General features: G+C 49.1%; 55 protein-coding genes and 1 riboswitch (2 of these 56 cut by a window edge). Of the genes, 32 read left to right on the top strand and 23 right to left on the bottom strand.

All coding sequences use genetic code 11. The features are described from left to right. The 3 genes from L1278_RS18265 to L1278_RS18255 all read left to right on the top strand — a co-directional run. On the top strand, positions 1–659 hold the end of the coding sequence (locus L1278_RS18265; RefSeq protein WP_253406459.1) for a SusD/RagB family nutrient-binding outer membrane lipoprotein. 772 nt of this gene lie to the left of the window's left edge; only the last 659 of its 1431 coding nucleotides appear in the window; the start codon falls outside the window, past its left edge; it ends in the stop codon at positions 657–659. A gap of 246 nt (positions 660–905) precedes the next feature. Next, positions 906–3227: a TonB-dependent receptor domain-containing protein gene (locus L1278_RS18260; protein WP_253406458.1), complete on the top strand. Its 2322-nt coding sequence runs from the start codon at positions 906–908 to the stop codon at positions 3225–3227. Positions 3228–3232: 5 nt separating this feature from the next. Beyond that, positions 3233–4267: a DUF4249 domain-containing protein gene (locus L1278_RS18255; RefSeq protein WP_253406457.1), complete on the top strand. Its 1035-nt coding sequence runs from the start codon at positions 3233–3235 to the stop codon at positions 4265–4267. Positions 4268–4332: 65 nt separating this feature from the next. Here the strand turns inward: L1278_RS18255 and L1278_RS18250 are convergent, their stop codons facing one another. The 6 genes from L1278_RS18250 to L1278_RS18225 form a co-directional block, all read right to left on the bottom strand. Beyond that, the gene (locus L1278_RS18250) at positions 4333–5049 is read right to left on the bottom strand and encodes an SAM-dependent methyltransferase (RefSeq protein ID WP_253406456.1); all 717 of its coding nucleotides are present in this window, start codon (positions 5047–5049) and stop codon (positions 4333–4335) included. Between the two features lie 231 nt (positions 5050–5280). After that, the gene (locus L1278_RS18245) at positions 5281–6051 is read right to left on the bottom strand and encodes an alpha/beta fold hydrolase (RefSeq protein WP_253406455.1); all 771 of its coding nucleotides are present in this window, start codon (positions 6049–6051) and stop codon (positions 5281–5283) included. Between the two features lie 70 nt (positions 6052–6121). Beyond that, on the bottom strand, positions 6122–7174 hold the full coding sequence (gene selD / locus L1278_RS18240) for a selenide, water dikinase SelD (protein ID WP_253406454.1): 1053 nt from the start codon (positions 7172–7174) through the stop codon (positions 6122–6124). A gap of 143 nt (positions 7175–7317) precedes the next feature. Beyond that, the gene (locus L1278_RS18235) at positions 7318–7974 is read right to left on the bottom strand and encodes a HEAT repeat domain-containing protein (RefSeq protein WP_253406453.1); all 657 of its coding nucleotides are present in this window, start codon (positions 7972–7974) and stop codon (positions 7318–7320) included. A gap of 112 nt (positions 7975–8086) precedes the next feature. After that, positions 8087–9175: a tRNA 2-selenouridine(34) synthase MnmH gene (gene mnmH, locus L1278_RS18230; protein ID WP_253406452.1), complete on the bottom strand. Its 1089-nt coding sequence runs from the start codon at positions 9173–9175 to the stop codon at positions 8087–8089. Further along, complete coding sequence (locus L1278_RS18225) at positions 9117–9830, bottom strand: pyridoxine 5'-phosphate synthase (RefSeq protein WP_253406492.1); 714 nt, start codon at positions 9828–9830, stop codon at positions 9117–9119. The genes mnmH and L1278_RS18225 overlap by 59 nt, the downstream gene beginning before the upstream one ends. 166 nt (positions 9831–9996) lie before the next feature. Here L1278_RS18225 and L1278_RS18220 point away from each other — a divergent pair, with 166 nt between their 5' ends. From L1278_RS18220 to L1278_RS18155, 14 genes are all read left to right on the top strand, one after another. Then, positions 9997–10458 carry a GatB/YqeY domain-containing protein gene (locus L1278_RS18220; protein ID WP_253406451.1) on the top strand — a complete coding sequence of 154 codons (462 nt, stop codon included), beginning with the start codon at positions 9997–9999 and terminating at the stop codon, positions 10456–10458. 105 nt (positions 10459–10563) lie between these two features. Next, on the top strand, positions 10564–11082 hold the full coding sequence (locus tag L1278_RS18215) for a CvpA family protein (protein WP_253406450.1): 519 nt from the start codon (positions 10564–10566) through the stop codon (positions 11080–11082). Positions 11083–11383: 301 nt separating this feature from the next. After that, a complete protein-coding gene (locus L1278_RS18210) occupies positions 11384–11956 on the top strand; it encodes an aminodeoxychorismate/anthranilate synthase component II (protein ID WP_253406449.1) in 573 nt (190 codons plus the stop codon). Between the two features lie 42 nt (positions 11957–11998). Further along, positions 11999–12775 carry an alpha/beta fold hydrolase gene (locus L1278_RS18205; protein ID WP_253406448.1) on the top strand — a complete coding sequence of 259 codons (777 nt, stop codon included), beginning with the start codon at positions 11999–12001 and terminating at the stop codon, positions 12773–12775. Next, the gene (locus tag L1278_RS18200; protein ID WP_253406447.1) at positions 12772–13437 is read left to right on the top strand and encodes a CBS domain-containing protein; all 666 of its coding nucleotides are present in this window, start codon (positions 12772–12774) and stop codon (positions 13435–13437) included. The genes L1278_RS18205 and L1278_RS18200 overlap by 4 nt, the downstream gene beginning before the upstream one ends. An 8-nt stretch (positions 13438–13445) precedes the next feature. Continuing rightward, positions 13446–14834 (top strand): BamA/TamA family outer membrane protein, encoded by a 1389-nt coding sequence (locus tag L1278_RS18195; RefSeq protein ID WP_253406446.1) that lies wholly within the window; start codon positions 13446–13448, stop codon positions 14832–14834. A 14-nt stretch (positions 14835–14848) separates the two neighbouring features. Continuing rightward, positions 14849–15736, top strand: a complete 888-nt coding sequence (locus L1278_RS18190; RefSeq protein WP_253406445.1) for an NAD kinase — start codon at positions 14849–14851, stop codon at positions 15734–15736. Positions 15737–15859: 123 nt separating this feature from the next. After that, positions 15860–16861, top strand: a complete 1002-nt coding sequence (locus tag L1278_RS18185; protein WP_253406444.1) for a DUF6089 family protein — start codon at positions 15860–15862, stop codon at positions 16859–16861. A 49-nt stretch (positions 16862–16910) separates the two neighbouring features. After that, a complete protein-coding gene (locus L1278_RS18180) occupies positions 16911–17717 on the top strand; it encodes a DUF6089 family protein (protein ID WP_253406443.1) in 807 nt (268 codons plus the stop codon). A gap of 60 nt (positions 17718–17777) precedes the next feature. Further along, positions 17778–18521 (top strand): isoprenyl transferase, encoded by a 744-nt coding sequence (locus L1278_RS18175; protein WP_253406491.1) that lies wholly within the window; start codon positions 17778–17780, stop codon positions 18519–18521. A gap of 8 nt (positions 18522–18529) precedes the next feature. Next, positions 18530–21010: an outer membrane protein assembly factor BamA gene (bamA, locus tag L1278_RS18170; protein WP_253406442.1), complete on the top strand. Its 2481-nt coding sequence runs from the start codon at positions 18530–18532 to the stop codon at positions 21008–21010. Between the two features lie 9 nt (positions 21011–21019). Then, positions 21020–21682, top strand: coding sequence for an OmpH family outer membrane protein (locus L1278_RS18165; protein ID WP_253406441.1), 663 nt, complete (start codon positions 21020–21022; stop codon positions 21680–21682). Between the two features lie 31 nt (positions 21683–21713). Then, on the top strand, positions 21714–22328 hold the full coding sequence (locus L1278_RS18160; protein ID WP_253406440.1) for an OmpH family outer membrane protein: 615 nt from the start codon (positions 21714–21716) through the stop codon (positions 22326–22328). 31 nt (positions 22329–22359) lie between these two features. Beyond that, entirely contained in the window at positions 22360–23445 is a 1086-nt protein-coding gene (locus L1278_RS18155) for an RluA family pseudouridine synthase (protein ID WP_253406490.1), read from the top strand. Positions 23446–23533: 88 nt separating this feature from the next. Here L1278_RS18155 and L1278_RS18150 read toward each other — a convergent pair whose 3' ends face one another. The 8 genes from L1278_RS18150 to mazG form a co-directional block, all read right to left on the bottom strand. Then, the gene (locus L1278_RS18150) at positions 23534–25138 is read right to left on the bottom strand and encodes a tetratricopeptide repeat protein (protein WP_253406439.1); all 1605 of its coding nucleotides are present in this window, start codon (positions 25136–25138) and stop codon (positions 23534–23536) included. Between the two features lie 44 nt (positions 25139–25182). Next, entirely contained in the window at positions 25183–26145 is a 963-nt protein-coding gene (locus L1278_RS18145) for a PstS family phosphate ABC transporter substrate-binding protein (RefSeq protein ID WP_253406438.1), read from the bottom strand. A gap of 368 nt (positions 26146–26513) precedes the next feature. Beyond that, positions 26514–27356 carry an energy transducer TonB gene (locus tag L1278_RS18140; RefSeq protein WP_253406437.1) on the bottom strand — a complete coding sequence of 281 codons (843 nt, stop codon included), beginning with the start codon at positions 27354–27356 and terminating at the stop codon, positions 26514–26516. Positions 27357–27605: 249 nt separating this feature from the next. Continuing rightward, complete coding sequence (locus L1278_RS18135) at positions 27606–28436, bottom strand: energy transducer TonB (RefSeq protein ID WP_253406436.1); 831 nt, start codon at positions 28434–28436, stop codon at positions 27606–27608. Positions 28437–28439: 3 nt separating this feature from the next. Continuing rightward, a complete protein-coding gene (locus L1278_RS18130) occupies positions 28440–28964 on the bottom strand; it encodes a biopolymer transporter ExbD (RefSeq protein WP_253406435.1) in 525 nt (174 codons plus the stop codon). Positions 28965–28986: 22 nt separating this feature from the next. After that, a complete protein-coding gene (locus L1278_RS18125; RefSeq protein ID WP_253406434.1) occupies positions 28987–29589 on the bottom strand; it encodes a biopolymer transporter ExbD in 603 nt (200 codons plus the stop codon). Positions 29590–29619: 30 nt separating this feature from the next. After that, positions 29620–30486: a MotA/TolQ/ExbB proton channel family protein gene (locus L1278_RS18120; protein ID WP_253406433.1), complete on the bottom strand. Its 867-nt coding sequence runs from the start codon at positions 30484–30486 to the stop codon at positions 29620–29622. A gap of 583 nt (positions 30487–31069) precedes the next feature. Further along, positions 31070–31882: a nucleoside triphosphate pyrophosphohydrolase gene (gene mazG, locus L1278_RS18115; protein ID WP_253406432.1), complete on the bottom strand. Its 813-nt coding sequence runs from the start codon at positions 31880–31882 to the stop codon at positions 31070–31072. 171 nt (positions 31883–32053) lie between these two features. Between mazG and glmM the strand changes: the two genes are divergently transcribed. The 3 genes from glmM (at position 32054) to L1278_RS18100 (ending at position 35402) form a co-directional block, all read left to right on the top strand. After that, positions 32054–33445, top strand: a complete 1392-nt coding sequence (glmM, locus tag L1278_RS18110) for a phosphoglucosamine mutase (protein ID WP_253406431.1) — start codon at positions 32054–32056, stop codon at positions 33443–33445. Positions 33446–33580: 135 nt separating this feature from the next. Further along, positions 33581–34723, top strand: a complete 1143-nt coding sequence (locus L1278_RS18105) for a cysteine desulfurase family protein (RefSeq protein ID WP_253406430.1) — start codon at positions 33581–33583, stop codon at positions 34721–34723. A 136-nt stretch (positions 34724–34859) separates the two neighbouring features. Further along, entirely contained in the window at positions 34860–35402 is a 543-nt protein-coding gene (locus L1278_RS18100) for a TIGR00730 family Rossman fold protein (protein WP_253406429.1), read from the top strand. Between the two features lie 403 nt (positions 35403–35805). Here L1278_RS18100 and hemH read toward each other — a convergent pair whose 3' ends face one another. Continuing rightward, a complete protein-coding gene (gene hemH / locus L1278_RS18095; RefSeq protein ID WP_253406428.1) occupies positions 35806–36834 on the bottom strand; it encodes a ferrochelatase in 1029 nt (342 codons plus the stop codon). Between the two features lie 354 nt (positions 36835–37188). Between hemH and era the strand changes: the two genes are divergently transcribed. From era to L1278_RS18075, 4 genes are all read left to right on the top strand, one after another. Beyond that, entirely contained in the window at positions 37189–38076 is an 888-nt protein-coding gene (era, locus tag L1278_RS18090) for a GTPase Era (RefSeq protein ID WP_253406427.1), read from the top strand. A 63-nt stretch (positions 38077–38139) separates the two neighbouring features. Beyond that, complete coding sequence (der, locus tag L1278_RS18085) at positions 38140–39453, top strand: ribosome biogenesis GTPase Der (RefSeq protein WP_253406426.1); 1314 nt, start codon at positions 38140–38142, stop codon at positions 39451–39453. A gap of 72 nt (positions 39454–39525) precedes the next feature. Next, positions 39526–39708 carry a hypothetical protein gene (locus L1278_RS18080; protein ID WP_188503135.1) on the top strand — a complete coding sequence of 61 codons (183 nt, stop codon included), beginning with the start codon at positions 39526–39528 and terminating at the stop codon, positions 39706–39708. A gap of 185 nt (positions 39709–39893) precedes the next feature. Then, a complete protein-coding gene (locus L1278_RS18075; RefSeq protein ID WP_253406425.1) occupies positions 39894–40085 on the top strand; it encodes a hypothetical protein in 192 nt (63 codons plus the stop codon). 77 nt (positions 40086–40162) lie between these two features. On the opposite strand, the gene L1278_RS18070 is transcribed toward L1278_RS18075, so the two are convergent. Beyond that, on the bottom strand, positions 40163–40732 hold the full coding sequence (locus L1278_RS18070) for a hypothetical protein (protein ID WP_253406424.1): 570 nt from the start codon (positions 40730–40732) through the stop codon (positions 40163–40165). A 223-nt stretch (positions 40733–40955) separates the two neighbouring features. On the opposite strand from L1278_RS18070, the gene L1278_RS18065 reads away from it, so the two are divergent. Beyond that, entirely contained in the window at positions 40956–42038 is a 1083-nt protein-coding gene (locus L1278_RS18065) for a hypothetical protein (protein ID WP_253406423.1), read from the top strand. 83 nt (positions 42039–42121) lie between these two features. Here L1278_RS18065 and murQ read toward each other — a convergent pair whose 3' ends face one another. The 4 genes from murQ to L1278_RS18045 form a co-directional block, all read right to left on the bottom strand. Then, positions 42122–42940 carry an N-acetylmuramic acid 6-phosphate etherase gene (gene murQ, locus L1278_RS18060; RefSeq protein WP_371927371.1) on the bottom strand — a complete coding sequence of 273 codons (819 nt, stop codon included), beginning with the start codon at positions 42938–42940 and terminating at the stop codon, positions 42122–42124. Between the two features lie 47 nt (positions 42941–42987). After that, positions 42988–43848: a hypothetical protein gene (locus L1278_RS18055; RefSeq protein WP_253406422.1), complete on the bottom strand. Its 861-nt coding sequence runs from the start codon at positions 43846–43848 to the stop codon at positions 42988–42990. A gap of 61 nt (positions 43849–43909) precedes the next feature. After that, complete coding sequence (locus L1278_RS18050; protein WP_253406421.1) at positions 43910–44167, bottom strand: cytochrome b5 domain-containing protein; 258 nt, start codon at positions 44165–44167, stop codon at positions 43910–43912. A 109-nt stretch (positions 44168–44276) separates the two neighbouring features. Beyond that, positions 44277–45428 (bottom strand): formimidoylglutamase, encoded by a 1152-nt coding sequence (locus tag L1278_RS18045; RefSeq protein WP_253406420.1) that lies wholly within the window; start codon positions 45426–45428, stop codon positions 44277–44279. A 242-nt stretch (positions 45429–45670) separates the two neighbouring features. Here L1278_RS18045 and L1278_RS18040 point away from each other — a divergent pair, with 242 nt between their 5' ends. The 7 genes from L1278_RS18040 to L1278_RS18010 all read left to right on the top strand — a co-directional run bounded on the left by L1278_RS18040 (position 45671) and on the right by L1278_RS18010 (position 54875). Continuing rightward, positions 45671–47428: a long-chain fatty acid--CoA ligase gene (locus L1278_RS18040; protein WP_253406419.1), complete on the top strand. Its 1758-nt coding sequence runs from the start codon at positions 45671–45673 to the stop codon at positions 47426–47428. A gap of 229 nt (positions 47429–47657) precedes the next feature. Further along, complete coding sequence (locus tag L1278_RS18035; protein ID WP_253406418.1) at positions 47658–48092, top strand: MarR family winged helix-turn-helix transcriptional regulator; 435 nt, start codon at positions 47658–47660, stop codon at positions 48090–48092. 26 nt (positions 48093–48118) lie between these two features. Continuing rightward, the gene (locus L1278_RS18030) at positions 48119–50521 is read left to right on the top strand and encodes a 3-hydroxyacyl-CoA dehydrogenase/enoyl-CoA hydratase family protein (protein ID WP_253406417.1); all 2403 of its coding nucleotides are present in this window, start codon (positions 48119–48121) and stop codon (positions 50519–50521) included. Between the two features lie 79 nt (positions 50522–50600). After that, on the top strand, positions 50601–50897 hold the full coding sequence (locus tag L1278_RS18025; RefSeq protein WP_253406416.1) for a GIY-YIG nuclease family protein: 297 nt from the start codon (positions 50601–50603) through the stop codon (positions 50895–50897). A 94-nt stretch (positions 50898–50991) separates the two neighbouring features. Then, the gene (locus tag L1278_RS18020) at positions 50992–52170 is read left to right on the top strand and encodes an acetyl-CoA C-acyltransferase (RefSeq protein ID WP_253406415.1); all 1179 of its coding nucleotides are present in this window, start codon (positions 50992–50994) and stop codon (positions 52168–52170) included. Positions 52171–52205: 35 nt separating this feature from the next. Further along, positions 52206–54002 (top strand): acyl-CoA dehydrogenase family protein, encoded by a 1797-nt coding sequence (locus L1278_RS18015; RefSeq protein ID WP_253406414.1) that lies wholly within the window; start codon positions 52206–52208, stop codon positions 54000–54002. Positions 54003–54143: 141 nt separating this feature from the next. After that, positions 54144–54875: a glycosyltransferase family 2 protein gene (locus tag L1278_RS18010; protein ID WP_253406413.1), complete on the top strand. Its 732-nt coding sequence runs from the start codon at positions 54144–54146 to the stop codon at positions 54873–54875. Here L1278_RS18010 and L1278_RS18005 read toward each other — a convergent pair whose 3' ends face one another. From L1278_RS18005 to recG, 3 genes are all read right to left on the bottom strand, one after another. After that, positions 54876–56336: a hypothetical protein gene (locus tag L1278_RS18005; protein ID WP_253406412.1), complete on the bottom strand. Its 1461-nt coding sequence runs from the start codon at positions 56334–56336 to the stop codon at positions 54876–54878. It lies immediately after the preceding gene. 142 nt (positions 56337–56478) lie between these two features. Continuing rightward, complete coding sequence (locus L1278_RS18000; RefSeq protein ID WP_253406411.1) at positions 56479–56880, bottom strand: acyl-CoA thioesterase; 402 nt, start codon at positions 56878–56880, stop codon at positions 56479–56481. A 227-nt stretch (positions 56881–57107) separates the two neighbouring features. Next, positions 57108–57304: riboswitch (cobalamin riboswitch) on the bottom strand. Positions 57305–57312: 8 nt separating this feature from the next. Next, a protein-coding gene (gene recG, locus L1278_RS17995; RefSeq protein WP_253406488.1) for an ATP-dependent DNA helicase RecG crosses the window boundary here: on the bottom strand, positions 57313–57671 show its end. Its footprint extends 1738 nt past the window's final position; the window shows 359 of its 2097 coding nt (coding positions 1739–2097); its start codon lies off the right edge, out of view; its stop codon occupies positions 57313–57315.

Genomic DNA, 57671 nt, shown 5'->3' with positions numbered 1-57671 from the left:
ACCCGATCTCTTCTAACGTGAAAGGTCCACTTTCAACTCGTGAAGACTACGTTGCTGCCAACACACTGGTTGACGCTATGAACCAGCGTAATGACCCAAGGAGAGAGTTCTATTTCTCACAGGTTGATGGAGCGTATGCAGGTGGTAAGTATGGCTTCCCTAACACCTTTACTAGTTTCTCGACTGTTAGTCCGAAGATTGCTGACCCTACGTTCGAAGCACTGTTGCTTGATTACGCTGAGGTAGAATTCCTTCTTGCCGAAGCCGTAGAAAGAGGTTACAATGTAGGTGGCACTGCTATGGAGCACTACAACAATGCTGTTACAGCTTCCATCACCTATTGGGGTGGTACAGCAGCTCAGGCTACAGCATACCTGTTACAGCCAAGCGTAAACTATCTGACTGCTCCTGGCGACTGGAGACAGAAGATTGGTACACAGGAGTGGATCGCACTTTATAACCGTGGATACGACGCATGGATAACCTGGAGAAGATTAGATGCTCCAACGCTTCTTCCTCCAGTAGAAGGCCTGACCGTACCTACAAGATTGATCTACCCAGTTAACGAGCAAACGCTCAACCCGGCAAACAATGCCGCTGCTGCGTCAGCAATTGGCGGTGATGCGAGCTCAACTAAGCTATTCTGGGATATTAGATAGTAATAAAATAGTAATTGAATTTTAAGAAAACTAGGTAGTAGTCTTCTTCATTGGCAAAGGTCTCCGGAATCCGGAGACCTTTTCTTTTTGTAGGAATTTATAGCAAAGGCAGTGTCAGGTTGATTTATTGAAAAGCTTTTAGCGCTAGTAGTAATTGAATGTCCAAACTTTGTATATTTAAAAAAGTATTTAAACAATATTTCGCTCCATATGCCCCGGAAATCAGTCGCAATTACCCTCTTACTGATGGTCTTCACATTAAACGTATGGGCTCAAGCTGTAAATCCAAGGCAATACAAACTATCAGGTACAGTGAAGGGAATCTGGGGAGAAAGACTGGAAGGCGCTTTTTTAGTAGTTTCACCAGGAGGTAAAGGCGTATTCACTGATAAGCAGGGACGCTTTTCCTTACTATTAGAGAAGGGTAACTACGAAATTGCCTGTCAATACATAGGTATGGCGCCCTTCCGGGAGTCAGTTACCATAGCCGCTGATAAAGAGGTTGAGTTTACGCTCACACTGGCCAACTTCAAATTAAAAGAGGTTGAGATCACCAGCAGACCTGTTACAGATGTGAATAACACACACATGGGTAGCTCGTTCATCGATCAGAAGATGCTCACACGCATGCCAAAGCTATTAGGAGAGGCTGATGTGCTGCGTAGTGTTTCAGCATTGCCTGGAGTAGTAAATGCGGGCGAAGGAACATCGGGCTTTTTTGTACGGGGTGGCAGTGCCGACCAGAACCTTGTGCTGATGGATGACGCCCCGCTATTCAACGCCAACCATTTGTTCGGCTTCTACTCTGTCTACAATCCGGATATCCTTAAAAGCTATGAACTGCATCGCAGCGGTATATCTGCCAGGTATGGAGGCAGAATTTCTTCTATTCTGGATGTAAGCCTGCGGGATGGGAATGAGGAGAGAATGAAGTATGAGATCGGCGTGTCTCCTATCTCGGGCAAATTCAGTATGGACGGGCCTCTGTCTGACAAGCTAACGTTTCTGGTTGCTGTTAGAGGGGCGTTCCCGGGCTACATCATGAAGCTTTTTCCCAACAAGAATATAAAAAACAGCTCCGGTCATTTCTATGATGGTAACCTGAAATTTAAGTATAAGCTGAACGCAAAGAACACCGTCAGTTTCTCTGGTTACCATAGTGCGGATGGCTTCAAATTCCCGAACGATACGACTTACCAGTGGAAAAACACGCTGGGAACGCTCAAGTGGAGTCATCTTTTCAACAACAACTTTACAGGTATAGCTACTGTAGTTAAGAGCAACTATGTAAATAAGGTCGAAGGTATAGCAGTCGGGGAGGAATTTGCCCTTAACTCAGGTATAGACCTGACACAGCTGAAGCTGGATTTTGGATACTTCGGTCTTGCTAAACATCAGCTTGACTTTGGTGCTGACGCATCTGTATACGCCATTGACCCAGGAGAATTAGTGCCATATGGCAGTTCTAGCCTTAACCCGCGCCAATTAGAAAGCGATAAAGGATATGAAACATCCGTCTACCTGAATGATGAAATGACGCTTACCGACAGGCTGTCGATGTCAGTGGGACTGCGTTTCTCTCAGTTTGCTAAAATAGGCCCATCAGATACTTACGTGTATGCAGAAGGCCAACCTAAGAATGATGTGAATATTGTCGATACGCTGTCCTATGGTACAGGAAAGGTGGTGCAAACCTACTATGGGCTTGAGCCACGGGCATCCTTCAAATATTCTCTAACGGACAATACTTCTTTTAAAGCAGGCTATAGCAGAACCAGGCAGTACATTCAGCTTATTTCAAACACGGCTGCCATCACCCCGGTGGATGTCTGGAAACTATCCAACAAACACATAGAGCCTCAGGTGGCAGATCAGGTGTCTTTGGGATACTTCTACTCGGATCCGGAGAGTTGGTATGACTTCAGCTGGGAAGTATATTATAAAAAGCTCTATAACCAGATCGATTACAAAGACGGGGCAACGCTCCTGCTCAACCCCACACTCGAATCGGATTTACTGTTCGGAGATGGGGAGGCCTACGGCTCTGAATGGATGCTGAAAAAGAACCAAGGACGACTTACTGGGTGGGTCAGCCTGACGTACTCAAGGTCTTTTAGAACGATAGCCGGCAAAACCGAAGCAGAAACCATCAATGATGGGAAAGCTTATCCGTCTAATTATGACAAACCGATCAACCTGAACATATTTGCCGATTATCATCTTTGGCCCAAATGGAAAGTGACGGCCAACTTTACTTATACCACCGGCAGACCCGTTACTGTAGCAGATTCCTGGTATTGGTACCAGGGGCAGATCTTTGCCAATTATTCCGGCCGAAATCAGGAGCGAATGCCCGACTATCACCGCCTGGATGTGTCCTTGAATCGGGAAATAATCAAAAGGGGCAAGGCGGAGTACAGTGGTAGCTTCTCCATTTATAATCTGTATGGCAGAAAGAATGCCTACTCTATGCTCTACCAGCACCACTATGGAGAAGCACCGGGGGCGTATAAACTAGCTGTGATCGGGGCTCCTATACCTTCAATTAATTTTAATGTTAAATTCTAATGCGTATGCTACGAAGGTTGCTGCCATTTTTTCTCCTGCTAATTTTCACCAGTTGTATCGACCCAGTGGATACGGACCTGAGCACCCAAAGAAAGCACCTAGTAGTAGAAGGGTACTTTACAAATGAGGCCAGTTTGAACTTTGTGCGGCTAAGTTATTCTCAGCCACATTCCTCCCCCTACAATGAGTTTGAAGAAAAGGCGATTGTAACTGTTACAAGTAATGAAGGAGAGTGGTACCAGTTCTTTTATGATAAGGCAGGGTATTATTATCCTTCCACTTTTGGCAAGGCAACGGGAGTCCCAGGACGTACTTATACGCTCAACGTCACGGTAGGCGACCAACTCTACCAATCGGAGTCGGTTGTTATGAGAGAGCCAATCGCGATCGATTCTGTTCAATTTGAAGTTGCTGAGCAGACATTTGCCTTTCCGGGAGAACGCGAACAGCAATTACTTCCGGGCTATAATGTACTTGTCGATTACGAGGATCCGGCAGAAGAGAAGACTTTTTTGCGATGGTCTTTCGCTACCCAGTACGAGGTCAGAACACAGCCCCAGGATTACATTCATCCGTTCACCGGGCTTCCCGCTCCAAAAGAATGTTGTACGCAATGCTTTCTGGAAGAAAACCTTGAACAACTCAAAGTGATAGATGACCGCTTGACCAATGGAAAGAAGGTACTTCGTCAGAATGTGCTCTTCATGCCTTTTGAAAAATATTTGGGCGTGAAGAACAAACTGACGCTATACCAGCATTCGATCAGCGAGGATGCCTACAATTTCTTTCGTATCCTGGAGCAGCAAAAGCTCGCCACAGGTACTGTTTTTGATCCGCCACCGGCTGAAGTAAAAGGGAACATCACCAGCGTAAACAATGAAAATGAGCAGGTGATCGGCTTTTTTGATGTATCCGGAGTAAGCATCAGGCAGGTAACCATTTTGCGCAATGATATTGACTATCCTTTCGCCCCGTTCCGCTACCCCGACGATTGTGAGGTAATGAAGGGCGCAACCAGGGTTATACCTGAAGGTTGGTAGATGTTAGTGTGGAACTTCAGGTATAGCTTAAAAGCTGGTATTGCTGAAATGTGCTTTAAGGCCAATTACTTGTAGATCAGAAATACCGCTGGTTGCTTGTGAATATCCGGCAGCTTGCCTTTCCATTCGGCAATCGTTTTGGTCTGGATGAACTCGTGCTCTGGCGAGGTGATGTTGGCCGCAATGCAGAGACGGGTGCCTCCGCTGAGCGTCTGCAGCAGGTCTTCGAGCAGTTTGTTGTTGCGGTAGGGCGTCTCCATGAAAATCTGGGTCTGGTCCCGCTGTAGCATCTCCTTTTCCAGGTTTCGCAGTGCCTGCAGTCGTGGCCCTTTCTCGATGGGCAGATAACCGTGGAAGGCAAAGCGCTGTCCGTTGAAGCCACTGGCCATCAGGCTGAGCAGAATAGCTGACGGACCGGCAAAAGGCACTACCCGTATACCTTTCTGATGCGCATACCTGGCCACCTCAGCCCCGGGGTCGGCTATACCTGGGCAACCTGCTTCCGAAATAATACCAGCGTCTATACCTTGCTCCAGCAGTGGCTTTAGAGAGGCTTGCACCTGAGCGGGCGTGGCATCCTTGTCTACCTGCACAAAATTGAGTTGCTCGATCACCAGTTCCGGGCAGATGCTTTTAACAAAGCGGCGGGCGGTGCGCAGGTTCTCCACAATGAAATACCTTAGGCGACTAACCGTGTCCTTTACTTGTGGCGAAATCACCTGGTCGGCTGTGTCGTCAGCCAGTATCGTCGGAATCAGGTATAGCGTGCCGGTTTTTTTCATGAGGCTTTTAGTTGTGGAATTGCTGATGGTTGGAATGTTGCAGAGTTATACCTGTTGTGGTGGCTATACCTTAAGCATAAGCCGCAGTTTGTAGCCACGGCTTATACACTTGTGGTTATTCCGGAAGAGTGATTCCCATGTTAGCCCGAGTTTACACAACCAGGAACACGCTGGAAAGACATATTCCATCCTGAAAATCTTTTTTACAATCCTAAGAATCCTGATCCGGACTTAGTTAGTATCCAGGAACCTCGTAACCAGATCGTATACCTGGTCCGGTGCCTCGGCATGTACCCAATGGCCGGCCTCAGGTATAGTTTCGACTTCTACCAGTGTAAACAAATGCTCAATAGTGCCATACACATCCTCTGGCATAATATACCTGGACCTGCCGCCTTTGATGAAGAGCGTGTTTTTCTTGAAAGGTATATCGGAAGTGATAGGAGCGGCTATCTTATCGTAGTTTTTCTCAATCGCATCGAGGTTCATGCGCCAGCCGAAGGTGTTGTCTTCTTTGCGATACAGGTTTTTCATCAGGAAGAGTCTCACGTCCTCCTGCGAGATCGTATTGGCCAGTTGTTTATCCACCTCGCTGCGGCTGGTTACGCTGCTTATGTCCACCGACTGCAGGGCATCGATGATCTCGTCGTGATGCGGAGGGTAAGCTTTCGGAGCAATATCTACCACAATCAGTTTGGTGAGGCGGGTCGGGTATTTCAATGCATAGTTCATTGCTACTTTTCCGCCCATAGAATGCCCCATGATAGCCGGCGTCGGTATTTGCAGCTCGTCCACGAGGCGCAGCACATCTTCGGCCATTGCATCGTAGTCGTGCTGTTCGCTGTGCGGGGAGCGGCCGTGGTTGCGGAGGTCTACCAAGAACACATTGTAGTGCTCCGACAGTCGCTTGGCCAGGGTTGCCCAGTTATCCAATGTGCCGAACAGCCCGTGCAAGATCAGCAGCGGCTGCCCGTGGCCCATTTCCTTGTAGTGTAGTTTCATGTTTTTCAGAGATCAGGGATCAATTATCAGTTATCAATGTAGGCTTACGGAAGCAAGATGCAAACGGTCGCTATACCACCTGGATCAGCCTCTCTTCGCTTCCGCGCTCTCTCAGCACACCTAGCGGCTGGAGTTGCAGACCGTACTTTTCAAACAGCTGTAGCACTTCTTCGCGACCAATCGGGTCTACGGCTACCAACAGGCCGCCACTTGTTTGCGGGTCGCAGAGCAGGTGTTTCTTGTCTGGAGTGAGTTCAGCTATTTTGTGACCGTAGCTGTCAAAGTTGCGGTGGGTGCCGCCAGGTATAGCTTTTTGCGCTAAGTAATCTAAAGCCTCAGGTATAACCGGCACTCTGTCGAAGTGTATTTCTGCCGTTAAGTTGCTGCCTTCGCACATCTCGGAGAGGTGACCCAGCAAACCAAAGCCCGTCACGTCGGTCATGGCTTTTACTTGTGACAACTGCCCCAAGTCTGCACCGATTTTGTTCAGCTGCATCATCTGCTGTGGCGCCAGGTGAGCATGTTCCGGTTTTAGGATGGCTTTCTTCTGAGCGGTGGTCAGAATGCCTACACCCAGCGGTTTGGTCAGGTATAGCTCGCAGCCGGCGGTGGCGGTATCGTTTCGTTTCAGGTTCGGGATGTCGAGCATACCGCTTACGGCCAGTCCAAAGATCGGCTCCGGACTGTCGATGCTGTGGCCGCCTGCCAACGGTATACCTGCTTCGTGGCAGATGCTGCGGCTACCTTCGATCACGCGCTTGGCAACTTCTGGCGCCAGTTTATCAATAGGCCATCCCAGCACGGCAATAGCCATGGTAGGCGTGCCGCCCATGGCATACACATCCGAAATGGCGTTGGCGGAAGCGATGCGGCCGAAGTCATAGGCATCATCCACGATCGGCATGAAGAAGTCGGTGGTGCTGATGACGGCGCGGCCATTGCCAATGTCGTACACGGCGGCATCGTCGCGGGAACTGTTGCCCACCAGCAGCTTGTCGTTTTCGGGGTAGTGGATGTCGGTGTGCAGGATCGTATCGAGCACTTTGGGGGAAATCTTGCAGCCGCAGCCAGCGCCGTGGCTGTACTGGGTGAGTTTTATGTCTTGTGTGTTGATTTCTTCCATGGTAAATGGTTGTATATGCTAGGTATAAGCTATGCTAGTTATATCTGTGATGGACTTGTGTGTATAAATTATACCTTTAAGTTATTATCAACGGCTGCGTGTTACTTGTAAGGCTTTTGCGGAAGCATGTGATATATGCTTGCTTAACGGTCTGTGCTTTTAGTAGACTTGTATCGTTTTTCAATTTCTTCTATTGCAAGTTTAGCCGACAACTTAACATCTCTTTTTCTGCTTCTTAGATGGTTCTTAATGTATGGTATAGCTTTGGGTGTACCAACTTTATTAAGAGTTGCATTGGCATAAGTCAAATCATTTGGGTCAGTTGAGTTATTAAGAACTTCAACTAAGGCATTCTCTACCTCTTCATCTGAAGATTCTTTCAAAGCGGAAATAGCACTATGCCTAATTAACCATTTCTCACTTTTCATTGCATTGAGAATAGGTTGCAAGTCCATGCCATTTGGCTTCTTCAAATACGCAATTATATCAAGCAGCGCAGAGACTACATATTTATCTGTTTCCTTCTCTACTTGCTGTATCAGAAACTTAACTGCTACTATATTTCCTGTATTTTTTGCTATGTGACCTAATAGGAAATAGGCTCTGTCTTTTTTCTTCTTATTCTTTTCCTTCTCAATAAATTCCATTAATTGAGGAATGTAACTTTCATTATCCTGTTTTTCAGCTTCTCTGAATGCTTTCCAAGAGATTGTTTTACTACTGTCATACACAGCTTCCATATTGTTTTGGCCACTGTCATTGCCCATTCTTTCAATTAAATTGAGTAGATATTCTTCCATTATTTATTCTCTTGTATACCTGCTTACTAGTTTATGTAAGCTCTGTCGCCTGATTTATATTACAAGTTCTCATACAGGGAACGCTTTCTTCATCAAAGAGACTGGCTTTACCTTAAATCAGCTTTTGCTGTTTTGCGAATTCAATCAGGCGCTGGGCGTTTTCTTCCGGGTTCAAAGTTTCCAGAGGCAGGCGCAGCACACTTTGCTTTTTAGCCAGTTCGTAGGTATAAGCTTTGTCATAATAGGTCAGGGCAATGTCAACCATCTTCTCCATGTCGCCAGCTGAGATGGCTTCAATCGCTTCTTTGGTAGCCAATCCGCCTAGTCGTTTCTTTATTCTTAGAATGGCAGATTCGAGCACAACCCGATCGGTGCAGCAATATTCCTCAGCGAGCTTCTGTATACGCAGCGACTTCGGAACATCGAGCACAATGGTCGGGGATACCTGCATACGATTGTAGAGAGGCTTGGGCAACTGTACCTTTCCGATGCCGATACTTTCGTCTTCCAGCCAAAGCGGTTTTTGATCATCCAGTTCGAGCATAGCCATACCTAGCAGGTTCTCGAAGTGCTCGGTGCTGGGTTGCGGTTCCATGCCGATGCCCCCGAAAGAAGAGCCTTTGTGACTTGCCAGCCCTTCGAGGTCAATGACTTGTTGACTGTGCTGCTGCAGGTATGGGAGCAGGTCGGTTTTGCCACTTCCGGTATTGCCACTGATAATGAGCAGCGGGCGCTCACGCTCAAACTGCTCGTGCATATACTGCCGGTAAGCTTTGTAGCCGCCCTGTAGCAGGTATACCTGAAATCCGGCAAAGTCGAGGAGCCAGGCCATGGCGCTGCTGCGCATACCGCCGCGCCAGCAATGCACCAGTACCTCTTTGGTCGGAGCCAGCTTCTCCGCCTCCCGCACAAACCCTGACATTTTAGGGCCAAACAGGTCGAGCCCGATCAGCACAGCCGGGTCGTGCCCCTGTTGTTTGTAAGCGGCACCCACCGTAGCCCGCTCCTCATCCGAAAAAATAGGGAAGCTTAAGGCCTGCGGTATACGGCCAATCGCATACTCTTTGGGTGCGCGGGCATCCAGCACTGGCAATTGCTTCGCTTTTGCCAAAAACTCTTGTATAGTGATGGTTTTGGCCACTTTATTTAAGTTGACGCAGGTATAGCTGGATCGTATTTTCCAGCCCAAGGTATAGCGCATCGCAGATCAGCGCATGCCCGATGCTCACTTCCAGCAAGCCGGGCAGCGTGTCTTTTAAGTACTTCAGGTTGTCGATATCGAGATCGTGGCCAGCGTTGAGCCCGATGCCAAACTCCTGTGCTTTTTGCGCCGCCACCAGGTATGAGCGTATCGCTTCTTCAGGGTTGGTTGGGTAGCCTTTGGCATAGGCTTCGGTGTAGAGTTCAACCCGGTCTGTTCCAACAAAAGAAGCTCCTTCGATCATCCGCACATCCGGGTCCACAAAAATAGAGGTGCGTATACCTAGTTCCTTCAGCTCGCCGATCACGTCCGTCAGAAAATCTTTGTGCTGCAACGTGTCCCAGCCGGCGTTGGAGGTGATGGCGTCGGGCGCATCAGGCACTAGCGTGGCCTGAGCTGGTCGCACTTCTTTTACTAGTTTCAGAAAATCGGGCGTCGGATTGCCTTCAATGTTAAACTCGGTAGTCACGACTTCTTTCAGGTCATACACGTCGCGGTAGCGGATGTGGCGCTCGTCGGGGCGCGGGTGCACTGTTATACCTTCAGCGCCGAACCGCTCGCAATCCTTGGCGGCCTGTACTACATTGGGTCTGTCGCCGCCGCGGGCGTTCCGCAGTGTGGCTATTTTGTTTATATTTACACTGAGTTTGGTCATGGTATGTCTGTTGTAGCCCGTAGGCTGGTGATACGTATGCATACGGAAAGACTAAATTAGTGGAAATTTGATTAAGATGATAACCTATGGCCCCGGCTGTAGTAGTGTATAAAGTAGAGGCAGGGAGTTCATCACTTGCCTTAAATAACCAATCAACCATAAAACTATGAGTTTAAAACAACGCATTGAAGCCGATATCAAGCAGGCAATGTTAGCCAAGGACAGATCCCGTCTGCAAGCGCTACGCAGCATAAAATCGCTCATACTGCTGGCCGAAACCGAAAAAGGCGGCACCGATGGGATCAGCGAGGATACGGAGTTAAAACTGCTCACCAAAGCCGCCAAGCAGCGCCGTGAGTCGGCTGAGATTTATGCCAAACAGCAGCGCGCTGACCTGGAGCAGGTAGAATTGGCGGAACTGGCCGTGATAGAAGAGTACCTGCCCGGGCAGCTCGATGAGGGTGATTTGCGCGTTCGTCTGCTGGAAATTATTCAGCGTGTGGGCGCAAGCGGTCCTTCAGACCTGGGCAAGGTGATGGGTGTCGCTTCCCGCGAACTGGCCGGACAGGCCGACGGACGTGCTATTTCCAAAGCCGTAGGGGACCTTCTGAACAATACAGATTTTTAAGATCAGGATTTTTGCTGCCCGCATACTAGCGTGCGTGTTGCAATTACACTATATTTGAAGGCAGGAGCGACAGGTGTTCGCTTCTGCCTTTAATGTTTTTATCCTGTGAGTACCTTCGATATTTTCCTGGCCATACCTATTCTGTTCGGCGCCTTTATGGGTTTCCGCAAAGGTCTTCTGCTCGAACTTATTTCGCTGTTTGCGCTTGTACTGGGCATTTTGCTTGGCCTCAAACTGCTTGATTCCGGTCTGCCCATCATGAAAGAGTACATTGGCGATGCCGGTGGTCTGCTGCCTTTTGTCACCTTTTTGGTCATTTTCGTGGCGATCATTTTAGGAGTAAGAGTGCTGGGCATCCTGCTCAAAAAAGTGATCGATTTCACCCCGTTTGGTATGTTTGACAATATTCTGGGCGCCCTGCTGGGAGCCTTGAAATGGACCGTGGCCCTGAGTCTGCTGCTCTACGTATCAGAAATGGCAGGTATAGCCATCACACCCGAGACAGCGTCAAGCTCTATCGTATACCCGTTCGTCGTAAAAACAACACCCTATGCGCTCAGCGTGATGAGTTATGTACTACCGTTTGTGAAGTCGCTGCTGCTTTCGCTCAAGGAGCATTTTTAGGCATGATATGGAGGGATTTCGCCTTGATTTTTTAGAATAGAATTTGAGCTGACATCTTTCCGGGCAGTAATTTTAATCAGGCAGGTATAGCGCTATACCTGTACAGCTTAAGTAAAAGCTATACCTATACCTTACTCCATACCTTGGTCAGAACTTGCCTCTGGCTTGCAAGTTTGCGCAGCAGAACTTTGCGGTACTGTAATTTCAAATCAAAAGATCTACTGCACTACAAATGAACTGCGAACAGAAGTTGATGCTTTAATTCAGCTCTACCTCTTCAAATTTCCACATTACCTGTACCATGCTGCTCCTGCTCGACAACTTCGACTCCTTTACCTACAACCTGGTGGACTATTTTGGCCAGTTGGGGGTGGAGGTGCACGTGTTGCGCAACGATGTGAAGCTGGAAGAAATCATGGCGCTGCCCATTGAAGGAATTGTCTTGTCGCCCGGGCCGGGAGAGCCGCAGCGGGCAGGGGTCATGATGGACGTGATCCGGCACTACCACGATAAAGTGCCCATGCTGGGTATCTGCCTGGGGCATCAGGCGCTGGGCGAGTTTTTCGGTGCGCAGCTCGACAAAGGTATAAAACCAATGCACGGCAAAATCTCCGAGATTATTTGTGAGGATGATCCGCTTTTTTCCGGACTGCCCTCCAAAATGCCCGTCGTACGCTACCATTCGCTGGTTTTGAAAAAGTGGCCTGACAACATTGTGCCCCTTGCGTATACTGCCGAGGGAGAGCTCATGGCCTTCAGGCACAGTACACTGCCGCTGCATGCACTGCAGTTTCATCCGGAGGCCGCCCTCACGACTTATGGGCTCGACATGCTGCGAAACTGGCTTGATTTTGTTAATATTGCAGGTCGGTAAAAGCCGGATTTCTACATCACATTACTTTTAGGATTAACAGAAATGAATCTACAGGTCAAACACGAGGGCGAATTTCAGTACATAGACGAAGGCGAAGGAGATGTATTGCTGCTGCTGCACGGCTTGTTCGGAGCCCTGAGCAACTGGAACGGCGTAGTAGACTATTTCTCTAAGAGTTACCGTGTGGTTATTCCGCTCATGCCTATCTATGAAATGGCCCTTCACAAAGCAGGAGTGCCGGGGCTTGTTTCTTTTATCGAAGATTTTGTTAGATTTAAGAACCTGAGCAACCTGACGCTCCTCGGCAACTCACTGGGCGGGCATGTGGCGCTGGTCTATACCTTAAAGAACCCGGCCAAAGTAAACCGCCTCGTGCTCACAGGTAGCTCCGGCCTGTTCGAGGACTCTATGGGCGGCTCGTTTCCGAAGCGTGGCAACTACGAGTATGTGAAAGAGCGCGTGGGTTATACCTTCTACAGTCCCGAAACGGCCACGAAAGAGCTTGTAGACGAGGTGTTCGACATTACTAACAGCAATGCCAAGTGTCTGCGCATTATTGCCATTGCCAAGTCGGCGCAGCGGCACAACCTGGGTAAGGATCTGGAGAACATTAAGGTGCCCACCCTGTTAATATGGGGACTGAACGACACAATCACGCCGCCGCTGGTAGCGCACGAGTTCAACCGACTGATTCAGAATTCCGAACTTTATTTCATAGACAAGTGCGGGCACGCGCCAATGATGGAACATCCGGAGAGATTTAACAGTATCTTAGATAAATTTTTGGCCAAAACAGAAGTAAGGGAAAAAGCCACATGATAGCAGAAGAACTCATCAACCAAATGATACCGCCGCTCAAGCTTTACGACACCGTGGAGAAGGCTTTGCGATGGATGGATGAGTTCCGCGTAAACGAGTTGCCCGTGTCCCGCAACCGCAAGTACATGGGCCTTGCCACCGAAGTTAACCTGATCGAGCTGCCAGACCGTGGGCAGACGCTGGAGCAGGTCAAGCTGGAGTACCAGGATGTGTTTGTGATGCACCACCAGCATTTTTATGATGTGATGGAGGCCGCCATCAAGAACAAGATACAGGTGGTGCCCGTGCTCGACGAAGAGCAGGACTACATGGGCATCATCACCATCAACGATACGCTGGCCGCCTTTGGCCAAATGTCGGCGCTGCAGGGCCAGGGCAGTATACTAGTGCTTACCATGCCGGAGCGCGATTACTCCCTGGGGCAGATCAGCCGCCTGATAGAGGAGGAGAATACCAAAATCCTGAGCGCTTATGTATCGCCTGACGAAGTAGACCCCTATAATATCAAGCTCACCCTTAAACTTAACACGTCCGATCTTACCCGCATCATTGCTACGCTGGAGCGATTCGAATACCGGGTGACGGCGCAGTTCCAGGACGGATCCAAATACGACGTGGGCCGTGACCGTTTGGACATGCTTTTCAAATACCTGGACATATAGCCCTGTCCGTGATCCTGCGCGCTTTCCTGCTGCTATGCTTTAGTTTGCTTTGCCATACCCTGGTGGCGCAGCCCTGCCATACCGAATCTGTTATAATCGACAGCATTAATTTTGAGGGCAACGAGGTCAGCAAAAGTCGTATGCTCCTCTTTGAGCTCAACATAGCTTCCGGCGACACCCTGCTGACTGCTGAGTTAGAGGAAAAACTGGAGGGAAACAGAAGAAGGCTCTTTAACCTGCGTCTTTTTCATGAGGTGGGCTATACCTATACCTGTCGCGAAGGGCTGGTAACTGTGACCTATACCATGCAGGAGCGCTGGTACCTATACCCTATACCTATCTTAGACATAGCCGATCGCAACTTCAACGCCTGGCTCGAACGCCGCGACTGGAGCCGTGTCGATTATGGCATTAACCTAATCAGACGTAATTTCAGAGGACGCAATGAAGAAGTGCGCATCAGGCTGCAACAGGGCTTTAACAAACGGCTGGAGTTCACCTGCCGTGTACCTTATATAAGTCGTACCCACAAGTTGGGGGTGGATTTCGGAATAGCGGACTACCGCAGCCAGGCCATCGACTACCGCACGCTGAATAACCGGCAGCGGTTTTTTGTGCAGGAGAGTGGCGTACCCATTCAGCGCACGCTGCTCACGACCGGTCTTACGCACCGGCAGAGCGTGCAGCGACAAGAGGGCCTGCGACTAACTTATGTGCAGGAACAAGTGGCTGATACGGTCCTGGTGTTAAATCCAGAATATTACAGTGAGGATAAACAGGACAGACAGTACCTGCGACTAGAGGTATATAAAGTGGTAAACCTGCGCAATTCCTTTGTATACCCGCTCACAGGTAGTTACTTTGAAGCGATCGCCGCGCAGACCTTTTTTATGAATGGAAACGGGACGCCCATCACTACCCTTCGCGCGAAGTATGTAAATTATCAACACTTATCGGGCAAATATTATTATTTTGTAGGTGGCGAAGCACAGGCCCGGCTCTCGAAGCGTTATGCCTATGCTGACAACGTGGCGCTGGGCTTTCGTTCACTGGTGCGGGGCTATGAGTTGCAGGTAGTGGGTGGTCAGCACTTCGGATTGTTTAAGCAGGGGCTTACCCGGGAGCTCTTTAAACATGAGGGCGTGCACCTGAAATTTATTAAAAGTCCCAAGTTCAACAAAGTGCCGCTCGCGCTCTATGCCAACGTGTTCACAGATGCGGGCTATGTTGTGGATGAGGTGTTTGAGAAAGACAACCCGCTGGCCAACCGGTTACTGGCAGGGGTGGGGGCAGGACTGCATCTGGTCACGTTTTATGACTTTGTGTTCCGGGCCGAATATACCATCAACCGGGAGAAAATGGGCGGCTTTTACCTAAGCGGTCGCTTTCCTTTTTAATTAAAAGAAGATTTATGAAGATAGCTATACTTGGAAAACCCTTCGACGAAGAATACGGACCTTTTATCCAGAATCTGTTCGACGAACTTCAGCGCCGGAATACAGAGTTGATGGTAGTGGAGCACTTCAGCCTTTTTCTGCAGAACCGCATTAAACTGCCGGAGGGCATCTCAACCTTTAACCGTGGCGACAGTCTGTCGGGAGTTGACTTTGTGCTGAGTTTGGGTGGGGATGGCACGTTGCTGGATACGGTTACCTATGTCGGGGCGCTTCAGATTCCGATACTGGGCATCAACACAGGGCGGCTTGGCTTTCTGGCCACCATCGCGCACGACAGTATCAACCTGGCGCTGGATGCTCTTTTCAAAGGCCACTATACCTTCGATGACCGGGCGCTGATTCGCGTGGACTCTGATCTGGAGATATTTGATGGGATCAACTTTGGGTTAAATGAGTTCAGTTTGCTCAAGGGCGATTCATCATCCATGATAGCCGTGCATGCGTATATAGACGGAGAATATCTGAACACATACTGGGCCGACGGATTGGTGGTGGCCACTCCAACCGGATCGACGGGCTATTCGCTCAGTTGTGGCGGTCCGCTGGTGCTGCCACAGACCAACAATTTCGTTATTTCACCCGTATGCCCTCACAACCTGAACGTAAGGCCCATGATTGTGTCAGATAAAACCGTGATCTCGTTTGAGGTGGAAGGGCGCAGCAGTACATACCTTGCCTCCCTCGATTCGAGATCCGTACCGGTAGACATGTCAGTTCAGATAGCCGTGCGGCGGGAGAACTTCGTAGCACGACTCGTTAAGCTGCATCATGTAAATTTCCTGACCACGCTAAGGGGCAAGTTAAACTGGGGTCTTGATAAAAGGACAAATATTTTTAGGTAAATTATATTCGATATTTGATATACATATTTTTATACCAGAAAATTATTTCTATTTTTGTCACGAAGGTTTAATTTGGATGAATTGTAAGCCTGCGGAAATACGCTTAAAAGAAATTGGTTCGCTATGAAGAAATTTACTACGCTGTTTTTATTACTTACTGTTGTGCTAACTACTGTAGCCATAGAGGCTGAAGCACAGCGCTTTACGAAGCGAAAGCAGTACGCCACGGTGGGTATCCAGCTGGGGGCTTCTAACTACTTCGGCGATCTGGTGCCTCAGCCTAACTTTACGAGTATGCGCGTAAAGTCCACGCGTCCGAGCATAGGCATCAATTACACCAAGCGCCACTTCCCGCGTATTTCCTCGCGCGTGTCTTTCAACTGGAACCGTATCGCGGGTGATGACGCCCTGGCCGCGGGTCCTGATGAAGGGGAGAACCTAGGCCGTTACAGACGTAACCTGTCTTTCCGCAACGACATCAAAGAACTGAGCGCTGTCGCCATCATAGACCTTTTCGAAAACCGTCACTACTACCGTCGTCGTCCTGACTTCGTGCCTTATGGTTTTGTTGGAGTGGCAGTATTGCACCACAACCCGAAAGCGTACTACGAAAACGGCTCGCACCCAGGCCTTTCGCCTGACAAGGATATTCCTTCTGGCTGGTATGCGTTGCAGCCGCTCGGCACAGAGGGTCAGTTCGTGGATCATCCAGGCACTGTTAGCGATCCTTACAGCCGCGTGCAGATTGCCATTCCGTTTGGCCTAGGCGTAAGATACAAGCTGGACCGTAACTGGGACTTTAGCTTCGAGGTAGGTTGGAGAGCCACTTTCACAGACTACCTGGATGACGTAAGTACAGCCCACGTAGACAAAGATGTTCTACTTAGCGATGGTAACCGCGTGGATAACCGCAATGCCTCTGTTATTTTCTCTGACAGAAGCGCCGAATCAGGGTTCACAAACGACCTGATCACGGAGCCAAACGGCTTCAGCCGCCTGCGCCCTTATGGTACAAGCAACAACCGTACGCGTGGCAACAGCTCTGATAACGACTGGTATATCCAAACCAGCCTAGGTGTTAACTATATCCTGAACCCACGTATAAGAAGACCTAAATTCAGATAATATAACGGAGTATAGTGCGTTGTTCTCCTAAACTCCGAAATAAGTTTACATGACTTTGAATACATTCAGACAGACGCTCCTTATTTGTGTACTACTGCAAATTGGGAGCGTCTTTTTATGCCATACTGCGAAGGCACAGCTGCAGCAGATTAAGCCTGTGACTACCAGCGAGATAGGCGCTGGCATAGGTGGGTTAAATTACGTTGGTGAGATTTCACCCAATTATCGTTTCCTGAATAATCAGCCTGCCATGACGATCTTCTATCGTCATAACATATCAGCTCCCATCACGCTCAAGGCCGCCTTCATGGGCAGCCATCGCATTTTTGACGACAAAGCATTTAAGGACGAGTCACAGAATCTGCCGCATCATGATTGGCGCGACACGGAGCTGAAGCTGAGTATGCTGGAATTTTCGTTAGGTATAGAATACAACTTTCTCGATTACTACGAAGATATTCGACAGCCACACCGTGTATCGCCTTATTTTTTTATTGGAGCGGCACTACTCAATTTTAATCACCAGCTTACCCGACAAGGTGATGTGATGGAGCCATTCGACAACAAATTCACCGTTTCAATTCCTTTTGGGGTAGGAGTGAAGTATGCATTGAGTAAGCACTGGAACCTGGGTCTGGAGTTTGGTCCCCGCTTCATGTTCACTGATAACCTGGACTACCTTCAGGAGAGCGGGTCCGGACCGCTGGCTACCGACCTGGGAGCAGGCAACTCCAAGTCATATGCCAATCCATTCGATAAAGATATGTACTTCTACAACGGTATAAGCCTCTCTTATACCTTCTACCGACTCAATTGCCCGCCTGTTTACAAGCGCAAAGCCGGAATACTAGATTAACCCGCTAAAATTTCATTAAATTATCTTGCTTTTTGTAACTTGCAAGGAAATTGTGGTTTGATGAATTTTAGGGAACAAGTAGATTTAGACAATTTGCCAAGACACATTGCCGTTATCATGGACGGAAATGGGCGTTGGGCAAAGAAACGGGGCGGCCTGCGAATTTTTGGTCATCAGAGTGCTATCACAGCTGTTCGCGAAACAGTGGAGGCCGCGGCAGAGATGGGCGTCGAATACCTTACCCTATACGCCTTCTCAACCGAAAACTGGTCAAGACCGGCAACAGAAGTTTCCGCACTGATGCAACTGCTGGTATCCACGATTAGGAAAGAGACTGAGACGCTGAACAAGAATAATATCCGCCTGCAAACGATCGGGAATACAGAAAGCCTGCCGAAAGCATGCCAGAAAGAATTGTTTGAGGCGATGGAGATAACAAAGGGTAACACCCGCATGACGCTGGTACTGGCTCTTAGCTATAGCGGCCGCTGGGATATTGCGCAAGCCATGCAACGTATTGCTGTTGAAGTGGGTCATGGTACTATAGCGGCAGCTGATATAAGTGAGGCCACTATCGCGCAGCACCTTTCTACAGCAGGTATACCGGATCCCGAACTGCTGATTCGTACGAGCGGAGAGCAGCGTATCAGCAATTTCCTGCTTTGGCAGCTGGCTTACACTGAACTATACATTACGGAGCTACTCTGGCCTGACTTCCGCAAAGAGCACCTCTACGAAGCCATATGTGCCTTCCAGAGAAGAGAACGCCGCTTTGGCAAGACAAGTGAACAACTAACAAAGTGAACATATTAATGACAAGATGCATCTGGGTGCTTGTGTTGCTGCTAATGACAGGCACAGCTTCTGCCCAAGTTCTGAATAATCAAACACAGAGCAAGCCCGTAGACTACGCCCAGCCTCAACAATACCGCATCGGCGGGATTGAGTTTACAGGTATAAAATTTCTTGACCCCGCTTCTCTTATGGCCGTTTCGGGTCTGAAAGTGGGTGATGAGATCACCGTGCCGGGCGAGGACATCAGTCGCGCCATTCAAAAACTGTGGGACCAAGGTATACTCGGGGACGTGGATGTGTACGTAACTCGTATCGAGGGTAACCAGATATTCCTGAACTTCGACTTGAAAGAGCGTCCGCGTCTGTCCCGCTTCGAGTTCACTGGTATAAATAAGTCGCAGCAGGATGCACTTCGCGAAAAGATTAACCTGATCAGAGGAAAGGTGGTAACAGATGCCGTGCTGAATCAGACGCGCGCAGCCATTCGCAAATACTTCGCTGAGAAAAGCTACCTCAATGCAAAGATCAACATCGTGCAGCGCCCAGACTCACTGCTTCCAAACAGTGTGGTGCTAAACATTGACATTGACAGAGGCGACAAAGTAAAAATAGCCGAGATCAACTTTGAAGGCAATGAAGCCTTTGCGGACAAAAAACTGCGTCGCCAGCTCAAAAAGACAAAAGAGAAGCGCCTCCACAAAATATTTACCTCTTCAAAATTCCAACGCTCCGAATACGAGAACGATAAGCAACTATTGCTCGACTTTTACAATTCAGAAGGCTACCGGGATGCGATCATTGTGTCTGACAGTGTGTATAACGTGAGTCCAGACCGTTTAGGGATTCGTATCGTGATGGATGAAGGCGACCGATACTATTACCGCAACATTACCTGGAATGGCAACTACCTGTACGACGATGACTATCTGACGCGTGTTCTGGGCATTAATAAAGGCGATATTTACAACAAGCAGGAGCTGGACAAGCGCCTGAACTATAACCCGACAGGTATAGACGTGTCGGCTCTTTATCAGAATGACGGCTACCTGTTCTTTAACATCGACCCGGTAGAAGTAACGGTAGAGGGAGACTCGATAGATATCGAGATGCGTGTATCGGAAGGTCCGCAGGCGACGATCAGCAAGGTGACTGTGACAGGCAACACTAAAACGAGTGACCATGTGGTGCTCCGCGAGATCCGTACCTTGCCTGGCCAAAAGTACAGCCGCGACGACCTGATTCGCTCCCGAAATGAATTAGCGAACTTAGGATACTTTGACCCGGAAACCATTGGGTTGAACCCAATGCCAAATCCGGAAGAAGGAACTGTGGACATCAACTATACCGTATCAGAGCGACCGAATGACCAGATCAGCCTTTCAGGAGGTTGGGGTGGCCCGATTGGAGCGGTAGGTACAGTAGGCCTTACGCTGAACAACTTCTCAACCCGCAAGTTGCTGAAGTTATCGGAGTGGAGACCACTGCCTAGCGGCGATGGACAGCGCCTTTCACTTAACGTGCAGGCAAACGGACGCTACTACCAGTCTTACTCCTTCTCATTCACTGAGCCGTGGCTAGGCGGTCGTAAGCGTAACTCACTTACGGCGAGTGTGTTCAAGACCGTCCGTCGTGACCCGAGAGCCGATGTGGACAGCCGACTGAATGTAGACGGAGCAGCCTTGAGTTTGGGCCGTACCCTAAACTGGCCAGACAACTTTTTCCAGCTGAGTCACTCCCTGAGCTACAACCGCTATACCTTGAAGAACTTCAACCTGTTCGGTGGAGGATTCAACAATGGTGTTTCGAACAGTATATCATTGAACAACACACTGGCGCGTGTAAGTATTGACAACCCAACTTTCCCAAGAAGAGGTTCGAATATCTCACTTAGTGTGAACCTGACGCCGCCATACTCGCTGTTCTCGGAGCAGCGCAACAACTACGAGTATGTAGAATTCAACAAATGGATGTTCGATGCGTCGTTCTTCATGAACTTGGCAGGGAATTTGGTATTGAATACACGAGCCCACTTTGGCTTCCTCAATAACTACAATTCAAAGACAAGCATTGGTCCTTTTGAGCGTTTTAGACTAGGAGGTAACGGTTTGGGCGGTGCTAATATCTTTGTAGGAACCGACTACATTGGTCTGCGTGGCTACGATGAGGAGTCTGTGATCAACAACCCGGATCAGGATCTTATTAATACAGGTGGCATTGCTTATAACAAGTTTGTATTGGAGGCAAGACAGTTGATCTCCCCTAACCCGGGTGCTACAATCTACGGTCTGGCATTTCTGGAGGCAGGTAACAGCTTCGGTACTTATGACCGATACGATCCGTTTAAACTGTACCGCTCAGGTGGTGTGGGTGTGCGTATCTTCATGGCGGCCTTCGGTTTGCTTGGTTTCGACTACGGTTGGAGATTCGACGATGTGCCTGGACGTCCGGAAATGAAGCGTGGCCAATTCCACTTCATGATCGGGCAGCAGATACGATAAGGAATTAGTATGAAAAAGTTTTTGTTCATCTTTTTAGCCGGATTTTTCCTGACGACTGTTTCACAGGCGCAGAAGTTTGGCTATATTGATTCTAACTTTATCCTGAGCAAGATGCCGGCATACGCCAAAGCACAGGTAGAGCTGGACAAGCAAAGTGCGGCCTGGCAGAAGGAGATAGAGGGGATGCACCAGGCGGTGGACAAGATGAAGGAAGACTACAAGGCCGAAGAAGTCCTCCTGACGGAAGAGATGAAGAAGAAGCGACTGGCCGAAATTACCCGCAAGGAGAACGAAGTGCGGGAATACCAGCGCAAAGTCTTCGGTTTTGAGGGGATGATGTTCAAACGTCGCCAGGATCTTATCAGGCCAATTCAGGACGAGGTGTTTACGGCAGTAGAGAAAGTTGCCAAGGCAAAAGGACTGCAAACGGTATTTGATAAGTCAGGAGACCTCATCATGATCTATACCAACCCGGTCCACGATTACACAGAGTATGTGCTGGAAGAGTTGGGCCTTGCTACCGATAAACAAAATGTGCCTGGCAAACAACCGAAGGATGCGTTAGTGGATGATCCGGATAGCCTGCCTGAAACAGGTATACAAAACGAAGAGAACCAGACGCAGCAGGACAAGAAAAAAACGCCTCCAACAAAGAAGAAGTCAAACAACTAAACAACAAGAATAACAAATTAACCATCCAATCATGAACAAAATCAAATTTTTAGTAGTAGCGTTTTTCTTTATCAGCTTTGCCTCTTTTGCACAGACGAACGAGCAGGCGACTAAGATAGGATATGCTAACGTAGAAGAGATTCTGAGCAAGATGCCAGAAAGAGCCTCCATGCAGAAAGAATTGGAAGTATATGGTCAGAAGCTGCAGGAGCAGTTTGCATCAAAAGAAACAGAGTACAACACGAAGCTGCAGGCTTACCAGAAGGGCGCTTCCACCATGGACAAAGTGGTACGCGAAGACAAAGAGCGTGAATTAATGAACCTCGAGCAGGCTATCCAGAAGTTCCAGTACGATGCTCAGATGTCTATCCGTGAAAAAGAGCAGTCATTGATTCAGCCAGTGCTTGTAAAGATCGAGAACGCCATTAAAGATGTAGCGAAAGAGAACGGTTACCTTTATATCCTGAGTGAGCAGGCTATTCTGGAAGGTCCTGAAAACGGCAGCATCAATAACCTGGTGTACAAGAAACTGGGTGTAGACCCTAGCAAGCAGCCAGCAGCAGCACAGCAGGCGCAGCCTCAGCAGCAGCAACCAGCCGCTGCCAAGCCAGCAACTACTACCCCAGCCAAGAAGAAGAAAAAGTAATTTACACTCCTTCGTGAGTTCAGGAAAGCCGATGTTCTATACCTCGGCTTTCTTTTTGTTTATACCTAAATCCAGTACCGTGATTGACTTTGAAGAAGAAGAGCAGGACAGTATAGAAGATTCGGACGAACTATACGAGCACCACCGCATTGTAGTGGACAAGGGGCAGGCGCTGCTCCGAATCGATAAGTTCCTGATGGATCGGTTGCCCAACGTGACCCGCAACAAGTTGCAGGGCGCCATACGCTCCGAATCAGTGCAGGTGAACCAAAAACCGGTAAAGGTAAGCTATAGGGTAAAGCCCCTTGATGTAATCACCATCACGCTGGCAACTCCCCCACGCGATACCGAAATCATTCCGGAAGATATACCGATCAACATCCTGTATGAAGATGATGAGTTGCTGATCGTTAACAAAGAGCCAGGTATGGTGGTGCACCCAGGGTTTAATAACTGGTCAGGAACGCTGGTAAATGCACTTACTTATCACTTGCAGCAACTCCCAACCACCCGCAATGGGGAGGGACGTCCCGGCCTTGTGCACCGCATTGATAAAGATACCTCTGGTTTGCTGGTAATAGCGAAGACGGAGTATAGCATGGCTTTTCTGGCAAAGCAATTTTTCAAACACACGATCGAGCGAACTTATTACGCCTTGGTATGGGGCGTGCCGAAACAGGATGCAGGCACAATTGTAGGCCATGTGGGGCGTAGTGCAAAAGACAGGAGAGTGATGACCGTATACCCTGACGGAACGTTTGGAAAGCATGCCGTTACCCATTACAAAGTGCTACAGAGATTTAAGTATGTCTCGCTGGTGCAGTGTAATCTGGAGACCGGAAGAACACACCAGATCAGAGCACATATGAAGTACCTGGGGCATCCGCTCTTCTCGGATGCAACCTACGGAGGAGACAAGATACTACAAGGGATGCCAACAGGCTCTTATAAAACATTCGTAGAGAATGCCTTTAAATTGATGCCGCGTCAGGCGCTGCATGCTAAATCTCTCGGCTTCGTTCACCCGACTACAAAAGAGTTTATTCAGTTCAACTCTGAACTGCCTCAGGACTTCCAGGCGGTATTAGAAAAGTGGTCGCTTTACGAAAATCAGTAAGGTATACTACGTATAATCTGAGGTATATAAACAAAAAGCCCGCTCCTGATGGAGCGGGCTTTTCTATGATCAAACGATCTAATTAATATTAGCGCTTCTTTTTAGGAGCATTCGTCTTGTTGATCTCAGCCAAGGCAGTTTCTGCCTGTGTGTTGGTTGGGTCTAACGTTTTCACATCTGTCCAGTACTTGATAGCGTTGTCACGCTCGCCTTTCAAGTAGTAATAGTAGCCCAGATAAGTATTAGCCTCGATCAGCTCTTTTTTATACTTCTCAGTCTCACCGTTGGTCAATTTGATAAACTCTTCGTAGTGAGGCTTAGCCAAACCTTTTTCTGTTTCAGGGTCCAGGTTGGCCTGCGCACGGGCTCTCCACAGGTGTGCGTAAGCATAGGTAGGGTTGGCATCCGTGATCTTCTTATAAGTCTCATCAGCCTTCTCAAACTGCTCCGCCATCATGTAGGCATTACCTAAGTGGAAGTAGTCCGTATTGGAAGCACCAAGCTTCTCCTGCTTTCTGTTGTAAACCTCTACCGCTTTGTCAAACTGCTTTTCACGGGCGTACATGTTCGCCAAGTCATAATAAAGCTCTGGTTTAGTTGGCTCCAGCGCAATCGCTTTTTCCAGGTTCTCAACAGCTTTTGCAGGCTGGTTGTTTCTTGCCAAGATTCTGCCATAATACTCATAGTCGCTTGCAATCAGGCTGTTCTGGTCTACCTTGCTCAGGTAATTCTCCATCGCCTTAAGAGCTTCTTCAGGCTTGCCAAGCTCCAGGTATGAGTAGGCTAACAGACGGTTCATCGTCTTGTTTTCAGGGTCAGACTTTAGAACTTCCTGTACTTCGCGCAGTGTTCCTTCATAGTCCTTTGTCAGGAACAGGAAAGAAGCATACTTGGCACGTGTCGCAGGGGTGTTCTCTGACATGTCTACAAATTTCTTGAACGTAGAAAGTGCCAGGTCATATTGGCCCGCAAAGTAATAAAGTTCGCCCAGGTCGCTGTAAGCAGGTGCAAAATTCGGATCTAGCTCGATCGCTTTCTTGTAAGCTTCTTCTGCTTCGTTGTAGTTACGTGAGCTGGTATAAAGCTGGCCTCTTTTTAGGTGAGCCTTTGGCGATTTGTCGTTAATGCGGATAGCGTTGTCGTAGCTAGTCATAGCTTGACCACCGTTACCCAATTTCAAGTAAGCATCACCCATCAGCAGGTAAGCCTCAGCATTGTTCTTATCACGCTCTACAGCCTGCTTCAGGTATTCGATTGCCTTATTGTAATCCTGCTCTGTCGCTTCTGGAGCTGTCAGGTAGGCCTCTCCAATGCTTGCCAGTACGAAGGCGTCCTTCTTACCACGCTTCATCGCATCGGCGAAGTGCTTTTCAGCGCCTGCACGATTTCCCTTAGCCATCTCTACCTTACCCAGTCCTACCATGTTGATGGCAGATTTTGAGTTCTTCGCCAGACCCTGGTTGAAGTAGTAAGCGGCTGAGTCCGGATTTTCAGAACGCAGGTATACATCACCCAGTCCAAAATAAGCGTTATCAGCATTTTTGTTGTTCAACTGAGATTTATAAATAGACTTAGCCTCCTGATAGCGCCCCAATTCTGCCGCTCTGCGGCCCTGATCGCCAGACTGCGCGAATACCGCTGCTGTAGGGAACATGGCAGCTACCAGTAAAGCATATTTCCAGTTATTTGTCATTGTTAGTTTAATTTAGGTTGTGTTATTATTGTTTGTTTTAATCTTTAATCTTGTCTGAATTTACTCGGCCTGTTGTTAAAACCTACTATACGGACAGGCATAGTGGCAGGCACCAGCCCAGACTTCAATATGATACGTTGCCCACGGTCACTTGCCACGTATGCTGCAAAACCTGTGCCAAGACCTGCACGGCCCTCAGTACTAATGATATACCAGAATCTTCTGAGTGGGTAATCGCCTTGTGCGATGTACGCCTGATACGGCTGAAAGTAGCTGTCTGTTGTTATTGGATTCTCTTCCGTGCTGATACCCACCACTTTTATTTGTTTCAGGAAATTAACCGAGGTCGTGTCATCTCGATCGCTTACCCAGTTGACTCCGATTACACCTATCGCGTTCTCATTTTTGGCTACATAATCTATAAGGGCCGGGTGGGAGTTGCTAGCGGTGGCTATTGGAGGCAACGGCTTGCCGGCTATCAGCGTGTCGCGCATATACCTGGCCGTGCTGGAGTTATTGTTGTCAAACACCAAGGCAATATCCCGTAAGCCGCTCTCAGGGTTTAGTTGCTTCCAGTTGGTTATCTTTCCTGAAAAGATGTCGCGCAGTTGGTTCATGGTCAGGAGCGTGTCCTGATTTTTGTTGTTCACAATTAATGCAACGGCATCAATGGCGATTCTGGTATACCTGGGCGTAATCTTTCTCTGGTCAAAGACTGTTTTTTCCTGGTCTGTCAGCTGGCGGGACACAATCGCAATGCGGGTGCTGTCATCGAGCAGGTCTTTGAACACCTGGCCTTCTGCCTTGTACTCTGCATTTATTTTAGCGTACCTATAGATGCCCTCAAAGGTGTGTACCTGGCTTTCTATAATAGGTTGCAGTGTTTCATCTACCCGAATGCCGATTGTACCTGTTGTAGAGGTGTCGCGTTCTGTCTTTGGGTCGCTGTTGCAGGCTGCCAGTGCAAACACTGCGAGCCCCAGGAACACCTTGGCTGCTTTAATCATCTTGTCTGTCTCTCCTTGATTTGGAATTAACCTGGTATGCTCTGATAAATCTTATGAGGCCATAGAGGATGAGTATCCCACCAAAAATTGTTCGTGCCTGATCTGACATATTCAGGTTGTACTTCTCCGTATCCATTAGGAGCAAAAACACCCCAGCCGCTACGTAAATCAATGTCATCAGCATGCCGAAATAGCGTGCGAATTTATTGAATGCAGTAACGGACGTTCTCTCGTCTCCTCTCCGTGGTCGTAGCATGTTCAGGTTTGCCTATATATGTAGGCCTAAATTTAAGGTTTATACTTTAAAAATTAAAGCAGAAGCCATGCTATGTGTAGTTTAGCTTCTGCTTTATACTTTATATCGTTACTTATCGTTGCAAGTTAAATCGTATTGGTAAGGTATAGCGGACCGCAACTGGTTTCCCGTTTTGTTTGCCCGGCGTCCAGTCAGGTAAACTTTGAATAACGCGCAGTGCTTCTTCATCTGTTCCGTAGCCAAGCCCTTTCAGTACGGTTGCATCGGTCACCTTACCATTCCTGTTTACCACAAAACTCACAATAACCATTCCCTCTATCTGCTCTGTGATAGCCTGTCTAGGATAGCGTATTTTTTTGCTGATGTGGCGCATCAAGGCAGCTTCTCCTCCCTCAAATGATGGCATTTCTTCTGCAAAATCGACAATGTTATTGTTTTCATTGTTCCCTGTGCCGGTGGTGCCATTGCTACCCTCGCCCTCCAGATCTGTTAGATTCAGATTGCTCAGCAATTCTCCGTCTATATTCTGTGTCCCGATGATAGCGCCTGTCATTTCCTCCTCAGTAGGAGGAGCCTCGTCTGGTCCGGGATGGGTGTCAGGCACTACTATGGTCGTAATATTTTTCACCGTTTTGATCTGTTCTTGGGTAACAGGTATAGCTGCCTGTTGCTTCGGTTCAGGATCGGATTCAGGCGGTGGTGGCAGTATCCATTCCTCGATCACTACGCGGCCATCGTCCTTTGCAGGTGTTTCTATAGTCGCAATACTTTTTTCCTGCACAGGCATTAATAATGGCCAGCCTAGCCCTACTGCGAACAAGCTTGTTGCAATTAGTGCCCCTGCCATCATGTGCTTGCTATAGTCTTTCCTTAGTTCATAAGCTCCGTAGGACTTGTTTCGGGCGGCAAAAACTACATTGTTGAAGGTCATGTCGAATAAATAGCTCTCTTTCATGGCGCATAGATTTTAGAAGTGAGGCAGTTTTACCTGCATTTTCTTATTGGATGCACCACGTGCTCTTATTCCACAAGCACATTTAATATTTTTAATATACGACCATTCGTATGGAGACTCTCATTGCCTCCGCCAAGGTATAGCATACTGCTACAGGTATAGCTGTTTGCAATAGGTATACCTGTAGCAGTAGGTATAAATAAAAAAGGCCCTCGCGTGAGGGCCTTTTTTATTGGTATAGAATAAGATTTACTTGATAGCAAATCGTACTGGCAAGGTATAGCGAACAGGTACTGATCTACCGTTCTGCTTCCCTGGAGACCACTTCGGCATTGTTTTCACAACACGTACAGCTTCTTCGTCAGTACCAGAGCCAAGGCTCTTCACAACCTCAATTTCTGAGATCTCGCCTGTGCGGCTTACTACGAACGAAAGTACTACCAGGCCTTCTACTCCGGCACGCTGGGCAGCTGCTGGGTAGCGGATGTTCTTGCCCAAATACTTCATCATTTCGCCTTCACCACCTGGGAATTCAGGCATCTGCTCAACGTAAGTATATGGCTTTTCTTCTACTACTTCTGCAACTACGTCGCTTGTACCGTCGATGTCACCCAGATCGAGTGGAGCACCTTTAACACCTTCAACCGTTTTGGTTCCGATGTCTACGTCCTCCAATTCTGTTTGATCCGGCACTTTCTCTTCTTCCTGTACCTCGTTGTCACGCTTCACTACCGGAGGCGTGAACTTCACCTGCGCACGTACTGGTGGCGGCGGTGGTGGAAGGTCTGGTGGCGGCGGTGGCGGCGGTGGCGGTGTTGCTTCATCCAGTGGTGGTGGCGGAGCCAGGTCTACTTCTGTTACAATACGATCTACCACTTGTGCTTCTTCCGAGTCACCCTTGATCATTTTTGAAATCAAAGGGATACTAAGGAAAAGGAAGAACAATGCAATTGCTACAGTTGCGGCAATTGTGATATGCTTATTGTAAATTTTGCGAAGTAGGTAGGCACCGTATGCTCTGTTTCGTCCTTCAAAGACGATGTCATCGAGCGATGCATTTTCTAACTTACTTACTTCCATATCTTAATTCCCAATTTGTTCTTGTACCAATTTCTTGTCTGATTCGGCTATCTCTACCATCGCAAACCTCTTGGTGTCCGTTATTTTCAACTCGTCCAAGATATCTACCACGTTCTTATAGCGAGAACTTTCCATTGGCTTTACCATCACTGTCATCATATCGTTCGATTTTACTTTAGATGATAACAGTACCTGGCGGATACCATTTGAGGCGTAGCTCGATTCCACAATCTCCGGATTGTCCTCTGCCAAACCAAAGTAGTAGTATAGATCGTCGTCAGGGCCAAGTATAATCGTCATGGCATTACTGGCTTTCAATGCTATCTGCTCCTCCGGGTTGTCAACCTTCTTCGGCATGTTGATTTCCATCGTCTGCGGCTTATTGAAGGTTGTGGTAAGCATGAAGAACGTAATCAGAAGGGCGGCAAGGTCTACCAGCGGTGTCATGTCAATTTTGGTCGACTGGCGTTTGGCGCGCTTTTTCCCGCCTTTGCCGCCAGAGTCGGCCTTTTGTTGCATTTCTGCCATTATCTTATCTCCTTTCTAATTATTAGTTCGTAGGCTTCATCTCCATGTCCGTAATGAGGTTGAACCTGTCTACTTTCTTCTCCTGTAGAATGTCCATTACTCTCTTCACTGTCGGGTAGCTTACGTCCTGGTCACCTTTGATGGCAATTACCACCTTAGGGTTAGTGAGACGTGTCTGCAATACCCAGTCGCCAAGCTCATTACGTGCCGAATCAACCGGAATCCCCGGCTGGTTTACTTCCTTACGATCGTTTGACTCCATTGCCAGGTAACCTTTCAGTTGGTTAATTGGCACGCCGAAGTTGCTTAGAAGAGAAAATGTTTTTCGCTCCTCTTCGGTAAAACCAATATTGTAGTTCTTAGCAATTCTGTCAAGCAATGCTTCCTTTGTCTGCTGCCCGTCTACCCCAAAGAATACCCGATCATTTTTATCAACCGTAATGGTGATTACGTTAGTGTCCGGGATCTTGATTTCTGAAGCAGATGAAGGAGTGTCTACTATAACAGCCTCATCTGGACGGGCTGTTGCAGTCAACATAAAGAAAGTAACCAGCAAGAAGAATAAGTCCACCATTGGCGTCATGTCCAACGAGGGGGCCGTTCTTTTTACTTTTACTTTAGGCATCTTATCTGGTTAAATACGGTTAAACTTAACTTATACAGTATGTGGTCTTGCAGCTGGTGTTTCGTGCTGAGACGTGAAAGTAGACACCATGCTGAAGCCTGCCTCGTCGATGCCATAAGTAAGCTCGTCGATTTTGCTTGTAAAGTAGTTATAAGCGATGATCGCGATGGTAGAACCAGTAATACCAAGGGCTGTGTTGATAAGGGCCTCAGAGATACCGTTTGCAAGCGCTACTGAGTCAGGAGCACCTGAAGTCGCAAGAGCCGAGAAGGCCTTGATCATACCAAGTACCGTACCGATCAAACCAACCAGTGTAGAGATAGAAGCGATAGTAGAGATAACTACCAGGTTTTTCTCCAGCATTGGAAGCTCCAGTGAAGTAGACTCTTCGATTTCTTTCTGGATAGCAGCTACTTTCTCTGCTTTAAGCAGTTCCGGCTCGTTCTGCATTTCCTTATACTTCATCAAGCCAGATTTCACTACGTTAGCAACAGATCCTTTCTGAACGTCGCAGGCAGCGATAGCGCCATTGATGTCGTTTTGCTTCAATTTAGCAGAGATCGTGCGCACGAATTGAGCAACGCCTCCTTTACCTTTTGCTTTGCTGATTGTCAGAGCACGCTCAATAGCGAAAATGAATACCAACAGGTTAAGGGCAAGCAAAATCGGTACTACCCAACCACCTTTGTAAACAATACCAAGATAGTTACCTGGAAGTGGGTGGTTCTCGTTGCTTCCGCCTTCAAAGTTGGCAGGATTGCCAAAAACGAACATATAGATAAGCACAGAGGCTATCAATGCCAACGGAATAACAATGCTCGCAAATACGCCGCCAATTGGGCTCGGCTTTTTTTCTACATTAGCATCTTTGCTCACTACTGCAGTCTTTTTTTCCATTTTGTTTAAAAGTTTAAAGTTTAGCTGTTTGTGTTGTAATTAAAAATGATTGTGTAATATGAAAATGTAATTGTTTCGGATTTAGTTCTTCTTTGGTTTTGCAATTTCTGCTTTTTCCGCAATTTTCAAACGATATAGCGCTTTTAATTTTGAAAAATCTCACCGAAATACCCTAAAGTCAGCCCAAATTAAATTTCCCATTGCCTCTTCTAATGGCAAATATTGCGGGTTTACAAATATATTTTATTTTAAATTCTTATCCAAAGTTTAAACTTTGGATATCTCATCAACTCTTATTTAGCCCTTTCATATACTCTGCTGGTCAGATACTTGTGTCTTCCATTCCATTTCTTTCCGGCGATTCAAACATCGGTGAACTCCTGCTGTAATGCTGTATGAATGCAGACAGTGTAGAGCTTCCTGTAATAGTAATAAATCAGACCGGAGAATGTTATGATAAGAAGAAAGTGCTCAAACTAACAGATGACAAAAAAATAAAACCCTAATAAGTTTGTTTGAAATCGGGCTTGGGAACGGATTGAATCATAAATATAAAGCATGTTTGCTAAATATGTATGCATGCCTATCTGTTTTTTGCCTGATTCCAGTAAATATCCATTTCTTTTAAGGACAAGTCCTGTAGTCGTTTGCCGTCTTTAGATGCTTCTTCCTCCATATACTGAAACCGATCTATAAATTTCAGATTGGTTTTCTCAAGTGCTTCTTCTGGGTTTATGTCAATAAAGCGGGCGAAATTTATGAGCGAAAAAAGCAGATCCCCAAATTCGCCGGTAGCTTTCTGATGGTCAATCGACTGGATATCCACTGTGTTGAATTCAGACTCAAACTCGTTCAGCTCCTCCTGCACCTTCTTCCATACCTCAGACTTATCATCCCAATCAAAGCCTGCACCCCGGGCTTTTTCCTGTATCCGCATGGCTTTCACCAAAGCCGGGAGTGAGGTTGGTACGCCGCCAAGCACAGACTTGTTGCCTTCTTTTAGTTTCAGACGCTCCCAATTCTGCTTTACCTCCTCCTCGGTGTTGGCGGTGACATCCCCATAAATATGCGGATGCCTGAAAATGAGCTTCTCGCAGAGTGAATTGAGAACATCGGCTATATCAAAAGTCTTTTGCTCGGAAGCGATCTTGGCATAGAACACCATGTGCAGCATGATGTCGCCAATTTCTTTCTTAATCTCCTGCATATCCTCTCGGATAATGGCGTCGGATAATTCATAGGTTTCTTCAATGGTCAGATGGCGCAAGCTCTCAATAGTCTGCTTTCTGTCCCAGGGGCACTTCTCGCGTAGCTCATCCATCACGTCCAGCAAACGGTCAAAGGCCTGTAGTTGGCGTCCGCGCGGACTGTCTTCAAATTTTTGCGTCTTATTCATAAACACAAAGATAATAAAATCATCTGGGGCGATGTTGTACTGCAAAACGGAGCAGTACAACATCGCATGGATGCTTTTTAAATATTAGATGCACCGGGCAGCTAAATTCCATAAACTGCTAAACCTTAATTCTAATTTATTACTTTTGCAGCTGAAAAAAATATTCTCGCAGTGGCTTTAATAAAATCAATTTCAGGAATCAGAGGTACGATAGGAGGAAAGGCAGGTGAAGCACTTACTCCTGTGGATGTGGTAAAATTTGCCGCCGCTTACGGTACCTGGGTATTGCAGACTACTGGCAACAATACCATTATAGTAGGACGCGACGCACGCCTGTCGGGTGACATGGTGAACAAGCTGGTTTGCGCCACCTTGCAGGGGCTAGGTATAAACGTGGTCGATCTGGGGCTGTCTACTACGCCTACAGTAGAAATGGCAGTGCCTGACTACAAAGCTGGTGGCGGCATCATTCTGACAGCAAGTCACAACCCCAAGCAATGGAACGCGCTCAAATTACTTAACCAGAAAGGCGAGTTTATTTCCGATGTCGAAGGGAAACTGGTGCTGGAGTTGGCTGACAAGGAAGCGTTTGAGTTTGCTCAGGTGAACGACCTGGGCAGTTACCAACGTGACGATGAAGCGCTGCAAAAGCACATTGATACAATTCTGGCATTGCCGCTGGTCGATGTAAACGCCATCAAAGAAAAAGACTTCAGCGTAGCCATCGACTGCGTCAACTCTTCCGGAGGTATAGCTATACCTATGCTGCTCGAAGCGCTGGGAGTACATAAAGTTGAAAAGCTGTTTTGCGAGCCGGACGGTAATTTCCCGCACAACCCGGAGCCGCTGCCTGAGAACCTGCGTGAGATTGCGCGCGTGATCGAGAAAGGTAAGTTCGACTTAGGTATAGTAGTAGACCCGGATGTGGATAGACTGGCCCTGGTCAATGAAGACGGTAGCATGTTCGGCGAGGAGTATACCCTGGTAGCTGTGGCCGATTACGTACTGAAGAATCAGGTAGGTAATACTGTCTCTAACCTTTCTTCTACCAGAGCGCTGCGCGATGTGACAGAAAAGGCTGGTGGTAATTATTATGCTGCCGCTGTAGGCGAAGTGAATGTGGTGAACATGATGAAGGCTGAAAATGCGATCATCGGTGGAGAAGGTAATGGCGGCATTATTTATCCAGAGTTGCACTATGGTCGCGATGCCCTGGTAGGTATAGCTTTGTTCCTGACACACCTGGCCAAGTCAGGTATGAGCATGACGCGCCTGCGTGCCAGCTACCCGAATTACCATATCTCTAAAAATAAGATCGAGCTGACGCCTGATGTAGACGTGGACGATGTGCTGCAGCAAATGCAGGAGCGCTACGCCAAGCAACCTATCAATACAATTGACGGCGTGAAAATCGAGTTTGACAAAGAGTGGGTGCACCTGCGCAAATCCAATACAGAGCCGATCATCCGCATCTATGCCGAGTCGGAGAGCAATGCCACTGCCGAGCATCTGGCCAACAAAATTATTGCTGACATCAAAGAGATTATCTCTGCCAAAGCATAATGTGTTGTTGCTGTAGCATATTTAAAACTTAGCAATCGAAGGTTGCGCCAAAGGGGAAACCATGTTTTTTCTCCATCGGCGCAACTTTTTTTTATACTTTAGTAGTTCGTTTAAGAGAATCCAATACAAAATATCATGCGTGTTTATTTAGATAATGCAGCTACCACTCCTCTTGACAAAGAGGTTTTTGATGCCATGGCCCCTTTTATGCTGGAGCATTTCGGCAATCCTTCTTCCATCCATTCACATGGGCGCGAGGTGAGGTCTGCCATCGAAAAAGCTCGTCGCACGGTAGCTACGCTGCTAAATACGTCGCCTGCTGAGGTGTTTTTTACCTCCGGTGGCACCGAGGCTGATAATTCTGCTATTGTCTGTACCTGCCGTTCGCTAGGTATAAAGCACGCCATCACGACCAAACTGGAGCACCACGCCGTGCTGCACACCATGGAGATGCTGGAAAAGCAGGGTGATGTGCAACTGAGTTACCTGCGCCACGACGAACGCGGCAACCTGGATCTGGAGCATCTGGAGGAGCTGCTGGCAAACCAGCCGCGCACGATCGTCTCGATCATGCATGCTAATAATGAGATCGGAACACTCAACGATATTGAGAAGATCGGAGAGATCTGCAGAAAGTATGATGCGATTTTCCATTCTGACACGGTGCAGACCATGGGGCATTACAAACACGATGTACAGCAGATTGGCGCTAATTTCCTGGTAGGTTCGGCGCACAAATTCCATGGTCCGAAGGGTGTTGGCTTCCTGTACTGCGATGCAGAGACCAAGATCCAGCCCCTGATTCAGGGTGGTTCGCAGGAGCGCAACATGCGTGGCGGCACTGAGAACGTGTATGGTATTATTGGTCTGGCCAAAGCGCTGGAGATTGCTTACCGCGACATGGCCGAGCACCAGAAGCATATGCAAAGCCTGAAGGACCGCATGATCTACAAACTGCGCGAGCAGATGGAGGACGTGAGCTTCAACGGTATGTCGGAGTTTGGTGATAAGAGCCTTTACACAGTGCTTAACGTGAGCCTGCCGGCCTCTGACATTAACGAAATGCTGTTGTTCAGCCTGGATATTGCCAAAATTTCGGCTTCGGGCGGAAGTGCCTGCAGCAGCGGTGCTAATGCCGGTTCGCATGTGCTTCGCGCACTGGGCGTAGACCCGCTTCGAGGTTCTGTTCGCTTCTCTTTCAGCAAGTATAACACCGAGGCTGAGATCGATTACGTGGCCGAGACAGTTGCAAAAATGTATAAAAAAGAACTGGCCTAGGTATAGGCGCGCTTTGTCAAAATTATAAAAAGGCTTCAGCAGGAATGTTGGAGCCTTTCTTAATCAATCAAAAACCGAAACAGAATAAATTTAATCAATGAGAAGTATAGGCGTTTTTTGTGGAGCCAATACAGGTATGAACCCAGTGTATAGTGAAGCCTCGGCACAGTTAGGTGAGTTGATGGCGGCACAAGGTATAAAGCTGGTGTACGGTGGCGGCAATGTGGGTTTGATGGGTGTGATCGCGGATGCCGTGCTGGCTGGTGGAGGTACAGGTATAGGCGTAATTCCGCAGAGCCTGGTAGACAGGGAAGTAGCGCATAGAGGTTTGCAGGAACTGATTGTCGTGGAGACCATGCACGAGCGGAAAGCCATTATGGCGGCTCGTTCCGATGCTTTCATTGCCATGCCCGGCGGCTTTGGTACCTTCGACGAAATTTGCGAGATCATCACCTGGAATCAGTTGGGGATCATCAAAAAGCCTGTAGCCTTTTATAACATTAACGGTTACTGGGACAAGTTCTTCGAGATGATCGACCATACGGTTAGCGAGGGCTTCGTGAAGCTTGATCATCGTGAAAACCTGATTGTGGAAAGTGACCCGGAAGTGCTGCTTCAGAAAATCAGAGAGTATTCAGATACCACTTCCGATTACTGGGTCGATTTTAAGAGGATCTGATTGTTGATTGCTAATTTCTGCCTGTTGTTGTTAATTGTTGAGCAGTTGCGATTTAAAGGTTAAGCCTGCTTGTAGGTATAGATCGTGGCAAAGTTCGTTAAGTAGTTGCAGTTCGGAAAGTATCTAATTCCAGCCCTACGGCTCTTTCGGGTCTGCAATCCGTAGGTATACCTGCGGCAATTACCAGCGGAGCAGCCCCTGAACTTGACGACTTGGATTCGCGACCTCTTCGAGTTGCACGCAGGTATAGCAAAGTAAGAAGCGCGGCTAAAGTTAGGATAACCTCCGCTGGGCTGAGATATTTATAAACCAGAAGCGCCGCTGTAAATCTTACAGCGGCGCTTCTGGTTTATACCTGTGAAGTCATTTTCAAATCTTCACATCTCCAAATTTTCAAATCGCTCTAATTCTCCAGCACCATGTTTTTCAGGGCTTCTACCCAGGTGTCGCTGGAATTCAGGCTCTCGACAAGCACCCATTTCTCACCACCGGCGTGCTCAAACATCTCCTTGAACTCTTCACCCACCTCAATAGTGGTCTCCAGGCAGTCAGCCACGAAAGCAGGACTGAAGGCAAGCACTTTTTTGATGCCTTTGGCTGGCATGGTCTTTAGTATCTCGTCGGTGTAGGGTTGCAACCAAGGGTCGCTCAGCAGCCTGGATTGGAAAGCGATGGTATACTGGTCCTCGCGCAGACCAAGTGCTGCAGCCAGCAAACGGGAGGTCTCAAAGCAGGAAGCACGGTAACAGTAGCGGTTGCGCTTGTTGTAGCTGTTGCAGCATGAGCCCAGCTTGCAATAGCCGTGGTCACTGCCCTTGAGCACCTGCCGCTCCGGCACCCCGTGATAGCTGAATACCACATGGTCGTAGTCGTCCTCGGCCATGTACTTTTTGCCCAGCTCCGCAAAGGCGTTGATGAAGCCCGGGTCGTCGCAGTAGGTCGAGATGAAGTTGATGCTCGGGATAATCCACCATTCCCTGACGATCTCCATGATCTTATCCTGCACCGAACCGGTTGATGCAGAGGCGTACTGTGGGAACAGGGGCACCACAATGATGCGGGAGACACTCTTATCCTGAAGCTCTTCCAGTGCGCTCTTGATGCTTGGGCTCTGGTAACGCATACCAAAAGCCACGTGGTAGTCATCACCCAGGGCAGCCTGCAGTTTGACCTGCAGGTCGCGGCCGTGGTACATGAGGGGCGAGCCGCGTTCGGTCCAGAGCTGCTTGTATACCTTGGCGGACTTAGGTGCCCGGAACGGCGCGATAATGCCGTTAACGAGCGCATAGCGGCCTACAGGGTTAATATCGATCACGCGGCGGTCCAGCAGGAACTCGCGCAGGTATTTTCTTACGTCAGGAGTATTGGGCGTATCCGGTGTGCCCAGGTTTACCAGCAAAACCCCAATCTTGCCTGTTTTTTTCTTGCTCATCTATAACAAATAGTGCTGTTGCTTTACAAAGATACGAAGTATAACGAGTTAGTTATGATCGATAGTTTCTATGCCCTGATAGAGGGTGGCAGGGTATAAAGCTAAAGGGGGCTGAAATGTTTGAAAGTAGGCGCCAAGACCTCGCGGTGGCTTTAGACCCGCGAGCGTCTAACAGATCAGCCGTGGCCAAACAGGTATAGGTAGTAGCCTGACCAAATCTCGCACGAACAACAATTAACCATCAACAATTTAACAATTCACCAAATCGCTCAATCACATATTAAACTGAAATCCACACATTTTCACCGTGTTTCGTAAAAAAAGGAGTAATTTTGCATCCTTAAATTTTAGTGTATGTCCGAAAGTCCGCACAAAGCCGGTTTTGTGAGTATAGTGGGGAAGCCCAATGTAGGTAAATCCACGCTTATGAACGCCCTGGTGGGGGAGAAGCTGTCTATTATCACATCCAAAGCTCAGACCACCCGTCATCGCATCATGGGTATCCTGAACGGTGATGATTTCCAGATCGTGTACTCTGACACGCCTGGCATCATCAAGCCACAGTATGCGTTGCACGAGTCGATGATGAGCTTTGTGCGCACCTCGCTGGAGGATGCAGACATCATCCTGTTTGTGACGGACATTTATGAAAAGCACGATGAGGACGATGTGATCAAACGCCTGCAGCACGCCAATGTGCCGATCCTGCTGCTCATCAACAAAATTGACCAGGCCACCGAGGAGGAAGTGAACGAGAAGGTAGCCTACTGGCAGGAGAAGATGAACCCGACCGAGATCCATCCGATTTCGGCTTTGCATAATTTCGGAGTAGAGCAATTGTTCGCCCGATTGATGGCTTTGTTGCCAGAGCACCCGGCTTTTTATCCGAAAGATGAACTGACTGACAAGCCTGAGCGTTTCTTTGTGTCTGAGATCATCCGCGAGAAGATTTTACTCAACTACAAAAAGGAAATTCCCTATAGCTGCGAAGTGGTGGTAGAGGAGTTTAAGGAAGAAGAGGACATCATCCGTATCCGTGCCGAGATTAGCGTGGAGCGCAAGAGCCAGAAGGGCATTGTGATCGGCCACAAAGGCGAGGCACTGAAAAAAGTGGGCACACAGGCCCGCGTGGATATGGAGCAGTTTTTCCAGAAAAAGATATTTCTTGATTTATACGTGCGCGTGAACGAGAACTGGCGAACCGACCAGAAGCTGCTACGCCGATTCGGCTACAGCGAGTAGCGCACTATTAAAGCTTCGGGGCAAGGTGCTCCGGGGGCACTTTAACTATTTTATTTTATTTCGATGTCAACCAACATCATTGCAATCGTAGGCCGCCCGAACGTGGGCAAGTCTACACTTTTTAACCGCCTTGTAGGGCGCCGCCAGGCCATTATGGACAACGAGAGCGGCGTGACCCGCGACCGCAGCTACGGCCACGGCGACTGGATTGGCAAGTACTTCACCGTGATCGACACAGGTGGCTATGTGCACGGTTCAGACGATATTTTTGAAGGAGAAATCAACAAACAGGTAGAGCTGGCTATTAAAGAAGCCGATGTGATCCTGTTCATGGTAGACGTAGAGGCAGGCGTAACCAGCCTGGACGAAGAATTTGCCAACGTACTGCGCCGCACCGACAAGCCCATCTATGTAGTGGCTAACAAAGCCGACACGAATGCCCGTGCCCACCAGATGGGGGAGTTTTATGCTTTGGGCCTAGGTATAGACGTATTCCCGGTATCGTCGCAAAGTGGCTCCGGCACCGGCGACCTGCTGGACGAGGTGGTGAAGCACTTCAAAACTGATGGTACAGAAGATCCGGATGCAGGTATACCCAGACTTGCCGTGCTAGGCCGCCCGAACGTAGGCAAGTCCTCATTTGTAAACATGCTGCTGGGCGTGGAGCGTAACATCGTAACCGATATTGCTGGTACCACCCGCGACGCGATCGACTCCCGCTACAACGCCTTTGGCAAAGAGTTTATCATTGTCGACACGGCTGGTCTGCGCCGCAAAAGCAAAGTGAGCGAGGACATTGAATTCTACTCGGTGATGCGCTCGGTGCGTGCCCTGGAAGATGCCGATGTGTGTATTGTGATGCTGGACGCCACCAGAGGTATAGAGTCGCAGGACGTGAACATTATCTCGCTGGCTGAGAAAAACCGCAAAGGCATCGTGATACTGGTGAACAAGTGGGACATGGTGGAGAAGGATACGCACACCACCAAGGAGTTCGAAGAGAAGATACTCGAAGCGATTGCCCCGATTAAGTATGTGCCGATCATTTTCACATCGGTAGTTACCAAGCAGCGTGTGCACAAAGCTGTTGGGACGGCGATGGAGGTATACGAGCAGAAAACCCGTAAAATCTCTACTTCAAAGCTGAACGATAAGATCCTGCCGGATATTGAGCGCTACCCGCCACCATCCGTGAAAGGCAAGTTCATCAAGATAAAGTACGTGACGCAACTGCCGACGCACAACCCGACGTTTGCGTTTTTCTGCAACCTGCCGCAGTATGTAAAGGAGCCGTATACGCGCTATCTGGAAAACAGTATCCGGAAGCATTTTGGCTTTGAAGGAGTGCCGATCAAAGTGTTGTTTAAGAAAAAATAAAAGCTTCTGTATCAATATATTCAGATATAGAGTTATATTTGAAGCTTCATCCTTAACCAATCACAAAACATTATGAAAAAAGTATTCGGTTTACTATTCGTTGCAGGTCTTTTCACATTTGCTTCATGCAACAACGCAGAAGAAACTGCAACTGAAGTTGAAACTACTGAAACTGTAGAGACAGTTGAAGTTGAGACTGAAGTAGAGGCAGACACTACTGCTACTATCGAGGAAGACACAACTGCTGTTCAGTAGTCACAAGTACCAGTACTACCGGCCGCAAGGCCCGGCGAAAGAAAAAAGCACTCCCTGGAGTGCTTTTTTTATATATATACCTCAACTAATATGTACAGGCTGCGTATTGGCATTCAAGCTTCGGTGCAGGGTGGTGCCCGTTGCGATAACCAACCATTTTCCACCATCACATTAAACTTATAAACATGAAAAAGTCAATTTACCTTTTCCTCGCCGCTGGTCTTTTTACATTCACATTCGCATCTTGCGACTCTGCAACTGATGAGAGAGCTGACCAGGTAGAAGACGCTGCTGAAGAGCAAGCGGATCAGATTGAAGAAGCTGGTGAGCAAGAAGCTGATCGTATTGAAGACGGCGACACGGCTGTAGTTCAGTAGTCTCACGTTACGTATACACAGCAAAAGAGCGGGCTCACGACGAGTCCGCTCTTTTGTTTTTACTTGGTTTAAACCGATTACGGGCCCAGCCGCTTTTGAATCATGCTGTTTACCAGCGCAAAGAGCCGTTTTGGAGTATAGGTACGCCAATGCAACTCATCCAGTGTGCCACCCGTGTTGACGTAGGAGTCAATGTTGTAGCTGCGCATCTCGCTGAGCACAAAATCCCGGAAACTAATGGCCGCGATCCAGCCTTCCTCCACATCCTCAAACCACTCTTCGTAGTAGTCGTCCTCCGAACCGTGGAAGTTGAACACATTCTCGCCGATCAGGATAAAGTGCTTGATGCCTTCCTGCACCAGCGGATCAATGATGTTGCGTTTGAGCTTCATGATGTCGTTGTGGAGCGCATCGTTCCACTCCCCTATAAACTCGATCACGGCAAAGCCCAGGTCGTAGTCGGCATACAGGATTTTCAGAAATAGCGTTTCAGAGTCGATGTCGTCCCACTGGGGGTGTATGTAGTAACCATAGATGGTATGAGTGTACTGCAGCAGGCTGTTCTCGGCGCCATATAGCGGAGAGCGTGGGTCCTCGGCAGCTGAGTATAGCTCCAGCCAGTTATAAAAGGGTTCAATGTCGTGCATAAGTCAATCTATTCTGCGCCTGTGTCAGAGGCTGGCATTTGTCAGTCTACTTAAAGATTATGGACAAAGTTGGCTATATTTAAGGAAGAAATCTCCTGATTAAGTCAACTCCTATGTGCTGATGCAGGTATAAGCGGGTACAAAATAGCCACTGTATATGCTAAGGCTTTCCTGAGTACGTTATAACATGGCACGTTCCAACTGAAAACACCACCCATCTTCTATGCAGTTCACATTCAGACCCAAATTTTTTAAGCCTGCGGGTGCTATACTCTTCCTGCTGGCCATGCTATGCTTTAGTGCCCAGGCAATGGCCAAGGCAGATTATACCAAAGACTACCACCCCCACATCAACAAAGCCGAACGGTTGGTGATGGCGAATGACTACGCAGGTGCGCTGCAGGTATACCAGCAGGCTTTTGCGGCCGTGCCACATGGTTTTGCCCGCGACTACTACAATGCGGCCGTATGCGCCGGGCTCACTGGGCACGCAAAACAAGGTATAAATTATCTGGAGAAGTTGGTAGAAAAAGGGGTGTCGCTGGAATACCTGGAGCAGCAGGAGCCGCTTGATACCCTGAGAGCTCACAAAGGCTGGAAGAAGTTTGTCAAGAAGTACCCGAAGCGCCGCAAAGCCTTCCGGGAGAACACGAACATCGACCTGCGTGCTGACCTGGACGAACTCTGGGCACGGGATCAGTTCTTCCGCCAGGCGAAAGGAGGCCTGCGCGTTCATGCTGATACGATCCGGAAAATAGAGGCTGACAACGTGAAAAGACTGCTGGCCTGGGTCAGCAAGCACGGCTATCCGGGAGAGGATCTGATTGGATTGCCCGACACGCTGGAGGTGTTGCCCCGCTTCAGCATTGTGATTCAAAGGCAGACTACTGCCCGAAACGGATTTGATTTCAAGACGGTGCTCACCCAGGCAGTGCAGGAGGGCAAGCTCGACCCGCATGCAGCTGCCTACCTGATGGACCAGCAGCAGGGCAAGAACCTATACCGGTCCAAAGTGCTGGCACGCGTCATTTGTAATAAACCGGAAGACTGCAAAGATGATAAGGAGTTTGGCGATTTGTCGAGCCGCTACCTGGTGCAGCGTATGAGTGAGGAGGAAGAGGCAAAGGCAAACGAACTGCGGCAGGAACTTGGTCTGGAACCTGTAGCCGCGTACCGCGAGAAGATGCGGTACGCTATAAAAGACGATCGCTTTAAGCTGGGCTATGACTGGGCGGTGATCAATTATAAAGTGCCGAGCAAAGAAGCAGCGAAAGTACTGGTAGAGAGTATGGCCATATTGGATTAGCTATTTCCAGACGTATACCAAAACAGATCGGCCTGCCGCGTTTTCTTATTCTGGCAGGCCGATCTGTTTTTTAGGTATAGGCTTTATGAAATAGCATTGCCATTGCGGTAGGCCTCGATGGCGGCTCGTACGCTGCCGTACTTCTTGAGCAGAGCAGCAGCCTCTGGTTTTGCCAGCTGCAATTCATCCATCAGCATGCGTGTGCCACGTTCTACCAGCTTCGTGTTGGATAGCTGCATGTCTACCATCTTGTTCCCTCTCACGTGGCCAAGCTGAATCATGGTAGCTGTGGTGAGCATGTTGAGCACGAGTTTCTGGGCAGTGCCGGCTTTCATTCGGGTGCTGCCGGTCACAAATTCCGGGCCGGTAATCACTTCTACAGGAAAGTCGGCAACGGCAGCCACGGGGCTGTTGGCATTGCATACAATGCAACCGGTGGCTATACCTGCACGACGGCAAGCTTCCAGGCCACCCACCACATAAGGTGTTGTGCCCGATGCGGCTATACCTACCACCATGTCTTTGTCCGTGATGGTATGCTCCTGCAGGTCTTTCCATGCTTGTTTTGTGTCATCCTCTGCAAACTCCACCGCCTTCCGGATAGCGCCATCGCCACCTGCAATTATGCCAATGACCATGCCATGCGGCACACCGTATGTGGGAGGGCATTCTGATGCGTCCAGAATGCCGAGTCGTCCGCTGGTGCCTGCCCCAATGTAAAAGAGCCTACCGCCCTCGCGGAGACGTTCTACAGTGGTGTTCACCAGGGTTTCAATCTGCGGAATTACCCGCTCAACGGCTATAGGCACACTTTTGTCTTCCTGGTTGATGCAGGTGAGCAGCTCGTGCACGGGCATTTGCTCTAATTTATTGTAAAGTGAGTCAGATTCGGTAGTAGACACTGTGGTGGTAAGTCAAATTTGATTTCAGAAAATAAGTATACGTGCCCTTAGGCATTCTGCATTTTGAGCAGCTCCTGGTGGTATTTGATCAGGCCTTCGCTTGGGCTGGAGATGATGACCCCAATGTGGCAGCCATACTTCTTCGCCACCAGCTTAAGCGTGTCTGCGAAATGAAACGCGATGGAGCCCACAAAGTTTACCGGCAGTTCGCCGAAGCCCTCGTACTTGCTCACGTGGCGCTCGAAGAACTCCTCGAAGTTCTCGTAAATCATTTCCTTGATCACTGGGTTCTTCCGCTTCTCGTGCATGAACTTGGCAAAAGTCGCCAGGTACTGGCTGGGTATGTCAGAGCCGTACACCGCATCCAGAATACCGTTCTTGGTGAGGTTATACCTGTTTGTTAGTGAAGTCGCCAGTTCTTCAGGAAGCTCGCGGTACATGTAGGCTTTGATCAGCAGCTTGCCCAGGTAGGCGCCACTTCCTTCGTCCCCCATCAGGAAACCCAGCGAAGTCACGTTGTCGATGATGTTCTTGCCATCGTAGAGGCAGGAGTTGGAGCCTGTGCCCAGGATACAGGCTATACCTGGCTTGTGACCGCACAGCGCGCGCGCAGCTGCCAGCAGGTCGTGGTCCACGTAGTTAGGTATACCTGGAAAAGCACGGCTCAGGGCATCTTCCACACGTTTGTTGCGTTCAGGGGAGCTGCAGCCGGTGCCATAGTAGTAAATGGCGCTGATGTTTCTCTCTTTTAGCTGAGGCAGCAGCTCAGCCTCAAAAATGGTGTAGATCTTGTCAGTATCCAGGTACTGGGGGCTAATGCCAGTGGTGGTTACCTGTTCGTACTCGTTGTCGACATCAATGGTGCGCCAGTCTGTTTTGGTAGCACCGCTGTCAGCTATCAGAATCATAGTATTGGTAAATTATAGTTGATCAGAAGTCTGCCCGCTATGCTAGCAAACTCCCTCTGCTTTATTTTCGGTATACTGAGTTTTTGACTAGTCCGATCACCTCAAATTTGTCAAACACATATTCGGTATGCGGGGCGTCCTTTAGTTCCTCGGTCAGATCCTGTCCGGCCCAGTGTTCGTAATGGTTGCCGCTCCGCCAGAGCCTCGATTTTTTTACGTCGTAGATCAGCCCCTTGTAGGCTACCCACACATCGTCACGGTCCTGGCCATTGCGCAGGGCGAGCTGTTGCAGGGTATATTCCGGGAGATTTTCTTCCATTAAATGGCAGGCTCTACGGAGCCCGGTTTGCAAATATAATAATCCTGCCCTAGTGATTGGGGCAAACGGAGCAGAATCAGGTTTGTTTCTTTGTTCGGCCCCCTGAGTTTTAGCCAATACGGGCCTGTGTCAGTATCCAGCGGTTGGGTACTTCGCCTTTGATGGCCTGCAGATAGTCTTCGTAACTGCAGGATACAATGCGTGGGCTCTTCTCGCTTGAAAGAGGCTCCACCTCCATCCACCACTTTTCACTCACTTTGCTTTTAAAGAAGGTCATGCGGTCGGGAGTGTCGTTGAAGGCCACAGCATATTTGGTAAACTTGCTGGAGCTGAACTCTGTTTCGTGCTTGCGGTGGTAGAATCCCTCGATGAAGTACCAGACCATGGTAGCAATCGTCATGGCCGTAAGCTCTTGTCCATCCTGTTCCGGCTCATATTCATAGATTCCCAGCGATGTCATCTGGTCACTCAGGCCCGCATACCAGCACAGCTGGCAGGCCTCCTCGCCGGTGAGCCCAAACGGATTGGCCGGGGTATAGCCCGGCGCATCCTGATGGCGGATAGCGGAGATATCAAAGGTGAGCAGGTCGGCCTGGCGCACAACGGGCTCCATTTCCTGCAGGCTGCGGTGCACCTCGCCCACACGGTAAGCCTCAAAGTGAAGCTTCTCAAAGGTAGCCATCACCTCCGGGTCCACCAGGTACGACTGGTAGCCAATCTGCCCCAGGCTGAAGAGGTAGTTGGGTTCGTGCATCAGAATCTGGTGCAGCTGCTTTTTGTTGGTGGGCACATCATTGTCTTCGCTCATGTCCACGCTGCTATCCACAGTCACCATGTTCACGGCGCGATCCAGGTGCTCGTAGCCCATGTACTGCCCATACTCCAGATCATGCGAACCACCAATGATGACAGGTATGGTGTTGTGCGAAATAAGAATTTCCACAATCTCTTTCAGGCGCAAATAAGTGTCATCGAGCGTTATACCTGAGCGCAGGTTGCCTAAGTCTACTATGTTGCAGCGGCCGGTTCCTTTATGCAGGCTGTAGAGTTTTTTACGCACGGCACGGGCCGGAAACACCTCCGATTCTGTCTCTTCTCCCCGTCCGCGGGTCTCATTCACACCGATCAGGGCAATATCGGCGGAGCGCCAATCCGGGAACTTGCCTGTGAAGCGGCCAATGTAGGCACCGAGCGTGCGCGGCTTGTCAAGCAGCGCAAAGACGTCCTCATTCAGAGGCTCGAAGAAAATAGAAAGATTCATACAACAGTATCAGGAAGGTCAAATATAGCAAAAATGCAGCTTTTGCGAGCGCCTTTTAGCTAAGTATAACTTTTTAGTGTAAAAAGTGCTATCAATATAAGGATTGACAAATATTTGTGCAGGCAGGTATAGAAATTTCAGAAAAAAATAGTTAAAATGCACTAAAGAACGCAGGCATGGCCGATGTTGTGCCATTAAGCATACTGCCCTACATAAGACTGACACTAACCTAAGCAATCACCATGAATGTAACCCGCGCCCTGGATCTGCTGCCTTTTCAGTTGCAAAATCTGCCTCAGCCCGACTGTCTTGCCACAAAAGTTAACGGACAATGGATTAAATACAGCACGCAGGACGTGCAGGACATGGCCAACAAGGTGAGTCTTGGTCTGCTGAAGCTAGGTATAGGCAAAGGCGATAAAGTAGCCATCATTTCCCTGAACCGCCCGGAATGGGTGTTCGCTGACTTCGGCATCCAGCAGATAGGCGCTATCAGCGTGCCGATGTACCCGACCATTACTGTAGAAGATTACCGCTACATCTTCAACGATGCGGAGGTGAAGGCGGTGTTTGTTTCTGACGCTGAACTCTATAACAAAGTGGTGGCCGCGACCGAGGGGATGAAGAGCATCAAAGAAATCTATACCTTCGACGAGATACACGGCGCCAGGCACTGGAAAGAAGTGGTGAAAATGGCTGAAGGAGAGGATGTGGCGAAACTTGAACCGATGAAAGCGGCTGTTTCGCCTGACGATGTCCTGACCATTATCTATACCTCTGGAACAACCGGAAACCCGAAAGGGGTGATGCTGACCAATAACAACATTATCAGCAACGTAACGGGCACACTACCTTATGTGCCGGTTAACCAGCACCATCGCGCGCTGAGCTTCCTGCCGCTTTGCCATATTTTCGAGCGCATGCTCCTTTATTTATACATGCGCATCGGGGTGTCCATCTACTATGCCGAGAGCATCGAGAAAGTGGCCGACAACCTGAAAGAAGTGCAGCCGCATGTGTTCACCACCGTGCCGCGTCTGCTTGAGAAGGTATATGACAAGATCGTGGCCAAAGGTATGGAGCTGACCGGCGTAAAGCGCAAGCTGTTCTTCTGGGCGCTCGAACTCGGTCTGGAGTACGATACCCGCGAAGACAAAGGTTGGTGGTACAACAAACAGCTCGAACTGGCCAATAAGTTGATCTTCAGTAAGTGGCGTGAGGCGCTGGGCGGCAACATTATTGCGATCGTTTCGGGTGGCGCTGCGCTGCAGCCACGTCTGGCGCGCGTGTTCTGGTCGGCCAACATCCGCGTGATGGAAGGCTATGGATTAACAGAAACCTCTCCCGTAATCGCTGTGAACCGTTTTGAGCCGGAAAATAATGCGATTGGCACCGTTGGCCTGCCGATTGACGGTGTGGAAGTGAAAATTGCAGAGGACGGCGAGATCCTCACCCGCGGACCGCACGTAATGAAAGGCTATTACAAAAAGCCAGACCTGACGGCTGAAGTGATCGATGCTGAAGGCTGGTTCCATACCGGTGACATTGGGGAACTGGTAGACGGCAAGTATATAAAGATCACGGACCGCAAGAAAGAAATGTTCAAGACGTCGGGTGGCAAGTATGTGGCACCGCAACCAATCGAGAACAAGCTGAAGGAGTCAGTGGTGATTGAGCAGGCCATGGTGGTAGGTGCCGGACAAAAGTACGCCGCCGCGCTCATCGTGCCTTCGTTCCTGGGCCTGCAGGACTGGTGCGCTCACAAAGGTATACCGTATACCTCTGATGCCGATATGATAAAGAAACCAGAGATTCTGGAAAAGTATAAGCGTGAGATAGAGAAGACGAACGAAGGCCTGGCGCAGTACGAGACCATTAAGAAGTTCACGCTCGTACCGAATATGTGGACCGTAGAAAGCGGCGAGCTGACACCAACCCTGAAAGTGAAGCGCAAGAACATTACGGCCAACTACCAGAAAGAAATCGACAGCATGTATTAATCGATTCCAAAATAAACGGTAGACCGTCTGAATAACAAAAAACCCTTTCCCGACCGGAAAGGGTTTTTTGTTTGTAACCATTCTCCGGATTATACATAAACTAGAGCAAAAGGTACTATAGCACGTAATCCGCTTTCGTGAGCGAAAGCGGATGGGGAATTAATATTTTTCCTAAAATAGTATGCTTGCATAACATTATTTTATATATTTGGTATAAACACTATAATGCATGAAGCCTGAAGAGACCGTAGATTATAATGTAAAGGTATGTTGGCATGCTATCTCACGTATGTATAATACAGAGGCTGCCAAAAACGATATTACCACTTCCATAGGATTCGTATTACTCAACATCAACCAGGAGACAGGAACTCCCGCCACTAAAATAGCCCCTTTGCTTGGGCTGGAGGCGCGTAGCCTGACCCGCATCCTGAAAAGCATGGAGGAGAAAGGCCTTATCTATAAAGTGTCGGACGACAAGGACAAGCGGCTGGTGCGGATTTTTCTGACAGAGAAAGGGCTCGAGAAGAAGGAGGTGTCGCGCCGTACGGTGCTGCATTTTAACCACAAAGTGCAGGGGGCTATACCGCAGGAAGAACTGAATACTTTTTTCCGGGTGTCTGAGCGCATCATCAGCATGATCGAAAATAAAGAGATTTTCTAACCATAGTAGACCATCAAGCTTTTTCTATGAAAAGAATTATTAAGAAAGTAGCCGTGCTGGGTTCCGGCGTAATGGGCTCCCGCATTGCCTGCCACTTTGCCAACATTGGCGTGCAGGTGTTGCTGCTCGACATCGTGCCGCGCGAGCTGACTCCCGACGAAGAGAAAAAAGGGCTCAGGCTGGAAAGCAAGCACGTCCGCAACCGCATTGTGAACACTGCGCTGCAAGCCGCCATCAACTCTAACCCATCGCCCCTCTACCGCAAGTCCGACGCCCGCCTTATCCAGACGGGCAACTTTGAGGACAACATGAAGGAGATCGCCACTGCCGACTGGACTATTGAGGTAGTGGTGGAGAACCTGAAGATCAAGAAAACGGTGTTTGACCAGGTGGAGCAACATCGCAAGCCAGGCACCCTGATCACCTCCAACACATCAGGTATACCGATCCATATGATGCTGGAAGGTCGTTCCGATGACTTCAGAAAGCACTTCTGCGGTACGCACTTCTTCAACCCGCCGCGCTACCTTAAACTCTTAGAAATTATACCTACGCCGGAAACCGACCAAAGTGTGGTTGACTTCCTGATGCACTACGGCGACCTATACCTGGGTAAGACCACGGTACTGGCTAAAGACACGCCGGCTTTCATTGCAAACCGGGTAGGTATATACGCCATCATGCAAGGCCTGCAGGTGATGAACAAGCTCGGCCTGAACGTGGACGAAGTAGACCGTATCTCCGGCCCGATTATCGGTCGTCCGAAATCTGCTACTTTCCGCACGCTGGATGTGGTAGGTCTGGACACTTTAGCAAACGTAGCCAACGGCTTGTACCAAACTGGCGAGCAGGACGAATCGCGTGAGTTGTTTAAGCTGCCGGATTACCTGCAGAAGATGGTAGAAAACAAGTGGCTGGGCGACAAGACCGGGCAGGGTTTCTACAAAAAGACAAAAGACGCCAAAGGCAAGACTGAAATTCTGACGCTCGACCTGAACACAATGGAGTACGGGCCGAAGCAGCGTGCAAAATTCCAGAGCCTCGAAGTGCTTAAGCCTATCGAAGACCTGAAGAAGCGGGTAAAAGCCTTCTCCAAGCAAAGCGATAAGGCTGCGCAATTCCTCAACGAGTCTCTCTTTGGGCTGTTCCAGTATGTGAGCAACCGTATACCTGAAATTTCTGACGAGCTATACCGTATCGATGACGCTATGCGTGCCGGCTTTGGTTGGGAACTGGGTCCGTTCGAGTACTGGGATGTAATCGGTGCCCGCGAAGGGGTGCAGCGCATGATTGAGGCTGGTTACCAGCCAGCGGCCTGGGTAGAGGAGATGCTCAATAACGGTAAAGAGTCTTTCTACATCGTGGAGAACGGCAACCGCCGCTACTACGACATCCAGAGCAAAGAATACAAAGCTATACCTGGTGCCGAGAACTTCATCATTCTCGACAACCTGCGCAGCAACAACGTGGTGTGGAAAAACACAGGAGCAAGCTTGATTGACCTCGGTGATGGTATCCTGAACGTGGAATTTCATACCAAAATGAACACCATCGGTGGCGATGTGATCATGGCGCTGAACAAAGGTATAGAGCTTGCCGAGAAGGATTTCCGTGGCATGGTAGTAAGTAACCAGGGTGCCAATTTCTCTGCCGGTGCCAACGTGGGGCTTATCTACATGTATGCGCTGGATCAGGATTATGATGAACTGAACATGATCATCCGCCAGTTCCAGAACACGATGATGCGCATGCGCTACTCGGCTATACCTGTAGTAGGCGCGCCGCACGGCCTTACGCTGGGTGGTGGTTGCGAACTCAACCTGCATTGCGATCACGTGCAGGCTGCGGCTGAGACTTACATGGGTCTGGTGGAGTTTGGCGTAGGCCTTATACCTGGCGGTGGCGGTACCAAAGAAATGACGCTCCGCGCAGCAGAGATGTACGAAGACGGCGACATCGAGTACAACACGCTCAAAAATATCTACCTGAACATAGGTATGGCCAAGGTGTCAACTTCAGCGAAAGAGGCCTTTGATCTGGGCTTTATGCGACAAGGCGATGCCATTACCCTCAACAGCAACCGACTGATAGCAGACGCAAAGGCGCAGGCCATTCGCCTGGCCGAGGCAGGATATACGCAGCCGGCTAAAAAGACCAACATCAAGGTACAGGGTAAAGGCGCTTTAGGTATGTTCCTTACGGGAGCTAACGCCATGGTGAGCGGCCGCTACATTTCGGAGCACGACCAGAAAATATCGCACAAACTGGCCTACGTGATGTGCGGCGGCGACCTGTCAGCCCCGACTGAAGTGAGCGAGCAATACCTGCTGGATCTGGAGCGCGAAGCCTTCCTGTCACTGACCGGCGAGCGCAAAACACTCGAGCGCATCCAGAGCATTCTGACTACAGGCAAGCCGCTGAGAAATTAATGTGGTTTTAGGCAGCATTCGCTGTTTGTTCTTTGTCATTCTGAAAGAAACTTGGTTAAAGGGAGGTTAAGCCCTAGCTATGAAAAGCCATAATTACTTTGTCTACATCACGACCAATCCAAGCAAAACGGTGCTTTATGTGGGTGTGACGAATGACTTGGTGTATCGGATTGAACAGCATAAGGAAAACAGGGGCAAGCCTGAAACTTTTGCAGGTCGCTACTTCTGTTACAAGCTTCTCTACTATGAACGCTATACCTACGTGCAGCATGCAATAGAAAGAGAAAAGGAGTTGAAAAGCTGGAATCGCGAGAAGAAAATGGAGCTTATTAAAAGTGAGAATCCATACCTGCGATTTCTAATAGCAGATCCTTGAATAACAGTCTTATACCCTAACTACCAAGATCCTTACAGGATGACAAAATAAAAATGAATCATAGCTGATAGTATAAACTATAAAGAGCATCAAAATGAACAACGCATATATCGTAGCCGGATTTCGTAGCGCAGTAGGCAAAGCCGGGCGCGGCGGCTTCCGGTTCACCAGACCCGATGACCTGGCCGCTGACGTTATCAAACATCTTTTGGCCTCAGTGCCTGCCCTTGACCCGGAGCGCGTAGATGACCTCATTGTGGGTAACGCCGTGCCGGAAGCGGAGCAAGGCCTGCAGATCGGCCGTATGGTGTCATTGCTGGCGCTACCGATGTCTGTATCCGGTATGACTGTGAACCGCTACTGCGGATCGGGTGTGGAAACCATTGCCATTGCCAGCAACCGCATCGCGGCAGGTATGGCCGACTGCATTATTGCAGGCGGTACCGAGTCGATGTCGATGGTGCCGACGGCGGGTTGGAAGACCGTGCCGAACTACAATATCGCCAAGCACAACCCGGAATGGTACCTGAGCATGGGCCTGACAGCGGAGGCAGTGGCCGCCGACTACAGTGTTTCACGTGAAGACCAGGACGAATTTGCCTTCAATTCACACCAGAAAGCAATAAACGCCATCAAAAACGGCTACTTCAAAGACCAGATCGTGCCGATCACAGTAGAGGAAACTTACGTGGACGAGAACGGCAAGAAGAAGACCCGGTCTTATATAGTCGATACGGATGAAGGCCCTCGCGCTGATACGTCTATGGAGGCGCTGGCGCGTCTGAGGCCAGTGTTTGCAGCTGGTGGTTCGGTAACGGCCGGCAACTCGTCTCAGACCTCTGACGGCGCTGCCTTTGTAGTCGTGATGAGCGAGCGTATGGTGAAGGAGCTTAACCTGGAGCCAATTGCACGCCTGGTAAGCTACGGCACTGGCGGTGTGGATCCACGCATTATGGGTATGGGCCCGATCGCCGCCGTTCCGAAAGCCCTGAAAATGGCTGGCATGACCCTCAACGATATCGACCTGATCGAGATGAATGAGGCTTTTGCGGCTCAGTCCATCGCCGTAATGCGTCACCTGGAGTTCGATCCAGCCAAACTGAACATCAACGGTGGAGCTATTGCCCTTGGTCACCCGCTAGGTTGCTCTGGTGCTAAGCTGAGCGTGCAGCTCTTCAGTGACCTGCGCCGCACAGGTGGCAAGCACGGCATCGTGACGGCATGCGTTGGCGGCGGTCAGGGTGTTGCCGGCATCTATGAATTACTCAAATAAAAAATCTGTACCTAAAACACTAATCATAATCTGCCATGGAAAATGTAACAGATAACAAGAAGGCCACTGTTCGCGGTGGTGAATTTTTGATCAAAGAAACGAATCCGCAGGACGTGTTTATACCTGCTGAGTTCAGCGAGGAGCAGCGCATGATGGCGCAGACCTGCCTGGACTTTGTGCGCGAAGAAGTGAACCCGCTGCTCGAGCGCCTCGACAACCACGAAGAAGGTCTGATGGAAGGCCTGATGAAAAAGGCTGGAGAGCTTGGACTGTTTGCTGTATCCATGCCGGAGCAATACGGTGGTCTGAACATGGACTTTAACACTTCGCTGCTGGTAACAGAATCAGTAGGAGGTGGACACTCTTTCCCGGTGGCTTTTGCGGCACACACAGGTATAGGTATGCTGCCGATCCTGTACTTTGGTACAGATGAGCAGAAAGCGAATTATCTGCCGAAATTGACTTCCGGCGAATGGGCGGCAGCTTACTGCCTCACTGAGCCAGGTTCTGGTTCTGATGCCCTGGCAGCCAAAACCAAAGCCGTATTGAACGAAGCCGGTACGCATTATATCCTGAACGGTCAGAAAATGTGGATCACAAACGCTGGCTTCGCCGATGTGTTCATTGTGTTCGCGCAGGTAGACGGCGACAAGTTCACAGGCTTCATTGTAGAGAAAAACTACCCGGGACTGAGCCTTGGCAACGAGGAGCACAAGATGGGTATCAAAGGTTCTTCTACGCGTCAGGTGTTCCTGTCGGACTGCGAAGTGCCGAAAGAGAACGTATTGGGCGAGATCGGCAAAGGTCACCTGATTGCCTTCAACATCCTGAACATTGGTCGTATCAAGCTTTGCGCTGCTACCTTGGGTGCCGCTAAAAAAGTGGCAGACCTGTCGGTAAAGTATGCCAACGAGCGCCAGCAGTTCAAACTGCCAATCTCGAAATTTGGTGCTATACGCTACAAACTGGCAGAGCAGGCTATCCGCATCTATGCTGTGGAGTCGGCCTTGTACCGATGCGGTATGGACATCTATCGCAAAGAGCAGGAGTTGTTGGCTGCCGGCAAAGGCGAGAACGAAGCCATGCTGGGCGCAGCCCGCGAATTTGCCGTGGAGTGTGCCATCCTGAAAGTGGAAGGTTCTGAAGTACTGGACTACGTGGTGGACGAAGGCGTGCAGATCTACGGTGGCTACGGCTTTTCGGCCGACTACCCAATGGACCGTGCCTACCGCGATTCACGCATCAACCGCATCTTTGAGGGCACCAACGAGATCAACCGCATGCTCACCGTAGACATGATCCTGAAAAAGGCTATGAACGGCGAGTTAGATTTGATGGGACCTGCGCAAAATGTGCAAAATGAACTGATGGCTATACCTGATTTCGGTGAGGAAGAAGAAGGTCTGTTTGCTGCAGAGCACAAAGCGATCCGTAACCTGAAGAAAGCGATTCTGATGGTAGCAGGTACAGCGGTGCAGAAGTACATGAACTCGCTGGCCAAGGAGCAGGAGATTTTGATGAACATTGCCGACATGGCTATCAAGACTTATGTGGCGGAGTCAACGCTGCTGCGCGTGGAGAAACTGGTAGGTATGAAAGGTGAGGATGCCGTGGCCAATCAGATCGACATTGTGCGCGTAACTGTGAACGATGCCGTGGATACTGCCTTCCTGGCCGGTAAAGACGCTATTGCCTCTATGGTGGAGGGCGACGAGCAGCGCCTGTTGTTCATGGGCCTGAAGCGCTTCACCAAGAAAGACCTCTACAACACCAAAGAAGCCCGCCGCCGCATTGCAGCTTCTATGATAGAGGCAAACGAATTTGTGTATTAGATTCTGACAAATCTATAGTTTAAGAAAGGCTGTCTCCGTAGGGGGCAGCCTTTTTGTTTAATTGGGTTACCTTCTGGTGACTTAATGATTAATCGTGCGTAAACATACCCGAATACCGAAGCATAAATATAATCAGAGCATATGGGGGTAGCATGCCTTATTCCATGTTATAACGAGCAGGACCGCATTGCGGCAGTATTAGATGTGGTGACCAATGTAAATGGCATACAGCAGGTAATTTGTGTGGATGACGGATCATCTGACAACACGGCTACCATGGTAAGCCAGCAATGGCCAAGTGTACAGGTCATACGCCTCAGCCAGAACCGGGGAAAGGCCGCTGCCATACAGTATGGACTCCAGTTTGTGCAGCACGAGCAGGTGCTCCTGATGGACGCCGATCTGCAGGAGTTAGATGGGACCGAACTTGAAAAGGCCATCTATGCCTTTCAAAATACTACAAAAGTCGATATGCTCATCCTGCGCCGTATCCGGTCGCCCTGGTTTGTGCGCTGGTATCGCAGCGATATATTGCTGTCAGGCGAGCGGCTCCTGCGGCGGAGTGATCTGGAGGAGGTGCTGGCCCAACCCGTGGCACGTTACCAACTTGAGGTCGCCATTAACCGCTATATGATCAAGCGACGCAAACGGGTGCGCTGGATTCCCTGGTCAGCCATGAATACCTACAAAGTAGACAAGCTTGGAGTGCTGGAGGGTTCCCGGAGGGAGTTTAAGATGTATGTTGAGATCGTGGACTATGTGGGTTTTGTGCACATGCTGGTGCAGCTGAGCTCTTTCACCCGGAAGCTCAAAAAGCAAAAAAGCACGACCAAAGAGTGGTCGCGCTTCCTGTCAGGTATAAGAGTGTCTTGATTACTTGATCTGCAAACGGCGTAACTGCAGGCTATTCGCTTTTTTGGATGGCCGCACCACCGTTACCAGATCTCGCTCTGAAAGCCAGGCCGTGAAATCCTTTACATAGGCGATGTTCTTGTCATTTGCCACATTCAGACCGGCTGCTTTTGGCGCTTCCGCTTTGCCAGTGTTGGTGTCGATGCGGCGCAGGTATAGGTCATACTTGCCGTCCAGTTCTTCCAGGGTGAGCAGGTTCAGTGTGTTGCCCGTCAGGTGATAGCGGTACGATATACCTGTAAAAGCTTCGTCAGCCGGGGCTTTCTGGTTTTTCATCAGCACAGAGCTCCAGGCTGTGCCCATAAATTGGTCGTAGGCAAAAAGGTGGACCTCTTTGGCATAGTAAGGGGAATTCTCGCCGCCCTCCATGTATTTCTTCTCGGCCAGCACAATCAGTTTTTCTTCCGGTGTCAGGATCAGGTCGGTCAGGTAAATATCTTCCAGGCGACTGGCTTTTGGTCCACTGCTCTTGTCCAGCTTGTTTACACTGGCCAAGTATTCTGGCGTAAACCGGAACTCCTCCGCAAACACCATGTCGTCGTTTTCAAAATCAAATTTTACGGCTTTCAGGCTGTAATACTCGCCTGTTTTCTCATCGGCTGTGAGCACCACGCCATACATATTTCCGTTGGGTTGCAAGGCATACTTACTGTCCATGATGTAGACCTTCTTGCCGTCGAACATGCCACCTACCAGCACCGACATACCTTTGGCAACCGGCGACTTGAGAGTATACTGTCGCACGGTCAGTCGCTCCATATTTTCAGAGATCAGGCTGATGAATTGATCGCCGGCATCGTTTACGGTCACCTCGGCCGACACAATGCCGCGCAGGTCGCTCAGGTTGTACTTGGTGTCTTTCAATTTCTGAAGTTTGCCGTCGTACAGGCTACCGCTTATACCCTGCACCACCTGGTTTCCCGTCACAATAAAGCGATAAGCGAGGAGCTTGGTGCCATCCGGCGACAGGGCTATACCTGCTTTGCGGGCATCAGCGGGGGCTTCGAGCAAGAGCACCGGTTTGTCTTTCTGGCCGTTGCGCAGGTCTATTCGATGCGCATAAAGCACCTGGTTTCCCTTTTCATCATGACGGTGCGTGACCACCAATGCCGCCTCCTCGTTTTTGGCAAAAGCCTCCAGTGTTTCTTCGGCAGCAAGTGGTATAGCCGTTGACCAGGCCTTTTTGAGTGTGGCGCTGTAGCGCTCTATGGCATACTCGCCCGGTTTGTTTCGGCTGAGGATCACGAAACCGTCAGTTCCCAGCGGCAGCGTCTTGCTGGGAATGCTCTGGTTATACTGGTCTTCGTTGTTGTCAGGGAGATAGGTGAAAGGTATAGCAGCTTTCTTGCCCTGAGCAGCGGCTGTTGTGGCAGACAATAAGGCCATCAGCAATAGAAGCGGCAAAAAATGAAGTGTTTTCAAGGTATAAGTTTTAGAAATTTCAGTGAGCAAAATGTTCTGCGTCAGGTATAGACGGGTCGAATATAGGATAAAATTGTTTCTCGTGGAACCAGCACAAACAAAACCTTTAACGCAAATTAGCTAAAAACAGGTATAGCCTGCCTTAACGCTGAAGTTCACTTTCCAATACAGACACTGGTTGTTTCTTCTCGTCAATGGCGACAAATGTAAAACTGCCGTGGATGGCCTTTAGCCGCACGTCAGAGTACATCTCTTCAATGTAGATTTCCACTTCCACCTTCAGGCTGGTGTTGCCTACGCGCTTTACCTGCCCGATCAGTTCGATAATGGTGCCCGCAGGTATAGGCTGGGTAAAATCTATTCTGTCTGACGAAACAGTGACCACTCGTTTGCGGCAAAAGCGGGTAGCGGTGATAAAAGCCACTTCATCCATCAGTTGCATGGCTGTGCCGCCAAACAGGGTGTCGTAGTGGTTGGTAGTGTTCGGAAAAACGGCCTTGAATATGCGAGTCTCCGATTGGGCAATGCGTTCTTGTAAATTCATAAAAGTATAATTTTAAAGATAAGGTATACGTATGCACTGCTGACCGCTGCAAGGATTGTAGCCCGGAAAGAAGGTATAGATAAGATGATGCAAGTATCCAGCATAGTCGTGTGGCTTTGCATGCTGGCGCTGTAGAATGGCGGAAAGGAAAGGCTACGACTCTTTTAAGCCAGGATGGCTTTAGGAGTCGCGTAATTTCTCAGACCACAGGCTTTAGGCGCGAAAGCATGCGTAAAGTTATTTGGGGCAAGTCTCCTGGCTTATAACCTGGCTGCCATCCTTCTCATCCTCTTCCGGACAATGGATAATTTGAGGCAGCCAATTGGGTGTTATTTACAGTTGCGCGTCAGCCCGTGATTTTCACACGGTTCCTTTTTAAACCTCAGCTATACCTGGCCGAGGTGCCTCCAAACGTTGTAAAGATAGAAATTTTTAACTGATACGGCTCCAGTTAACCGTATTTACGCTCAGCGATTTGATGTGCCGCACGATATTCTGGTTTTGTGGCTGCTCCAGCTGAGGGTCCTCGTTGAGCACACGTTGCGCGGCGGCACGCGCCTCCTGCAGAATAGGTGCATCCTTGGCCAGGTCGGCAATGAGCAGGTCGAGCACACCGCTTTGCTGCGTGCCCATCAGGTCGCCCGGTCCGCGCAATTTAAGGTCAATGTCGGCAATCTCGAAGCCATTGTTGGTGCGCACCATCGTCTCCAGTCGTGTCTTGCTGTCTTTGCTCAGCTTATACCCGGTCATCAGGATACAATAGCTCTGCTCAGCGCCACGGCCCACACGGC

Source organism: Pontibacter sp. HSC-36F09 (assembly GCF_024171605.1).
Lineage (GTDB): Bacteria > Bacteroidota > Bacteroidia > Cytophagales > Hymenobacteraceae > Pontibacter.
Note: the sequence above shows the minus strand (reverse complement) of the source record. Positions and strands in the feature narration are given on the sequence as shown.

Excerpts from the sequence above, each read along its gene's own strand:
- L1278_RS18260 (WP_253406458.1), top strand. The coding sequence starts at position 906 with ATGGTCTTCACATTAAACGTATGGGCTCAAGCTGTAAATCCAAGGCAA.
- L1278_RS18255 (WP_253406457.1), top strand. The coding sequence starts at position 3,233 with ATGCTACGAAGGTTGCTGCCATTTTTTCTCCTGCTAATTTTCACCAGT.
- L1278_RS18250 (WP_253406456.1), bottom strand. The coding sequence starts at position 5,049 with ATGAAAAAAACCGGCACGCTATACCTGATTCCGACGATACTGGCTGAC.
- L1278_RS18245 (WP_253406455.1), bottom strand. The coding sequence starts at position 6,051 with ATGAAACTACACTACAAGGAAATGGGCCACGGGCAGCCGCTGCTGATC.
- selD (WP_253406454.1), bottom strand. The coding sequence starts at position 7,174 with ATGGAAGAAATCAACACACAAGACATAAAACTCACCCAGTACAGCCAC.
- L1278_RS18235 (WP_253406453.1), bottom strand. The coding sequence starts at position 7,974 with ATGGAAGAATATCTACTCAATTTAATTGAAAGAATGGGCAATGACAGT.
- mnmH (WP_253406452.1), bottom strand. The coding sequence starts at position 9,175 with ATGCGCTATACCTTGGGCTGGAAAATACGATCCAGCTATACCTGCGTC.
- L1278_RS18225 (WP_253406492.1), bottom strand. The coding sequence starts at position 9,830 with ATGACCAAACTCAGTGTAAATATAAACAAAATAGCCACACTGCGGAAC.
- L1278_RS18220 (WP_253406451.1), top strand. The coding sequence starts at position 9,997 with ATGAGTTTAAAACAACGCATTGAAGCCGATATCAAGCAGGCAATGTTA.
- L1278_RS18210 (WP_253406449.1), top strand. The coding sequence starts at position 11,384 with ATGCTGCTCCTGCTCGACAACTTCGACTCCTTTACCTACAACCTGGTG.
- L1278_RS18205 (WP_253406448.1), top strand. The coding sequence starts at position 11,999 with ATGAATCTACAGGTCAAACACGAGGGCGAATTTCAGTACATAGACGAA.
- L1278_RS18200 (WP_253406447.1), top strand. The coding sequence starts at position 12,772 with ATGATAGCAGAAGAACTCATCAACCAAATGATACCGCCGCTCAAGCTT.
- L1278_RS18190 (WP_253406445.1), top strand. The coding sequence starts at position 14,849 with ATGAAGATAGCTATACTTGGAAAACCCTTCGACGAAGAATACGGACCT.
- L1278_RS18185 (WP_253406444.1), top strand. The coding sequence starts at position 15,860 with ATGAAGAAATTTACTACGCTGTTTTTATTACTTACTGTTGTGCTAACT.
- L1278_RS18180 (WP_253406443.1), top strand. The coding sequence starts at position 16,911 with ATGACTTTGAATACATTCAGACAGACGCTCCTTATTTGTGTACTACTG.
- L1278_RS18175 (WP_253406491.1), top strand. The coding sequence starts at position 17,778 with ATGAATTTTAGGGAACAAGTAGATTTAGACAATTTGCCAAGACACATT.
- bamA (WP_253406442.1), top strand. The coding sequence starts at position 18,530 with ATGACAAGATGCATCTGGGTGCTTGTGTTGCTGCTAATGACAGGCACA.
- L1278_RS18165 (WP_253406441.1), top strand. The coding sequence starts at position 21,020 with ATGAAAAAGTTTTTGTTCATCTTTTTAGCCGGATTTTTCCTGACGACT.
- L1278_RS18160 (WP_253406440.1), top strand. The coding sequence starts at position 21,714 with ATGAACAAAATCAAATTTTTAGTAGTAGCGTTTTTCTTTATCAGCTTT.
- L1278_RS18155 (WP_253406490.1), top strand. The coding sequence starts at position 22,360 with ATGTTCTATACCTCGGCTTTCTTTTTGTTTATACCTAAATCCAGTACC.
- L1278_RS18150 (WP_253406439.1), bottom strand. The coding sequence starts at position 25,138 with ATGACAAATAACTGGAAATATGCTTTACTGGTAGCTGCCATGTTCCCT.
- L1278_RS18145 (WP_253406438.1), bottom strand. The coding sequence starts at position 26,145 with ATGATTAAAGCAGCCAAGGTGTTCCTGGGGCTCGCAGTGTTTGCACTG.
- L1278_RS18140 (WP_253406437.1), bottom strand. The coding sequence starts at position 27,356 with ATGAAAGAGAGCTATTTATTCGACATGACCTTCAACAATGTAGTTTTT.
- L1278_RS18135 (WP_253406436.1), bottom strand. The coding sequence starts at position 28,436 with ATGGAAGTAAGTAAGTTAGAAAATGCATCGCTCGATGACATCGTCTTT.
- L1278_RS18130 (WP_253406435.1), bottom strand. The coding sequence starts at position 28,964 with ATGGCAGAAATGCAACAAAAGGCCGACTCTGGCGGCAAAGGCGGGAAA.
- L1278_RS18125 (WP_253406434.1), bottom strand. The coding sequence starts at position 29,589 with ATGCCTAAAGTAAAAGTAAAAAGAACGGCCCCCTCGTTGGACATGACG.
- L1278_RS18120 (WP_253406433.1), bottom strand. The coding sequence starts at position 30,486 with ATGGAAAAAAAGACTGCAGTAGTGAGCAAAGATGCTAATGTAGAAAAA.
- mazG (WP_253406432.1), bottom strand. The coding sequence starts at position 31,882 with ATGAATAAGACGCAAAAATTTGAAGACAGTCCGCGCGGACGCCAACTA.
- L1278_RS18105 (WP_253406430.1), top strand. The coding sequence starts at position 33,581 with ATGCGTGTTTATTTAGATAATGCAGCTACCACTCCTCTTGACAAAGAG.
- L1278_RS18100 (WP_253406429.1), top strand. The coding sequence starts at position 34,860 with ATGAACCCAGTGTATAGTGAAGCCTCGGCACAGTTAGGTGAGTTGATG.
- hemH (WP_253406428.1), bottom strand. The coding sequence starts at position 36,834 with ATGAGCAAGAAAAAAACAGGCAAGATTGGGGTTTTGCTGGTAAACCTG.
- era (WP_253406427.1), top strand. The coding sequence starts at position 37,189 with ATGTCCGAAAGTCCGCACAAAGCCGGTTTTGTGAGTATAGTGGGGAAG.
- der (WP_253406426.1), top strand. The coding sequence starts at position 38,140 with ATGTCAACCAACATCATTGCAATCGTAGGCCGCCCGAACGTGGGCAAG.
- L1278_RS18080 (WP_188503135.1), top strand. The coding sequence starts at position 39,526 with ATGAAAAAAGTATTCGGTTTACTATTCGTTGCAGGTCTTTTCACATTT.
- L1278_RS18075 (WP_253406425.1), top strand. The coding sequence starts at position 39,894 with ATGAAAAAGTCAATTTACCTTTTCCTCGCCGCTGGTCTTTTTACATTC.
- L1278_RS18070 (WP_253406424.1), bottom strand. The coding sequence starts at position 40,732 with ATGCACGACATTGAACCCTTTTATAACTGGCTGGAGCTATACTCAGCT.
- L1278_RS18065 (WP_253406423.1), top strand. The coding sequence starts at position 40,956 with ATGCAGTTCACATTCAGACCCAAATTTTTTAAGCCTGCGGGTGCTATA.
- L1278_RS18055 (WP_253406422.1), bottom strand. The coding sequence starts at position 43,848 with ATGATTCTGATAGCTGACAGCGGTGCTACCAAAACAGACTGGCGCACC.
- L1278_RS18050 (WP_253406421.1), bottom strand. The coding sequence starts at position 44,167 with ATGGAAGAAAATCTCCCGGAATATACCCTGCAACAGCTCGCCCTGCGC.
- L1278_RS18045 (WP_253406420.1), bottom strand. The coding sequence starts at position 45,428 with ATGAATCTTTCTATTTTCTTCGAGCCTCTGAATGAGGACGTCTTTGCG.
- L1278_RS18040 (WP_253406419.1), top strand. The coding sequence starts at position 45,671 with ATGAATGTAACCCGCGCCCTGGATCTGCTGCCTTTTCAGTTGCAAAAT.
- L1278_RS18035 (WP_253406418.1), top strand. The coding sequence starts at position 47,658 with ATGAAGCCTGAAGAGACCGTAGATTATAATGTAAAGGTATGTTGGCAT.
- L1278_RS18030 (WP_253406417.1), top strand. The coding sequence starts at position 48,119 with ATGAAAAGAATTATTAAGAAAGTAGCCGTGCTGGGTTCCGGCGTAATG.
- L1278_RS18025 (WP_253406416.1), top strand. The coding sequence starts at position 50,601 with ATGAAAAGCCATAATTACTTTGTCTACATCACGACCAATCCAAGCAAA.
- L1278_RS18020 (WP_253406415.1), top strand. The coding sequence starts at position 50,992 with ATGAACAACGCATATATCGTAGCCGGATTTCGTAGCGCAGTAGGCAAA.
- L1278_RS18015 (WP_253406414.1), top strand. The coding sequence starts at position 52,206 with ATGGAAAATGTAACAGATAACAAGAAGGCCACTGTTCGCGGTGGTGAA.
- L1278_RS18010 (WP_253406413.1), top strand. The coding sequence starts at position 54,144 with ATGGGGGTAGCATGCCTTATTCCATGTTATAACGAGCAGGACCGCATT.
- L1278_RS18000 (WP_253406411.1), bottom strand. The coding sequence starts at position 56,880 with ATGAATTTACAAGAACGCATTGCCCAATCGGAGACTCGCATATTCAAG.